Genomic DNA, 57,671 nt, shown 5'->3' on the forward strand with positions numbered 1-57,671 from the left:
AGAAAAAGCTGCAGCACGTCGGCAGAAATAACCGCACTCTCTACCACAGATTCTTGAGGAAGTTGGCTTAGCCACAGTGCCTGTGTTCCGACCGACGACGGCTGAGCTGCCTGAATCTGGTCTAGTGTGTACAGAGAATACAGCTCCCCTCGGGTGGAGTCAGTTGCTCCAGTCACGAACTAAGCCTTCAGAGCGATATGTCGCTAAACCTTGCTGCGATCGGTCAAGATCTCATAGCCAGTCTTTGTGACCAGTACCGTATGCTCAAACTGAGCCGAGAGCGCATTATCGACCGTGACCGCAGTCCAGCGATCGCGCAAAATTCGAGTTCGCTTAGACCCTTCATTTACAATCGGCTCAATGGCAATCGTCATACCAGCCCGCAGCTTTACGTTCCGCATTTCACGGGTTCTAAAGTTGAACACCGACGGCTCTTCATGTAGGTTGCGACCCACGCCGTGCCCGGTAAATTCTTCAACGATAGCAAAGCCATTGGCTTCCACATGATCTTGGATTGCTCCGGCCAGATCCATCAGGTAGTTGCCCTCTTTAACCTGCTCAATCCCTTTGAAGAGCGCTTCTTCCGCCACCTTGATTAACTTTGCGGCATCTGGCGTCACCTCACCCACCGCAATCGTGATACAGGAGTCGCCGTGGAAGCCCTCAAAATAAGCTCCCGTATCCACCTTCAAGACATCCCCTTCTCGAATAACTTTCTTTTTGTTGGGAATACCGTGCACCACTTCATTGTTAATGCTAGAGCAGATTGAGGCCGGAAAGCCTTGATAGCCCTTGAAGCTAGGCTGCGCGTCCATCTCCCGGATACGTTTTTCAGCATGGGCATCTAAATCTGCTGTGGTCATGCCGGGTTCGGTCAGTTCACCAATCTCTTTGAGAACCGTCGCCACAATCTTGGAGGCCTGCCGCATGATCTCGATCTCACGCTGAGACTTGAGTTCAATACCTCGACCGCGCTGCCGAGGAACGGCTGTAGGCGTCGGTTGAGTCAGCAAATTCGAGAGAATATTCATGCGAAGTAACGATGGTAGAACAAAAGGATAGACTAAGGGACTTCATTCCAAACCAGAGAGAGCCGCTCTCTCCTACAATAACGCCAATGGCTAATCAACAACAGCAGCTGAACAGAGAAGTAACACTCCCTATCCTGTATTCCGCATCCCGGCGGCAATGCCGTTGATGGTCAGCAAGGCTCCCCGCAGCAGCTCACCCTTGCTGTACTGAGACCGTACCCCGGTGCCCGCCGCATTCAGACTCTGGTGGTTTCGCAATCGATTAAGCAGCGAAACTTGCAAAAACCCAAGGGGAACAATGGTGCCGTTACGAAGCTGGACAGAGCGCTTCAGATTAGGATCGCCATCGAGAAGCTGCTTGCGCCCAGTAATCATCAAAATCAGCTTGCGGGTCAGGTAGTATTCGTCTGAAATTTGCTGGAAGACGTGCTCAAAGCGCTCTCGGTCCTCCGGCTTCGATAGCTCATGAACATAATGGTGAGCAATTTGTAAATCCACCTTCGAGAGCGTCATCTCAACCTTGGACACCACCATCTTGAAGAAAGGCCACTTGGCATAGAAAAACTGCAGAAGACTCAGATGCTCTGCCGAATTTTCGGTCAAGAACTCCTCTAGGGCTGTCCCCACGCCATACCAGGCCGGAACCAAAAAGCGACTTTGGGTCCAGCTAAACACCCAAGGAATCGCCCGCAGACTGTCTAATGTATTGCCCTTCCGACGACGGCTGGGGCGTGAGCTAATCTGTAGCTGGCTAATTTCCTGAATAGGGGTGACCTGATAGAAGAAATCCACAAAGTCATCCTGCTCATAAATCAAAGAGCGATATTTCTTCCGCGATCGCGCTGACAGATCCTCCATGATCTCATGCCAGGGATCAATATCGTCAATGGTTGAACGCAGCAGACTCGCTTGAATCACCGCCGTCGTAATCGTTTCTAGGTTATACAGCGCTAACTCTGGCAGCGAGTACTTAGAGGCAACAACTTCTCCCTGCTCAGTGATTTTGATGCGGCCATCGATGGTGCGACCGGGCTGGGCCAAAATCGCTTCGTAGGCAGGCCCCCCCCCCCGACCCACCGAGCCACCCCGACCGTGAAAGATCCGTAGGGAGACGCCATAGGGAGCTGCCGTTTTCTGCAAAGACTGCTGAGCCTTATAGATTTCCCAGTTACTGCTCAGGAACCCAGAGTCTTTATTACTATCTGAATAGCCAAGCATTACCTCCTGCAAAGCAAGGGGAGCTGCACCTTCTGCCTCAGGGTTGTCGTTCTCTGTAGTTTCGGTGGAGGTTTCTGCATTTAGATAGGTTCGGTAGAGCGGTAGCTCAAACAGCGCCGTCATCACCTCAGGGGCGCGCTTGAGATCGTCTACGGTTTCAAATAGCGGCACCACATGGAGCGTGCCACGATGGGTTGCAGGATCGTAGAGTCCGGTTTCTTTGGAAAACAACAGCACTTCTAGGAGGTCACTGACGTCGTGGCACATGCTGATGATGTAGGTGCGGCAGATGTCTTGGCCAAATTCTTCCTGCAGTCGCCGCGCCACCTTGAAGGTGTCAATGGTCTCTTTTGTTCTATCGGAGAAGGGAAGCTCTGTTGGGATTAAAGGCCGTCGGGTCTGCAGTTCTTGAATGAGCCACTGCGTTCGCTCGGCCTCAGACAGCTCGTTGTAAGGTTGGGGCAAGATTTGCAGATAGTCGGCAATCTCGGTGATGGCATCAGAGTGGTAGGAGCTATCTTGGCGAATATCGAGCTGAGTCAGATTAAAACCGTATATTTCAACCTGGCAAATGAGGTCTTCCAGTTCACGGCAGTGGAGACCAGTCCCCTGCAGATTCTGGTTGATAACCAGTAGCTCTGATAAAAAAGCTTCGACATTGGTGTAGTACTGCGGCTCCTGAAGGGTTGTCGCCAGAGGAGCAGCAAACAGATCGCCACCTTGGGTCTGCTGAGAGTTGCGATCGCGAGTATTCTTGAGCCGTTTAAGAATATAAGAGAGCTTCAGCCGGTAGGGTTCTTGGCGAAAGCGAATAGCGAGCTGGTCATAAATTTCAGGCATCAGCAGCTGATCCTGCTCTAGGGAATCGAGCAAATCAGGCCGGACATCACACCAATGCATCGATAGGCTCAGCAGGTCAATCAGCTTCGTAACGGCACTGATGTACTTCTGCAGCACCAGATCGCGTTGATAACAGGCCGTCTGCCAAGTAATCTCAGGCGTAACAGAGGGATTTCCATCCCGATCTGAGCCCACCCAAGAGCCAAACTTACAGAAGTCGTACTGGGGTGGCTGTAGCTGCGGGAAAGCCTCTTGCAAATTCTGAGACAGACGCCGATAAAGCTGCGGAATGGCGTCAAACAGCACCTCATCAAAATAGTGGAGTCCATACTCCACCTCATCCAGCACCTCAGGCTTAAACTGATGTAGCTCATCGGTGCGCCACCAAAATCGAATCTCTTCCGTCAGCAACGAGCGGGCCGCATCTAACTCCCAATCTGCGCGGGTACGGGCCGCTAACCCTGACTCAACAGCATCTAAATCACTAAGCAGACTGACAATTCGGCGCTGCTTATTACGAATGGTAGACCGCACAATTTCAGTCGGGTGAGCCGTAAACACCAGCTTCACATCCAACGCATCAATGAGCTGCTGGATATGGCGCGTCGGCACATTTAAGCGCTTGAGCTGCGGGAACAGCCACGAGAACGTTCCCAAATTGTGATCTGGGGGCGTCATCTCATAGAGACTATTCTCAATATGCTCCGCTGAGCCACCCCGAGCATCGGTATAGGGCGTCTGAGATGCAGCGGCACCGTCTGCGGTCGCCGCTGGGGCAACGTGCCTCTCCTGCAGCGACCCATGGGTCCGGTAAATACTGGCTTCTTGTTCGTAATGCTGCTCGGCAATATTGATCAGCTGAAAATACAGCGCAAAAGCACGGGCAGCACGAATCGCCTCCCCTAGCTCCAGCTTCTCGACCACCTTGAGCACTTCAGCTTCAGGAACACGCGGTGCCTGCCCTTCTGGCGAACACATCGATCGCAACTGCTGCAGCAAATCGACCAGATCCTGCCCGCACTCATCCTGCAGCACCTCTTCTAAAAGCGCTTCAATCATCGTCAAACGATGCTGGAGCAGCAGCTCCGTCCTCGGCGGCATCATCAAATCTGAATTAGATCCGTCAGCAATGGAACCCATGGGCTTTGAACTCAGCACAGTAAACCTACGCTCAATAATAATGTGAGGACCAAATAAGGATTAGAGGCGCATCAAATCATAGGACCGATGGCCTTGAGACAATTCTAGGATGTAATCTCCGTTTGTCCAAAACCAGAGGGCTAGACAAGTTCGTCAGCTTCAGAAGCATCAGCCTCAGGGAAAGGAAGATTGGGCAGCCTACGGCCTTGAAAAAAGCTTTCGCTAAATTGCCCCAATTCTTCAAGCCATTGACCACATTGGCGCTGCACCAGCACGCCCAGAAGCAGCGGCGGAGTCGTGGCACTCACAAGAATCTGAGCCACAGGCTCAAGATGGGTATCCAGGCAATTCTTCGTATCGGTCAGGGTTGATGGCATAAATTTCGACTAGGACTGTAGAGCCGGTCTGTAAAACCGCTTTCAACCATTCTACCCGTCAACCTGGGTAGCCCACTGCTTAGCCCAGTTCAAAATTTCGTCAACGCGTGCCGGATTAGCTGCTTCACAGTACAGCCGTAGAACAGGCTCTGTACCGCTAAAGCGCACCAAGAGCCAGCTTTGATCTGCAAGGCGGAATTTGCTGCCGTCTCCCGTGCCTACATCGATAACGGACTGTCCCAAGATTTCTTGAAAAGGAGCACTGCTCAACTGCCCCTGCAGATTGACTTTGACGCTATCGCTAGCAAGGGGAACATCAATACGATCGTAGGCACAGTGATAATCTGTTCGAGCTTGAAGCTGCTGATATAGCTCACTTAAATCCTTACCCGTTTGAGCTAACGCTTCCAGAAGGTATAGCGCTGACAAGAGGCCATCCCGCTCAGGAATATGATTGCCGTAGCCAATTCCGCCTGACTCTTCTCCCCCAATCAATACCGTCTCTTGAGTTTCTAGCATTCGGTCTGCGATGTACTTGTAGCCAATAGACGTTTCATAAATTGGTAGATCATGAAGCGCCGCCACCCGAGGAAAAAGATCCGAGCCGCTAATCGTTTTGATCACCTCTCCAGTCATGCCGCGATGGGTCGCCAGGTGATCAATCAAAATTGGAATCAGAAATTGAGAACTCAAGAATTCGCCCTGTCCATCTATCGCTGCGATCCGATCGCCATCACCATCAAACACGAGTCCCAAAGCCACGCCCTGATCTTGGCGCGATTTCAGCGCCTGAATCAATTCCGGTAGGTATTTGGGGAGAGGTTCAGGGGCACCGCCACCGAAGAGGGGGTCTCGCTCGCTATTCAATTCTTTAATCGGCGCTTCAAGGAGCTGTCCCAAACCACCCGCCGTTGCCCCGTGCATCGGATCTACATAAACAGAAAGCTTTCCTTCATTAATGGCTGTATTGATCAAGCTCAGATCAACCTTTGATTTGAGAACTTGACAGTACTCCGGCCAAGGATTGAAGGACGTGACCTGGCCGGTAGCAGGCGCTGAAGGCAGAGAACCCGCTTCCAGCTGACTCTGAATCTTTTGAGTGACAGGAAGCGGCACTGATCCGCCAAAGGCACCCTTCACCTTGAGGCCAGAGTATTGCCCAGGATTATGACTGGCTGTAATCACCAATGCCCCTAGCGCCTGACGATGATAGGCGGCCCAGCTGAAAGCAGGCGTGGGAGCATAATCATTAGAAAGAAGAACGTCAAATCCGGCTTGGGCAACGGCGTCTGCCGTAACCTGGGCAAATTCCTCAGATAGGAAGCGACGATCGTACCCCACAATCACCAAGCGACTCCCCGTCGACTCGCCATAGGTTGCCGACAACACCTGGGCTGCCACGGGTGCAACTTTCTTGAGCCGTTCAAAGGTAAAGTCTGCTGCAATCACCCCTCGCCAGCCATCAGTACCAAATTTGATCGGCTTTTGAGTCAAATGATTTGAGGAGAGGACAGGCATAGTCAAACCGTTATGTGGCTACGTTTACATCCTACATGCTGATCTATTTTTTATTATGACCACCGTCATTTTCTCGTTCAAATTTTCATCGGTCATTAAACCCATCATCACGAATGTTTAACCTCGAGATAATAAACACAAATCATTCCCAGAAGAAAATTTGGAAAAGCCTAGTGTTTAGTGAGTATTTTTACCTGTTTCAATTCAAAAAGTAGTTTATGATAAGAGCGTTTAAGATCTCCCATTATTCGCAGCCCGTCGTTGATTTTAAAGCTCCACAAGCTTTGAGTTTTACCTTCAACTGTACGTTTTGCGAGTCGTAATCCTTAGCAGGGATGGGAGGCGACGCAGTTGGAGAAGTGTATTTTGAAGCATCAAGACGTGATCGAAGCCCACGGTGGTGAACTCATTAATCGCATTGCTTCTGAAGCTCAGCGACAGGAGTTTTTAAGCAAAGCAGAACAGTTACCGAGCGTCCAGTTAGACGCCAGAGCAACCTCTGATTTAGAGATGATCGCCATCGGTGGCTTTAGCCCGTTGACGGGTTTCATGGAGCAGCAGGACTACGAACAGGTTGTCCACAAAATGCATTTGGCCAATGGCCTACCGTGGTCAGTGCCCATTACTTTATCTGTCACTGAAGATATTGCTAATCCCCTAGAGATTGGCTCTCTTGTCCGCCTCAATGATCCTGATGGCCGTTTTGTGGGCGTCTTGGAGCTGACACAAAAGTATGCCTACGATAAGAAGCAGGAAGCCCTCCAGGTTTATCGAACCGACGAAGATAAGCATCCGGGCGTGAAAGTCGTTTACGACCAAGGAGGTATCAACCTTGCGGGTCCAGTTTGGCTACTAGAGCGTCATCCTCATCCCCTGTTCCCCTCTTACCAAATCGATCCAGCCCAGTCCCGAGCGCTTTTCAAAGAGAAGGGCTGGCGAACCGTTGTCGGTTTTCAAACTCGTAACCCGATTCATCGCGCCCATGAGTATATTCAAAAGTGCGCTTTAGAAACGGTGGATGGTCTCTTTCTGCATCCGCTGGTGGGCGCGACGAAAAGTGACGACATCCCAGCCCACATCCGAATGCGGTGCTACGAGATTATGATGGAGCATTATTTCCCACAGGATCGCGTCACGCTGGCGATTAATCCAGCAGCGATGCGCTATGCCGGTCCCCGAGAAGCAATTTTCCATGCTCTTGTGCGTAAAAACTATGGCTGTACTCACTTCATCGTGGGCCGCGACCATGCGGGCGTTGGAGACTACTACGGCACCTACGATGCTCAGCATATCTTTGATGAGTTAGACGCTGACGCCATGGGAATCGTGCCGATGAAATTTGAGCATGCATTCTTCTGCAAGAAGACTGAGTCTATGGCAACAACGAAGACGAGTCCTAGCGGGCCTGAAGATCGAATTCACCTCTCAGGTACAAAGGTACGCGAAATGCTACGTCGGGGAGAACTTCCCCCTCCTCAGTTCTCTCGTCCTGAGGTTGCCAAGGTCTTAGCAGAGGCAATGCAGTCAGCTGCAACTGCCTAGAGACTACAGCCTTTCTATATTAGTGGATTTAACAAAACCGGAATGGGATGCTTCTCATTCCGGTTTTGTTGAGAAACGGAGATATAGTAAAAGAGCTGGCTGTTGACGACAGTCTATTCACCCGTGCCGTAAAGCGCTCAATCATGTCCCTGACCCGCCGCGCCTTTTTGCAACAAACCGGTCTCACGCTCGCTGGGCTGGGTTTCGGTGATGTCCTACGAACAGGAGCGCAAAAATATCAGCAGGCTTTAGCAGATCCTACGCCTCGTAAGTTGGCGTTGCTGGTCGGCATCAATCAGTACGCTTCTGATGCAAAGCTGCCAAATCTGAAGGGATGTCTCACCGATCTAGATTTACACCGAGAGCTGCTGGTTCATCGGTTTGGATTCAAGCCGGGTGATATCGTTGAGCTGCGTAACAAAGATGCCACTGTCAGCAACTTAGAAGCGGCGTTGGTTGAACATTTAATCAAGCAGGCTCGCCCCCACGATGTGGTTGTATTTCACTTCAGTGGTTATGGTCGTCAAATTGATGTGAGTCCATCGTTGATAGATCGCGTCGATGTTTTACCTGATACTCCTCTCAATGCTCTAGTCCCCTTTGATGCCCTCAACGTTAGCGATGATCAGCCAGAACTCAATGCTTTTTTGCTGAGGGATTTAAGTCGATTACTGCGATCTCTGACAACGGATCAACTCGTGAGTGTTCTGGACATGGGTCTGACTCACCCAAACACAGATGAACTCGGTCATCTGCGCGTTCGATCTCTACCCACGGCATCTCTAACCGTCAATGCCGTTCGAGATATTTCGATACAGGATGAGGTCTGGGCGCAGCTTTCACCTAGCGAACAGCTCAAGCAGCGAATCCAGCGCTCCCAGCGTCTGCCGGGGTTGGCACTGGCGGCGGCTGATAGCGGACAGACTGCGGTAGAAGTGCAGTGGCATAATTATGCAGCGGGTCTGTTCACGGCTGCTTTAACCCACGAATTATGGCAGGCCATGCCGGCGACAACCTTAACTTTTGCAATGAATCGCACGGTTACGGATGTCGCACAACCGATGGGAGAGATTCAAGTTCCGCAGTTCATAACGCCTCGGAGTCAGCAATCGCTGATCTACGGCGCACCGCAAGAGCCAACGGCGGATGGAGTTGTAATCGCGAATGATAATGCGGTCTGGCTAGGCGGAATTAGCCCCCACGTGCTAGAGCAGTATGAGCCCCAAACCTGCTTCCAGGTTTTACCGAGTTCTGAGCCTGTAGCGCCAGCAGTAGGGGCTGAGACAGCGCCACTGCCTTCTAAGCAGCGACAGGTTCAATTGGTTTCAAGATCTGGTTTCACGGGAACGACTGAGGTAGAGGGGGAAAAGGATGCTGCCCCTTTGCAAACAGGGCAGCTCCTTCAAGAAGCGATTCGAGTGCTGCCGACCACTCTCGATCTGAATGTGGCTTTGGGCAAAGCGTTAGACAGAGTGGAGCGGGTTGATGCCACTAGCGCGTTTTCTGATCTAGACCACATGAGTCCAGTGACGACGAGCGATCAGCCTGCTGATTACTTATTTACCAAGACGGCAATGCTGTCTACCACGGCTGCGAACGAGCCTGAAACAACGGAGAGAACGGCTCCTAGCTATGGTTTATGTCTTTTGGGGGGTACGCCGCTTTCCGGGAGTTCTGGTGACCCTGGAGAGGCAGTCAAAACAGCCGTTCGTCGTCTGCGACCCATGCTGGAAACGATGCTGGCGGCCAAGCTAATGGAGATGACGGTAAATGCAGCGGCTTCGAAAGTAGGTGCGATCGCAACTCTAGAGACAATAGAGGCAGATAAACCCAAAACCCTTGTTTCCCAGTACACTCCCCGAGCACCTTGGACTACATCTGGCCTTGCCAATACAGCTCCTCAAGAATCTATTGTGTCTCTGGAAGCAGGCAGCCAGATTCGCTATCAAATTAGCAACTACAGCGATCGTCCTTTGTACTGGCTGTTATTGAGCGTTAACGGCACTCAGCCGATCGCCTGTTACTCCCAAGCCGATCAGTCCGAGGTGATTGCCGACCGCATTGCCCCGGGGACCAGCCTAACCGTCCCACCAGAGGGCAACAAGTGGAAACTCCACGGCCCCGCTGGCTTCTGCACAACCTATGTGATCGTCAGTCGCCAGCCCCTAACTAAAACCCTGACACATCTTCAAGACCAAGTGGGACAGGATGCCGCAGGTGAAGTGGTCACCTTTTCCGAACTCCTGGAGGTAACACGTCAGCTCCTAAAAGACCTCAACGACATGAGTACAGAAGCCGCGAAAGCTGCTGAAATTGCAGCAGATGCGGGGTGGGCCTTAGATCTCGATCAGTGGGCAACCTTTAAGTTTTTCCATCAGGTTGTCTAAATCCAGCCTCGGTACAAATGGCTTTCAAGGGCTGGTCCCAGGGATCTGTGGGTAATGGCAGCCGATCGGCATCATCAAAGACAAGGCCAATCGTCTTTAAGTGAGGCCACTGGCTCAGCAGACGATCGTAATATCCTCCCCCGTATCCCAGGCGGTATCCCTGGGCACTGCAGGCCACGGCTGGAATTAAGATCAGGTCCGCCACTGCAGGTGACAGAATCGGCAGGGTGGCTTTTGGCTCCATGATGCCGTATTTTCCCGGCTGGAGCTGGTCAAGATCATGGGGCTGCCAATGGTGCCACACCAGCTCGGAACCCACACATCGCGGTACCCCCCATTGGTGCTGATCATCAAATAGGGACTGCAGGGTTGGCTCTTGACGGAAACTAAGATAGGCAAAAACGGTGCGTGCCTGCTGAAAAAACGCGGCTTGGCGAAGATGATCAGAGATGCGATCGCTCTTTTGCTGCCACTCCGCTTCCGGGAGTGCCTGACGTTGCTGTAGCAATTGCCGTCGCAATACCTGTTTAGAAAGCTGCACGTCTAAAACCGGGTTGCGACCAATAGAAAAAGACTATCCACCATCAATGTGCCCAACACCGCCCCAGAAAAAACCCAGCGATAGAGACGGCGATCATGATCCATACTCCCGGAAAGAAGAGGGACAATACCAATCACACACAGGGCCAAAATCAGGGCCATCGCCCAGCCCGAGCCCCAAGGTGTCTGAACCTTGACGAGGGCCGATTGAAGAACGGTAAAAGCCTGAGTCTGATCAACGCGGAGTAAGCTACGCCAAAAGGGAATCAAATCAACAAGATAGAAATATAAATCGGTAATCGCGGTCCCCAAGAGAGACCCAAGGTAGAAGCCCATACCCACTCGACACCAAGAGGCTCGCCAAGCCCAAATAGCAAACGGTAGAGCAATCGCTTCTAAAGGAATGTGCAAGAGCGGTTCCCATCGGAACCAACCCCAATAAATTGACCCCGCAAACCAAGCCAGGGTAAACCCAATCAGCAGGTCGCCCCATAACTGGAGACGCGGCCGAGTTCGCAGATAACTGCCCGTCCCTAACCAGCCAAGTGAAGCAAGTAGGCTCAAGGTGGGCCACTGGCGCACCAAAGGAGCTTGAACGAAGACAGGCAGGGTCACTAACAAAACAGACGCACCAAAAAGCCACCAATGGAGGCGGCTTTCTAAAATATCTATTTTTGGACTGTCTAATACTGGCTGTACAAGCGGTTCGGTCGGTTTAACACCTTGCATAAATAGCGATTCAAATAGCGGAGCAATCACAGGGAAAACCGATGATGTGTCGTTATATTAACGTATCCCACCTTACCCTGCTTCCAGAGCATTGCTGAAGACTCTCTTAAGCTTTTCCAAACAGTTTTAGGCTGCTAGTGAAATCATCAAGGGTGAGAGTGCTGGTTTCTTCACCATTAACGCTTTGGTTAAGTCCGATTTGCGTTATTGAGGAGCGCAAAAGTTAAGATGCAAGTGCTAAGGATATTGATGATCACCGAATGAGCGACAGCACAGTGCAGCCCGCATTGATTACCCATGTTTTGCCCGACTCCATTGCCGCTGAGTTAGGGTTTGAGGCAGGAGATCGCATCCTCTCAATCAATGACCAACGGCCTCGCGATCTGATCGACTATCGCTTCTTGTGCGCTGACGAATTTCTGACCCTAGACGTATTAGATGCTCAAGGGAAGCCCCACCAAGTCGAACTTGAAAAAGACTTTGATGCAGATCTGGGCCTAGAGTTTGAAACCGCCCTCTTTGACGGACTGATTCAGTGCAACAACCGCTGTCCTTTTTGCTTTATCGATCAGCAGCCTCCGGGTCGTCGTCAGAGTCTGTATCTCAAAGATGATGACTACCGCCTCAGCTTTCTCTACGGCAGCTATCTGACGCTCACTAATCTGTCTGCCCGCGAGTGGAATCGCATTGAAGCGATGCGCCTCTCACCGCTCTATGTCTCGGTTCACGCAACGGAACCAGAAATACGCCAGCGGCTGCTTAAGAATGAGCGGGCGGGGCAAATCGTAGACCAGCTACACTGGTTTCAGGAACGACGGCTACAGGTTCATGCTCAGGTTGTTCTTTGTCCTGGCATTAATGATGGTCTTCATCTTGAGCGTACGTTAAGGGATCTGGCACAGTTTCACATAGGAGAAGTGCCGGCGGTGGCTTCGGTGGCGGTGGTTCCGGTGGGTTTAACGCGTTTTCGACCCAACCTAGATGAACTAGAGCCGGTGGGAGATGCGATCGCAACCCAGGTCATTACCCAAGTCCAGACTTTACAAACCCAGTTTCAGCAGGAGCTTGGCTCCACCTTTGCTTGGCTAGCAGACGAATGGTTCTTAATCGCAGGTCAACCTCTTCCCCCCGCCTCTCACTACGAGAACTATCCCCAGATTGACAACGGCGTCGGCTCCATTCGGCTCTTCCTGCAGCAATTCCAGCAAGCCGCATTGGCCCTTCCCCCCCAGGTCAATCCTGCCCGCTGCTACACGTGGGTCGTCGGCAACACCGTTGCAAGGGCCTTTCAGCCCATTATCGAACGCCTCAACCAAGTGCAAGGTTTAGAAATCAAAATGGCCGCCCTTGCTAGCCACTACTGGGGACAAACCATGACCGTCACCGGCCTACTAACAGGTCAAGATATTCTTAAGGCTCTGCAGGGACAAGACTTAGAAGAGGGTTTGTTGCTCCCCCAGCTCATGCTCAAGTACGGAACCCAGGAATTTCTGGATGACACAACTGTTGAGCAAATTTCTCAAGCCCTCAACTGCGACATCTATCCCGTCGGTGGGGGTGCTGCTGACCTTATTCAGGCCTGCATACGCTAATTTTGGGAGTACTCCAGACGCCGTGGACAACAACCCTGAAACAGAGACTAAAGCGCTCTAAGACACCTACAGGCCATTAAAAAGTAAGATAGGGTTATCTTACGGTTGACAATTAAACAATATTTTTCACCAAGTAGCTCCCCTCACCCCGTTCAGCAAAGCTCCAACCTCATCCGTTTCGTACCTTTCTAAAGACGGTCTTAACCATGATTTCTGCACCACGCCAGGTTTTACAGGGAGCAGTTGCTGTTGGGTTGGCTCTTTTTTTAGGCTCCCCTCCGGCACTCAGTCAGACCCTACAGCGGAAAGTCCATTTTGCAAACACAGACATTAGCCGGTTCTGGTCAAGAACATTTCGAGGCATCGGTCGCCCTTGGCGGAAACCCATTGCCTACGAATATCGCAGCATTGCCAAAACACCCTGCGGTATAGCGGGCAAATTTAACGCCATCTACTGTCTCCACAACCACAGCATCTACGTCAACGTACCGCTGCTAGAACAGGCAAACTATCAGGCAGGAGATTTTGCCGCCATCACAATTTTGGCCCACGAGTATGGGCACGCCGTTCAAAATCAGCTCGGCCTCAGCCGATTACATCGCTACTTGGTTCAAGAAGAACTGCAGGCTGACTGCTTTGCTGGCGTTTACGCGCAGGATGCCAATCGACGAAGACTGCTCGATCCAACAGATGTACAAGAAGGCTACACTCAATCCTATATGAGTGGTCAAAATAACTTCCATCCCAACTCTCATGGGACTCGGCGGCAGCGAGCACGAGCCTTTTATCGAGGTGTGACTCATGGCTTTCGCGCTTGCCTCGCCTATTCCTTCCTCCGTTAAGCCAATATCTCCCAGAAGATTGGCGTCTTCGCCAACAGAACACCCCCTCTTGAGCTTTATCGTACAAAGTATAGAGCCAGGGGCACTAAGCGCAGATCTCAGATCCCCTGTATCCTTAAAACACTAAGTCAACCCATCAATGAGTTGCACGTTCAACACCAGGCAGTACCTTGATGAAGTTCTTCAACCCAATCAAAGTTGTCATTCTGGGGTGGTGGTCGGAGTCCAATATCCAAACCCGCCTCATGGCCGCCGCAACGCTTGTGGTTTCCTGCCTCATGAGCGCACTCATTTTCTGGGCCGTCAACAGTATTCAGATTGACGCCCGCCTGCAAGATACCCGCTACGGTCAAGACTTAGGCGTTCTGTTAGCGGCAAATGTGACGCCCTTGGTGGCAGACGAGAACTACTCCGAACTCGCCCAGTTTTCGCGCAAATTTTATAGTCGCACCTCTAGCATTCGTTACATGCTGTACGCAGATGCGGACGGACGCATTTACTATGGCATTCCCTTCTCAGAAGCACAGGCAGATAACTCGCTGATGCTGCGGCAGCGAATTCAGCTCCCGGAGAACTTTGCGCCGAACTCTAACACCGTGATGGTGCGGCAGCACTTGACCCCCAATGGCGAAGTGGCTGATGTTTTCGTACCGCTTTCTCAGGGTGATATTGACCTAGGGGTATTGGCCATCGGCATCAACCCCAACCCAGCGGTTGTGACCTCCTCGCGTCTGACCCGCGATGTCACAATTGCAGTCTTTATCGCCATTTGGGTGATGGTGATTTTGGGAGCCGTGTCCAACGCTCTGATTATTACCCAGCCGATTAAAGAACTGGCGGTGGGGGTCAAAAACATTGCCGCAGGCAACTTTAAACAGCGCGTTGATTTACCCTTCGGTGGGGAACTCGGCGAACTGATTTCAAGCTTCAATGAGATGGCAGAGCGTCTTGCCAAATACGATGAGCAGAACATTGAAGAACTAACGGCTCAGAAAGCAAAGCTTGAAACCCTAATGTTCACCATTGCCGACGGCGCAGTCCTGCTGGGCACCGATATGGAGGTCGTGTTAGCCAACCCCACTTCAAGGCGGCTATTTGGCTGGGATGAGAAAAAAGTGCTGGGTCAAAACATCCTGCACCACTTGCCAGAGCCAGTTCAAATTGAGCTTACTCGCCCCCTCTACCAGAGCGCACAAGGCGACTGTGAGAGTGGAGAATTTAGAATTGCCCTCTATGAGCCCGCCGCAAAAACGGTTCGGATCCTGCTAACCACCGTTCTCGACCAAACTCGAGAAAAGGTCAAAGGCATTGCGATGACGGTGCAGGATATCACCCGAGAGGTGGAACTCAATGAGGCCAAGAGCCAGTTTATCAGCAATATTTCCCATGAGTTGAGGACCCCACTCTTCAACATCAAGTCCTTTATTGAAACGCTCTATGAGTATGGCGACGATCTCAGCGACGCTGATAAGCAGGAGTTTTTAGAAACCGCTAATCACGAAACAGATCGCCTCACTCGCCTCGTGAATGATGTCCTTGACTTGTCGCGCCTTGACTCTGGCAAGCAGTACCGCTTTGAAGGCGTAGATATTACACAGCCCGTTGAGCAGACGCTGCGAACCTGTCAACTCAACGCCCGCGATCAGGGAATTGAAATGATCCAAGAAATTGAGGCCGATCTCCCCGCTGTCTGGGGCAACTACGACTTGATGCTGCAGGTGCTCACGAATTTATTAGGCAATGCGCTGAAATTTTCTCCCAATGGTGGCAAGGTTGCGGTACGCGCCTATCGATTATCTACGTCGGAGTTAGAATCGGCACCCGATCAGGTCCGTATTGAGGTCTCTGACACTGGAATCGGGATTGCGCCAGAGGATCAACCCGCTATTTTCGACCGATTCTATCGGGCGGAGAATCGGGTACACACTTTAGAGGGCACTGGCTTAGGTCTCTCAATTGTGAATAACATCATTGATAAGCATCACTCGAAGATGCATCTCGTCAGTGAAGTGGGCGTGGGAACAACGTTCTGGTTTGACCTGATCGTGTATCAAGAAGAGGCGATTCCTCTGGATGAGGACAGCCTTATCTTAGACTCAGCAGAACTTGAGGCTCAGGTCTTATCAGCCCCTACATCATGATGCGATCTCAACCCACCCTTGCTCTATCCAAGCTGCCCCCTTTTTAGCGAGCCAGTAGAATCGCAATTCCGATCAGACAGATAAACCCTAGCAACCACAGCAAAGATCGTGCATCATACCGCCTTTTCAAACTAGCCTGAGGCCGCCTAGTAGGTGCACTTCGGGGCGTGCGAGAATCTCTGTACAAAGTGCAGGTCTTGGCATGCGGACGCTGCGGAAAAGTACAGGTATCATCCAGTTCATAGACACAGGTTGAGCAGAGGAATGTATCCTCTTGAGCTTGGTACAGTGGTATACCCGGATGACCATAGGCCGTCAGCGCAGTTCCGCATTGAGGACAGGATACAGCAGTCTTCTGGAGTAAATAATTACAGCGCGGGCAGTTAGACATCAATGAACTCCTCTTCGCGCAGAGTGGACTTAACAAAATTGGCGGATCTCCTCCTCAGCAGCTCAACATCAATCTGGCAATCTTCAGGAGCTGATAGGCTATGTACAGTCACTGTTAGAGGTCTGAGATGTCTGATAAAACTGGGGACAATGCTTCGCAATGTAGGCGTCAGCGTCGGCTCACAGATCCTGAAGAATTTGAGAACAATCAAAGACTCGCTAAAAACATTATCCCGATCGATCCCGGTACTTTGCTTTTAATCATCGGTATTTTGTTACTACTGCCCCTATTGCTAACGGGTTTCTTCTCAACTTGAAGTGCCCTTGGTTTACCCCGCATCAGCGACTCAATTGTCTTCAGCTCTCGGACGGTTCTCTATTCTGCAGAGCCGAGAGAGGCTGGTTAACAAAGAGATAATCCGACACCACTTGATTATTCAGCACATGCTCTTGAATGATGCGTTCAATCACGGGCGGCGTAACGGAGTGGTACCAAACGCCATCGGGATAGACCACCATGATCGGGCCGCGCTGACAAACCCTCAGACAGTTTGCCTTCGTTCGAAAAATGCAGCTTGGACGTTCCAATGTCGGTCGGTCTAACTTCAGTTCTTTCAAGCGCTTTTTGAGGTAGTTCCAAGCATCAAGACTGGCTTCTTGATCACAGCACTTGGGTTTTGTCGGGTCAGCACACAGGAAGAGATGACGCTCGATGGCCTGGAGGCCCAAAGCCTGAATGCAAGGTTTTAAGCTCGTGGAGATCGAGAGGTGAGCAGCTTCATCAACAGGGGACATTAGAGATCGGGAGATGAATGGGCGGAACCATTGCCATGGTAGTCATCAGAGTCATAGAAACCGTTTTTGGTTCCAAAGAATAAACAGAAGGTAATAAAGAAAGGCGTGAGACCGAGAAGAACGGTTTTGAAGTCCATAGGGAAAGAGTTGAAACGGCCAGTATTGCTGATGTTACAAAGAAGAGTGAACTTGAGGCGCAAACATAACTTTATTAACAGGTTGCCCCACTCTTCTGTTGTATCGCAAAATAATTATGACGCAAATCTCTGATGCCATTGATGCTGCGTGGCTGTCTCGCCCCGCTGACGCTGTGGCGCCTGATCTAGTGGGGTGTCAACTGGTTCGGGCCTTGCCCAATGGTGATCTCGTTCGGGGGTTGATTGTCGAAACTGAGGCCTACGGACCGGGAGATCCGGCCTGCCATGCTTACCGTCGTCGTACGCCTCGCAATGCTGTAATGTTCGGCCCCGCAGGAATGACGTACGTCTATTTGATCTATGGAATGTACCACTGCCTCAACGTCGTTACAGATCAAGATGAGGTGCCGAGTGCGGTCCTGATTCGAGCGCTGAAGTTTGAGGAATGGCCCCATTGTTTAGATGTACAAACCAAACAGCCGCTCCATCGCATTGCTGCGGGTCCTGGCAAACTGTGCCGAGTCCTTGATATTAATCGAGAATTCTCTGGGATAGAGTTGAAAAAGGGGCAACCGCTGTGGCTGGAGCATCGGTCGGTGGCCTTTGCAGAGGCAGTGGCCAATGCAGCGTCTCCGCTGACAACAGGTCAAACAAAAGCTGATGGGACCAAGCCGTCCCAAGAATCTTCGACTTCTGAGCAGCTTGTGCAAACCACTCGAATTGGTCTGACCCAGGGAGTTGACATTCCTTGGCGCTGGTATTTAAAGGACTGTCGAGCTGTCTCAAAGCTTTAGAAGCAGGATTATATTATGAGATTTTTGAGGAGATCGCAAGATATGAGGTCATGATGGGTATGACTAAGAAGATGCCTGCCAATTTTGACTATGCCTGTTTCTCAGACCCACTACGAAGAACTGCTGGCAACCTACAGCAATCATCAAAATGCGGTGGCGCTACTGAGACAGTATCGTCCTTACTTTGAAAAAGTCCCCAGTATTCGTCGCTCCAAAGATAGTGTGGTGACGATTCCGTTACCGGTGGTTCAGGTCCGGCAGCAGGTCAGCACGAACCTTACCAATTCACCCTACGAACTGATTCAGCTCCCCTGCGATCTAGCACTGCTGATGTGTGATCCGGAGTGGAAGATAAAGACAGGGGTTGAGATCATCGTTTTCATCTACCGACCGGGGGAAGATTTCTCTGATTTACTTAATCGCTGGCGGCAAACTCAGGTGCTGCTCAGCCGGGGCTATAACTGGGAAATGCCGCTCCGGTTTCAGCATATTTTTAGTGAAGGAGCAGAGAAAGTCTATCCGCTGTTCATCATTTTTTCTGAGACGTCAGGACGGATTGAGCGCGGACTCAGGGGAGCCAGCCTGCCATTTGTCGTCCATGCAGTTCAAGAAGAGGAAGAAGAACCACTGACGCCACGGGAGGAATCGCTCAGTCAGCCTAGCGCTATTGAGGGCGAAGACTTCGCTGCTGGCTCTGAGTAAGTTGTTCTTGCAACTGAGTCATTGTTTCAGCGGGTTCTTGACAGGTTAATCCCTGACAGACAAGGCCAATGGTGCTGGCGGGCAGGTCGGAAACTTGCTTAAAAACGGTGGTGGGTAGATACGCCTGCAAGGTTGTCAATGGGTCGCCAGCGGTGCGAATCAACGTATGGTTGGCATATTGATCAAGGGCAGACACAAGGCTGGGGCAGGCTGTGGGGGAATTTTGCATGATTTGACCGAAGGTTTTAAGGGCTTGTTCGGCGCGATCGAGATGGGCAAGATCTTCGGTGAGCAGGGCAAGGCGGGTTAGATTTGCGATCGCAACTCCATTGGCAGCAGGCGTGGCATTATCGAGCCAACTTCGTTCGCGCACCAGCAAATCATCGGCAGCTTCAGCGCTGTAGTAGCCGCCCCCCTCAATCGCCCACAAACGCTCATCAAACTCAGACTGGAGCTGTCGAGCGGCCTCTAGCCAAGGCTCGGCTTCCACTGAGAGCATCAAGTTGGCCTGATGTAGGTCGAGTAGCGCCTTGATCAAAAAAGCATAGTCTTCAGACTGGGCCGAAACCGCTGATTTCCCGGCGTAGTTGAGCCGCTGCAGCCCCTCGGTACCCCGCTGATTCTGGAGGATAAAGTCAGCAGCAGTGATCGCTAAATCTAAATAGCCCGCCTGCCTAAACACAGCCGCCGCCCTGGCTAACCCTGAGATCATCAGGCTGTTCCAGGCCACAATCATTTTGGTATCGGTCACGGGCGGAATCCGTCCCGGCCAGTCATAGTTTTTGGCCTCATCGTTGTCTTGAGCGGGAGGGAAGCGATCGACGCTGGCACGACCGTAGCGCACTGCGAACAGCTTGCTCAGAATACCTTCCATCTCTGCTGGGAATGGTCCCGACTCCTGGCGCTTGAGAACAATGCGCCCCTCAAAGTTGCCGGTCTGCTGAATTTCAAAGGTAGCCGTTAAAGTTGTCAGCTCGTCAGCAGTCAGCAACTCCTCAAGCTCAGCGGGGTGCCACACATAAAATCGACCTTCTTCCGGCTCCAGATCGGTGGGCTGGACAAAATTATCGGCATCTTGAGCGGCATAGAAATAACCAGATTCCGCCGTCATCTCTCGCCGCAGCCACTCCACAGTTTTAGCGATGGCCCTTTCAAAGGCCGGTTCCTGAACACCCGCGCTCCAGAGATTCGCCAGATACTCCATCACCTGACCGTTGTCGTAAAGCATTTTCTCAAAGTGAGGCACGGTCCAGTTCGGGTCAACAGTGTAGCGATGCCAGCCGCCACCGACGTGATCGTAGATGCCCCCTAAAGCCAGATCGAGACCACGCTGCTGACAAGCGACCAGTGCTTGAGCATTAGACTCAAATCGACTGCCCTGGAGGGCAATGGCAGCATAGGGAATCATCGGAAAACTTGGTCCCTGCGTTGTGCGAGCCACGACTTCAATATTGGCGGCAATCCCCTGCTGGAGGAGGGCTAAATCAACAGAGTCTGAAGGCGCTAAGACCGTCATGCTACGCAGATGCTCATATAGCGTCTGCTTCTGGCTATCTAGCTTGTCTTTATCCGCGTCGTAGAAATTGCGAATCGCCTGTAAAACGTCAATAAAACCCGGTCGGCCATAGCGCGGCTCCACAGGAAAGTAAGTGCCACCATAAAAGGGCACCCGATCATCAGGTGAAAGAAACATATTTAGGGGCCATCCGCCTTGACCGGTCATCGCCTGGACGGCCTGCATATAGATGCTGTCGATATCAGGACGTTCTTCGCGGTCTACTTTGATGGGCAGAAAGTTGGCGTTCATGTAGGTTGCGATCTCATCATCTGAAAACGCTTCGCCTTCCATAACCGTGCACCAATGGCAGCTTGAGTAGCCAATGGAGAGAAAGATTGGTTTATCCGCACGCTGAGCCGCTGCCAGAGCTTCATCACACCAGGGCCACCAATCTATCGGATTCTCTGCATGTTTACGGAGATAGAGGCTCTGAGATTGGGCAAGGCGATTGGTCATAATTTCTAGAAATAGGAATGATTTTTCTGGGTAAAGACAGGATAGGTTCGATATCTTGAATGACTACTCTAGTATTATCAAAACTGACAAGACTGGAGCCGGAGTGACAAGCATCAGTCGTTCCTTACACATGAAGATTGAGTGTTGTTCCTGGATCACTGATTGATGCTGAGCTGCTCTCTATGCTGTCTTTTGAGTGTGAAAACGTGAACTCTATAAACATTCTTCTTTTGCTGACCGCCGTTGTTAGTTTCTTTTACACGGTCAAATTTTTCCAGCGAGAGAAATCGGAAGCTGGTGCGGAAGAGCTACCTGTTGTAGAGCAGCTCGGTGGGCTGTTACTAATGGGAGTGACTTATTTCTTCTATGCCAGACTATGGGGTTTATCAAGAACGGATCTGAGTATTAGATCCGCTGTCTTGCACTTCTGTGGCTCATTTGTTGCTATTTTTCCTCTTATTTGTGCCGCAAAGGTAAGTCAGTGGATGAAGTAGATCGAGGATACTTGATAAAGTTAGCTATCAGGTAAATCAAATAAAACAGTGGTCATATACCGCTCTGCCCACTCTGGCCCAAAGGCGTTCTCTAAGATACGGCGAGTCTTGTCGTTACGCCGTTGTTTTTCGCAGTATTGTTGCTGACCAGCCAGGATTTTGTCGCGGTGAGCTGGGGTAGAAGGGGTTGCGATCGCACTTTCACAATGCACCTTCAAAAACGCCCCCACCTGCTCGATAAACTGCTGATCTTCCACCTCGCCTTGAGGACGAATAAAGAGACAGAACTCAGAAAAGATATCACCCCACTCCGGCAAATCACGAGGCTGAGAGAATTCAGCCTTAGGCAAATCGGTAAGCTTTTGCCGATAAACTTCCGGCAGCCTATGGTCAGTGGAGGTGGGCGAGAGATCGACAATAGCGGCACTTACCTGTCCCCGTCCCGCCACAATATCAGTACCAAACATCGGCAGATCATAGGTGGGATGGGGAAACATCACGCAGTGCAAAATATCTAACCCCGCGCCCACCTGGGCTAGCTCTAAATGCAGCTTTCGGAACTGAGGCGTCTGGTAACAGCTATTTTCAATGACGAGTCGTTCTCCCTCTAACCGCCCCTCAATATAGCCAAGGTCAGCCGGTAACTCATAGGGTGAAAGCTGGAGGTACTGCTGCCAAGTCGACTCAATTACCTGGGCAAGCTGCTGAATTAGGGGATGCTGCTGTTCTCGTAGAGCCATAGAGACCACCCGTAAAAAGATAGCGGGCCGATGACCCACCATCTCAGCGTATCAACTCATGGATACATCAAGACTCAGGCAGGCGGAATGGACAAACTCCGTTACGGTTCTTCAAACTGACTCAGGTGAGCGAGACCGGCAGCATTGGCCTCCCAGTTTTGACCGTCAAATGGCTCAATCCTGACATTGCGAGGCTGAGGACTCAGACAGCGGAAGTTAATACTCACACCGTCTGGATTCGATCTCGGTGTATAGAAAGGCTTCACGCCACAGATTTTGCAAAACGTGTGCTTCGCCACACCCGTATTGAAAGTGTAAGTCGTGATATTGTCTTGTCCCTTCAGCAAATTGAACTTTTCTTTAGGGACAATCAGATGCAAATATCCAACCTTGCTACACATTGAGCAATTGCATTCCTGGACGACCAAATCTTCTGCAGCCTCAACCTCGAACTGCAACGCACCACAGTGACAGCTCCCTTGATAGCGCATTATGAACGACTCATAGACGATACAGAATCTAGCTTCTCAATATAACGCCAGGGAACGCTGTCCGTAAGCCAAACTCCATTTCTAGACTGGAAGAAAATATAGCCTTCATTGTGCATTTTGCCAGCAGCCACCTGCAGAAGAAGAGGTTGACCTCTACGAGCACCGACTCTAAGAGCAGCGTCTTGACTGGCAGATAAATGGACATGCTGACGCTGCATTTTAGAAAGGCCCACAGCTTGAATAGCTTCGAAAAAGCGCGCAACGGTGCCGTGAAATAAAAATTGTGGTGGCGAAGCAGACTGCAGCTCCACATCAACAGCCACTGAATGCCCTTGATTGGCTCGAATTTTCAATCCATCTGGACTGAAGGCGAATCGCTGTTTGTCATTTGTGAATACAACCTCATCTAATTTTTCCCGAGAAATAGGTCGCTTGTGCCTTTGGGCTGCTTCTAGAAGAGCGGCAATCTCTATCCAGCCATGCTCATCTAAAGTGAGACCGATAGTTTCAGGCTTATGACGTAGAACTAAGCTGAGGAATTTGCTAGTTAGGACCAGTTGTTTACGCATGTCCATCATTCTTATTTGTTCCAACTCGAACATTGCACTGAACGCCTAACCTCACGGCACACCAAAAAACCCCTACAGATTTATAGGGGTTTTCGTAAACAGCGGTGTTATAACAAATTACGCAGAAACTTTGCTGGCTGTCGCTTGACTACTATTCTTCTGGCCGTTCTGATTTCGCGGCTGAATCACGCCGTAGCCGCCGTGATTGCGCTCGTAAATGACGTTGATTTGTCCTGTTTCGGCGTTACAGAAAACATAGAAATCATGATCCACCAAGTCAAGCTGCTCTAGGGCATCATTGACGGCCATTGGCGGCATGGCAAAATACTTAGACCGTACGACATCTGCAGGGAGTTCCGGGACGCGGTCGGTCAAATCGCCGATCAGCGGCTGCTCTGCAGTCAGCAGCTCTTCTTTATCGCGGTGATGGCTCTTGTCTTGGCGTTTTTCTTTGTATTTACGGAGCTGTCGCGCAATCTTACTGGCAACTAAATCGATGCTGGCGTAGAGGTTCTCGCTGCTTTCTTCCGCTCGAATTACAGATCCACTGACGAACAGGGTCACTTCGGCCGTCTGTTTTGATTGTCCTTTCGAACTGGGAGACACCGATAAATGGACATCAATTTCTGTTGTTAAATGCTGATAGTGGCTGGCGGCCTTCCCTATTTTTTGATTGACGTGTTCACGAATGGCGTCGGTGATCTCGATATTCTTGCCGTGGATAACAAGCTTCATAAGGATTTCCTCCCCTGAATCCAATGGTTAACAACACACTAACATTTTGATCTTCTGCTCTAGGAGCTGCTTTGGTAGGTCTTCAATATGCTTTGCATCCCGTGACGATTCTTAATTGTAATCATCATTTTTTGAGGATAATTGTCGTTGACGATACGCTATGCTCGCGCTAGGAATTTGAGGCCGATGGCAAACAATGAAGGTCTAGGCATGCAGGGAAGGGAATACCGTGTGGCGCGGCCTTGTTGGTTTTATGATCTGGGGCTGGTCCCCTTTCGGCAGGCTTGGGAATGGCAGAAGCAATTGGTTTGCGATCGCATCCCCCCATCCCAACTCCCCGACGCTTTTATCCTGCTAGAGCATCCCGCCGTCTACACCCTCGGGACGGGATCTAGCTCAGAATTCCTCAAGTTCGATCCCAAGCAAACACCCCACGAACTCCACCGGATCGAGCGAGGCGGAGAAGTAACCTATCACTGCCCTGGCCAAGTGGTCGGCTATCCGATTTTAAACCTCCGATTCTATCGCCAGGATCTGCACTGGTATCTGCGTCAGCTTGAAGAAATCCTGATCAAGACCCTGGCAGATTACGGCTTGCAAGGAGAACGTATTGAAGGTTTAACCGGTATTTGGATTGAAGGTCGAAAAGTGGGCGCGATCGGTATTAAGGTCAGCCGCTGGATCACGATGCACGGTTTTTCTCTCAACGTTTGCCCTGACCTATCGGGCTTTGAGCAGATTGTTCCCTGCGGCATCGCCAATCGGTCGGTCGGCAGTTTAGCTGAATTTGTCCCTAATATTTCTGCATTAGAGGTACGTCAGCATCTTACTGAAAACTTTGCAAAGCTGATGCAGGTGGAGCTGGTTGAAGCAGAAGCACCCCTTTGCCCATAGTGGAGTTGCATTGGGTCAGGCGCGTGCTTCAGAATAGAGCATGACTAAGCGGATTGGCAGCTCTACGTTAGCCCATCCGCTTCTATTGTGTTCACCCTACCCCCAGACCTATGCGGATCTCTCTCAACTGGCTCAAAACCCTAGTCCCCGTTACGCTCCCCCCTGAAGAACTAGGCGAGAAGCTAACGATGGTTGGGTTTGAAGTAGAAGATATTGAAGATCGCCGCACCTGGGCCGATGGCGTTGTCGTGGGTAAAGTCCTGACCTGCGAACCCCATCCCAATGCCGATAAGCTGCGGGTCTGCACCGTCGATATCGGAGCAGACGAGCCATCCCAGATTGTTTGTGGTGCCCCTAATGTCGCCGCAGGGCTTCACGTTCCCGTCGCCACAGTCGGGACTCGATTGCCCAGCATGGGTATCAAAATCAAGAAAGCAAAGCTTCGAGGTGTGCCTTCCCACGGCATGATTTGCTCTCTAACGGAGCTGGGTCTAGAAACTGATATAGACGGTATTCATAGCTTTTGTTCTGATGTAAATGCAGGAGATGACGTCCGTCCCCTGCTCGGACTCGACGATGTAATTCTTGACCTGACCTCCACCGCCAACCGTGCGGATGCTCTAAGCATGGTGGGGGTCGCCCGGGAGGTCTCAGCTCTCACTGGGGCAGAAGTCACACTGCCCGAGATCCCGGACGTAAAAATTCCGCAGGGGAAAAAAGAAGTTGAGGTGAGCATTGCCGCCCCTGAGACTTGCTCCGCCTACATGGCCACAATCGTTAAAAATGTCACTGTTGGACCTTCTCCCGACTGGCTGAAGCAGCGATTACTAGCGGCGGGGACTCGCCCCATTAATAACGTAGTGGATATCACAAACTATATTTTGCTGGAGTGGGGACAGCCCCTTCATGCCTTTGATGCTGAAGCTTTACCCCAGAAAAAGGGCCTCTCGCTGGGAGTCAGGTTTGCTAAGGAAGGAGAAGAGCTAAAAACCCTGGATGGGGAGATGCGATCGCAAACCCCCACTAGCCTCATGATTACCGCCGCCGATCAGCCCATAGCCCTCGCCGGAATCATGGGTGGTGAAGAGAGTGAAGTCAAAAACACCACCAATACAATTGTCCTAGAAGCAGCCCTCTTTGACGCCCTCACCGTGCGCCGATCTGCGCGTCCCCACAGCCTCCGTACCGAAGCCTCGGCCCGCTATGAGCGGGGCGTCAATGAAACCCAGCTCGATATCGCCTGTAACCATGCCCTCAAGTTGCTGACTGAGTTAGCCGGTGGACAGGTGACCGCCCAGGCCATTGCCGATCACCGCACCCCCATTCAGCGTTCCATTGAGCTGCGCTTAGATCGCGTCAATCAAATCCTCGGCCCTGTCAAAGGCTCTGACGGACAGCCCACGTTGCTTAAAGCCAGTGAAGTGACCGAAATTTTAGAGGCGCTGGGGTTCTCCTCAACCGTCACCGATCAAATCTGGACTGTTGCCGTACCGCCCCACCGTTACCGAGACATTGAGCGTGAGATTGATCTGATTGAAGAGATTGCTCGCCTCTATGGCTACGATCGTTTTTGTGAGACGCTACCGGCAAAAACAGAGCCAGGTTTTTTGCCCCCTGAAGAGAAATTCACGCAGAAACTGCGTCAGGTGATGCGCGGCGCAGGCTTAACAGAGCTGCTTCACTATTCTTGGGTGAGGCCAAATGAGTCTAAGAATGAAGCGCTTGACGGCATTACCGTGGTCAACCCCCTACTTGTCGAGTTCTCGGCGCTCCGATCGGAGTTACTCACAGGGCTGCTCAATGCTTTCTCTTATAATCTAGAGCAAGGTAACGGTCCACTGAACGGCTTTGAACTAGGCCGCGTGTTCTGGAAAGAGGGCGAAGCACTGCGAGAAGCCAACGCCATTGCCGGAATTCTAGGTGGCGACCCCGCCCAAGGCAAATGGATTAGAGGCAAGGATCGTGACCGTCCCCTCTCTTGGTTTGGAGCCAAAGGCTGCCTAGAGCGAATCTTTGAACAAATGGGCCTCGCGATTGAGTTCCGGGCTGATCCAGGGGATCACCGTCTGCATCCAGGGCGTACGGCTTCGCTATGGCTCAATGACAGCGCCTGTGGCCGCTTTGGACAACTGCATCCGCAGCTCTGCCAAGAGCGCGATTTACCGGAAGCCACCTACGTCTTTGAACTGCATCAGGATGTGCTGCTCCAGACTGATGCCGATGCAGCAGCAGCCTTTGCCACCTATTCAACCTACCCTGCTGTTGATCGAGACTTGGCCTTCTTCATTACCACAGAGACACCTGTGCAAAAGATTGAGCAGGTGATCTGGAAAGCTGCTAAAAGCGGGCAGCTCCTAGACTCAGTGGAGCTATTTGATGAATATCGAGGTGATTCAGTCCCCGAGGGGCAAAGAAGCTTGGCGTTTCGCCTAATCTACCGGGCTGAGGATCGCACCCTCACCGAAGAAGACGTCACCCCGATCCATGAGCAGGTCCGCAAGGCGCTTGCCGATCAGCTCAACGCTAGCCTTAGGAGTTAGGCTTAACCACCATCACCGAGCAGTGGGCTTCACTCACCACTTGACTGCTGACAGATCCCTTGAGAATTCGGTTGACCCCCGTTAATCCTCGGGTGCCAATGACGATCAGTTGAGCTTTGTGGATATTTGCTAATCTGACGATTTCCTCGGCGGGATCACCGGCCACGATCTCTAGCTCTGTCTGACAGGAGAGCTCTTCTTGGCGTGTTTTAAGTCGCTGCTCTATTTGACGGTAGAGGCCCTGTGGATCGTTCGAAGGGCGATCTGCGGGCTGATCGAGCATGGACTCAGAGGACGGCATTACATGGGTCAAAATGACCTGATCAGAGGGCTGCAGCTTGATTTGAGTCACTGCCTGCATAATTTGCTCTGACAATTCAGGGTTATCCAGGGCTACCAAGATGGTCTGGAACACGCGAAATCTCCTTTGCAGAGCAATAGAAAGCGATTGGCTGTCACTTCTATCATCTGAGTCTAAGCGAAGGGCGTCAATTGCTCTCCCCAATTGCATCGGAATCTAATGGGTTGTGCGTTCTTAAACGCACGGAGTCTCCATGGGAAGGTAGGCCTTCAGCCTGGGTTAGCAGGTCAATGTCACCGGCAATTTTATGCAGGGCCTCAGGGGAGTATTGAATGAGACTGGAATGTTTCATAAATGTCTCTACACCTAAAGCCGAGGCGTAGCGTGCGGCCCCAGAGGTGGGTAGGGTATGGTTGGGGCCTGCTAGGTAATCACCCACGGCTTCGGGGGTGTGATTACCCAAAAAGATGGCGCCAGCATGGCGAATAGATTCCAGAAGATCCCAGGGTTCAGCAACCTCTAGCTCTAAATGCTCAGGTGCGAATTGGTTAGAGAGCTGGGCAGCAGTCTCTAGATCTTCGACCACGATCGCAATACCGTAGTGGGCGATCGCTTTTTCTGTCAGCGTCCGTCGCGTGTGGTTTTCAAGCTGTTCTTTAACCTCCAGTACTACTTTGTTGGCGAGGGCAGCATCGGTGGTGATTAAAATCGCCGCCGCCATTGGATCATGTTCAGCTTGCGCCAGTAGATCTGCCGCGACGTAGGTCGGATTGGCGGTGTGATCGGCAATAATCAGCACCTCTGAAGGACCGGCTAGGGAGTCAATGCCAACGGTGCCGTAAACCAGCTTCTTGGCTAGAGTGACGTAGATATTCCCCGGCCCAGAAATAACATCAACTTGAGGGATTGTTTCGGTGCCGTAGGCTAGGGCCGCAATCGCTTGGGCACCGCCAACGCGGTAAATTTCTTGAATTCCGGCTTCTTGAGCTGCCACTAATACGGCTGCATTCATCTGCTTGTCTGGTCCAGGTGGCGTGACCATGACGCACCGCTTAACGCCAGCGACGAGCGCAGGCACCGCATTCATTAAGACTGTGCTGGGATAAGAAGCCCGACCGCCGGGAACGTAAAGGCCGGCTCTGTCTACAGGGGTGTATCGCTTCCCGAGAACGACGTCGTCTTCGGCAAATTGAACCCAGCTAGTGGGTTTGCGCTGTTGATGGAAGGCTTCGATTTTTTGATGGGCGAGTCGAATGGCGTCCAGCAATCCCTTCGAGATTTGCTGGTAGGCTGCATCTAGCTCGGCTCCGCTCACGCGCAGCTCGTCCACCGTTAATGTCTGTTTATCAAATTCAGACGTGTAGCGGAGCAGGGCGTGATCGCCCTGACGCTTAACGGTTTGCAATACTTCGCGAACCGTGGCTTCTTTATGGATAACCTGATCGTCGTGGGTGCGATCGCAAATACGCTGGAGTTCTGTTTGGGCCTCAGCCTGCTGGGTGATAATGCGCAGCATGGATTAGGAATGCCGGTGAACGTGTTTCCTTAGCTTAGCGCGGATTTTAGAATGGGACTATCGAATCTGGCAACAGGTGTTAAGATACTTATTTGCGTACTTTCGTACCTGAACACTTACCCGCCGGAAAGCAACTGTGGCCAATATTAAGTCTGCATCAAAGCGCATCAAAATTGCGGAACGTAACCGCCTTGAGAACAAAGCCTACAAATCCGCTATCAAAACCTTGTCCAAGCGCTTTTTAGAGGCGCTTGACGAATATGGCACCAAGCCCAGTACAGAGCAAATGACGACCGTAGAAACGAAGCTATCTGCCGCCTTCAGTAAAATTGACAAGGCTGTCAAGCGAGGCGTCCTACATCGCAATACTGGAGCACGGAAAAAAGCCCGTCTGGCACGAGCTCTAGCTCAACATACGGCAGCAGCTTCGTAAAGAATGCTTGGCGCTATATGTCGGCGCACTGCTTTAGAATGCTTTGTTTGCGAACTCAATGCACCTGATTGACACTCACGTTCATCTAAATTTTGAAGCCTTTCAGCCTGATCTCAATGAGATTGCTCAGCGCTGGCGAGAATGCGGGATCGTTCGCTTGGTCCACTCCTGTGTGACGCCTTCCGAATTCCATGCAATTCAGGCTTTAGCCCAGCGGTTTCCTGAGTTGTACTTTGCCGTTGGGCTGCACCCAATGGATATGGAGCAGTGGACAACTGATACGGCTAATCGCATTCGTGCGCTGGCCCAGTCAGATTCAAAGGTCGTTGCCATTGGGGAGACCGGGCTAGATTTGTTCAAGGCTCAAGATCAGGCAGAACAGGAGCTCAGTTTGTGGGCTCACCTGCAAATTGCAAAAGACTTGGGATTGCCCGTGATTCTTCACTGTCGTGACGCAGCCCAGCCGATGGCGGATCTACTGCGCCGGTTTTGGGCGCAGCAGGGTCCGGTTACCGGCGTGATGCACTGCTGGAGCGGTACACCAGAAGAAACTCAGATGTTCTTGGACCTCGGCTTCTACGTTAGTTTTAGCGGTATTGTGACGTTCAAAAATGCCGCGCAGGTACATGCGTCAGCGCAGATGGTGAGTTGCGATCGCATCCTAATCGAAACCGACTGTCCCTTCTTGACGCCTGAGCCCAAACGCAAGCAGCGCCGCAACGAACCCGCAAACGTTTACCACGTTGCTGAAAAAGTAGCGAAGTTGAGAAACGTTTCCCTCGAAACCTTGGCCTCCGAAACGACTGCCAACGCCTGCCGCCTCTTTCAGCTTCCAGTACCCACCGAGTCCGCAACCTTAATTCACACCTAGAGTGGCCAACTATCCGACCTAACTAAGCTTTTTGTTCATAGCGCTATCAGATTTATGGTCCTCATATTCCGATAAGACACAAACTTTATATTTCGACAGACCCAGCCAAGTACAATTGCCTAGAGCCATAGACTAGATATCTACTGGGCGCGACCTCTAGAGGAGACGCATGACTACTACCCTCAACTACACTCAACCCGCTTTCACCCTGCCTGACCTCGTCGAGATTCAGCGAGAAAGTTTTCGCTCGTTTCTCAAAGAAGGCCTGATCGAAGAGTTAGCTAGCTTCTCGCCCATCACTGACTATACTGGCAAAATTGAACTGCACTTTCTCGCTAATAAGTATCGTCTCAAGCGTCCAAAATATGACGTGGATGAGGCCAAGCGTCGGGACAGTACCTATGGTGTACAGATGTACGTGCCGACCCGTCTAATCAATAAAGAAACGGGGGAAATTAAAGAGCAGGAGGTCTTCATTGGCGATTTGCCATTAATGACAGATCGTGGGACCTTCATCATCAATGGTGCCGAGCGCGTCATCGTTAATCAAATTGTCAGAAGTCCTGGCGTTTACTACAAGTCTGAGATCGACAAAAACGGTCGTCGCACCTATAACGCTAGCCTCATTCCTAACCGGGGCGCGTGGTTAAAATTTGAAACTGATAAGAACGATCTTGTTTGGGTTCGCATTGATAAAACCCGTAAGCTCTCAGCCCAGGTTCTTCTCAAGGCCTTGGGGCTCAGCGATGGCGAAATTTTCGATCGTCTCCGCCACCCTGAATATTATCAAAAGACCATTGATAAAGAAGGTCAATTTGGTGAAGAAGAAGCTCTCTTAGAGCTATATCGAAAGTTGCGTCCCGGTGAACCACCAACCGTTTCAGGTGGCCAACAGCTCCTAGACTCTCGATTCTTTGATCCCAAGCGTTACGACCTCGGTCGCGTCGGTCGTTACAAGCTCAACAAAAAGTTGCGCCTCAATGTCCCTGAGCCAACTCGGGTTCTAACGCCAGAAGACATTCTGTCAGCCATTGACTATCTGATTAACCTTGAATTTGATATTGGCAGTGTAGACGACATTGACCACCTCGGTAATCGTCGCGTTCGCTCTGTGGGAGAACTACTGCAGAACCAAGTTCGGGTCGGCCTCAACCGCCTAGAGCGAATTATCAAAGAACGGATGACTGTCTCCGACGTTGAGACATTGACACCCGCATCTTTGGTGAATCCTAAGCCTCTTGTGGCCGCGATCAAAGAATTCTTCGGGTCTAGTCAACTGTCTCAGTTCATGGATCAAACCAATCCATTGGCAGAGCTAACTCACAAACGACGACTCAGTGCCCTCGGTCCCGGCGGTCTGACTCGCGAACGGGCTGGCTTCGCCGTTCGAGATATTCACCCCAGTCACTACGGTCGTATCTGCCCGATTGAGACTCCAGAAGGACCAAACGCAGGGCTGATTGGCTCCCTCGCCACCCATGCCCGCGTTAATCCCTACGGATTCATCGAGACCCCCTTCTATCCGGTAGAAAATGGGCGGATTCTCAAAGACCAGTCCCAGTATATGACCGCAGACGAAGAGGATGACCTACAGGTTGCTCCTGGAGACATTACCGTAGACGAAAACGGATACATTCAGGGTGAGATCGTTCCCGTTCGCTTTCGCCAAGACTTTACGGAAACCTCTCCCACAGAAGTAGATTACGTGGCGGTTTCCCCTGTTCAGATCATCTCAGTAGCCACATCGCTGATTCCTTTTCTGGAACACGATGACGCCAACCGCGCCTTAATGGGGTCAAACATGCAGCGTCAGGCTGTCCCTCTCCTGCGCCCCGAGCGTCCGCTAGTGGGGACAGGCTTAGAAGCGCAGGCCGCCCGAGATTCAGGGATGGTGATTATCAGTAGAGCTGATGGTGTCGTCACCTATGTTTCTGCCAAACTGATCCGTATTCAGGATGATGAAGGGCAAGAGACCTCCTACATACTGCAGAAATATCAGCGGTCCAATCAAGATACCTGCTTGAATCAGCGCCCCATTGTATTTACGGGCGACCGCGTTCGCGTCGGTCAAATTATTGCTGATGGTTCCGCTACCGAAGGGGGAGAACTCGCCCTTGGCCAAAACATCACCGTCGCCTATATGCCCTGGGAAGGTTACAACTACGAGGATGCAATCCTTGTCAGTGAACGCCTCGTCCGTGATGACATTTACACCTCGATTCACATTGAAAAATTTGAAATTGAGGCTCGTCAGACCAAGCTGGGTCCAGAGGAAATCACCCGCGAAATCCCTAACGTCGGTGAAGACTCCCTGCGTCAGCTTGATGAGAACGGCATCATTCGCACTGGAGCCTGGGTCGAAGCCGGAGATATTCTGGTGGGTAAGGTCACCCCCAAAGGTGAATCAGACCAGCCCCCTGAAGAAAAGCTACTGCGTGCCATCTTCGGTGAAAAAGCCCGAGATGTTCGCGATAACTCCCTTCGAGTCCCCAACGGAGAAAAAGGTCGTGTCGTTGATGTACGTGTCTTTACTCGCGAGCAAGGCGATGAACTTCCACCGGGAGCAAATATGGTTGTCCGCGTTTATGTTGCCCAGAAACGTAAAATTCAAGTGGGCGATAAAATGGCCGGTCGCCACGGGAATAAAGGAATTATTTCTCGCATCCTGCCCGTCGAAGATATGCCTTACTTAGCTGATGGTTCCCCCGTTGATCTGGTCCTCAATCCATTGGGTGTCCCTTCTCGGATGAATGTCGGACAGGTCTTTGAGTGCCTTCTAGGCTGGGCCGGCGAGAATCTCAGCATGCGTTTCAAGATGATTCCCTTTGATGAAATGCATGGTGAAGAAGCCTCGCGCATGACTGTTCATGGCAAATTAGCAGAGGCACGAGAGACTACAGGGAAAGACTGGTTATTTAATCCTGACCAGCCAGGCAAGCTTAAGGTCTTTGACGGTCGTACCGGAGAAGCTTTTGACCAGCCAGTGACTGTAGGCAAAGCCTATATGTTGAAACTGGTTCACCTCGTGGATGACAAGATTCATGCTCGCTCCACTGGCCCCTACTCTCTCGTCACGCAGCAGCCTTTGGGCGGTAAAGCTCAGCAAGGCGGACAGCGATTTGGAGAGATGGAGGTGTGGGCACTTGAAGCCTTTGGAGCCGCCTATACTCTGCAAGAACTGTTAACCGTCAAGTCAGACGATATGCAGGGCCGTAATGAAGCCTTGAATGCGATCGTTAAAGGCCAAGCGATTCCTCGACCGGGCACGCCTGAGTCCTTCAAGGTATTGATGCGAGAACTACAATCTCTCTGTCTCGATATTGCCGTACACAAGTTAGACACTGATGACGACGGCGTTAGCCGCGATTCAGAAGTTGATCTGATGGCTGATGTCAGTAATCGCCGCACGCCTTCACGCCCCACTTACGAGTCCTTTTCCCGAGTTGAAGAAGGAGAATCCTCCGGCGTTTAAGCAACACCACATTGACTAACCTAAAGTACCAGCAAGAACAAGAAAAGGAAGCTTGAAGCAATGCCAAAGCTAGAACAGCGGTTTGACTATGTAAAAATCGGTCTGGCTTCTCCAGAGCGGATTCGCCAGTGGGGAGAGCGGGCCTTACCCAACGGTCAAGTTGTCGGAGAGGTTACCAAGCCAGAAACAATCAACTATCGAACTCTCAAGCCAGAGATGGACGGGCTTTTTTGTGAACGCATTTTTGGTCCCGCGAAGGACTGGGAATGCCACTGCGGCAAATACAAGCGCGTCCGCCACCGAGGTATTGTCTGCGAACGCTGTGGCGTTGAAGTCACAGAATCGCGGGTGAGACGGCACCGAATGGGTTATATCAAATTAGCCGCCCCAGTCACGCATGTCTGGTACCTCAAAGGTATTCCTAGCTACATGGCAACGTTGCTGGATATGCCGCTGAGAGACGTAGAGCAGATTGTTTATTTCAATGCCTACGTCGTTCTCAATGCAGGCAACTCCGACACGCTGACCTACAAGCAACTACTAACTGAAGATCAGTGGATTGAGATTGAAGATCAGATATACAGTGAAGACTCTGAACTTTCTGGCATTGAAGTCGGGATTGGTGCGGAAGCCATTCAACAGCTACTTCAGGATATCAATTTAGAATCAGAGGCCGAACAACTCCGCGAAGACATCACCAACTCAAAAGGGCAGAAGCGCGCCAAGCTGATCAAGCGGCTGCGGGTTATTGACAATTTTGTGGGAACAGGCGCTCAGCCTGATTGGATGGTCCTCAGCGTCATTCCGGTGATTCCGCCTGACTTGAGACCTATGGTGCAGCTAGATGGTGGCCGATTTGCTACCTCTGACCTCAATGATCTGTATCGACGAGTCATTAACCGCAACAATCGTCTAGCACGGCTCCAAGAAATCCTCGCTCCTGAGATTATTGTTCGTAATGAAAAGCGAATGCTGCAGGAGGCGGTGGATGCTCTGATCGATAATGGCCGTCGTGGTCGCACCGTTGTGGGTGCAAACAACAGACCCCTGAAGTCGCTGTCAGACATTATCGAAGGTAAGCAAGGGCGCTTCCGACAGAATCTATTGGGTAAGCGGGTTGATTACTCTGGACGTTCCGTCATTGTGGTGGGGCCTAAGCTGAAGATCCACCAGTGCGGTCTCCCCAAGGAAATGGCAATTGAGCTTTTTCAGCCTTTCGTTATTCATCGATTGATTCGTCAGGGCTTGGTCAACAATATCAAGGCTGCTAAGCGCTTGATCCAGCGGAATGATCCGGTCATTTGGGATGTTCTAGAAGAAGTGATTGAAGGCCACCCGGTTATGCTGAACCGGGCACCCACTCTTCACCGCCTCGGGATTCAAGCCTTCGAGCCACTCCTAGTCGATGGTCGAGCTATTCAGCTCCACCCCCTTGTCTGTCCAGCTTTCAACGCTGACTTCGACGGAGATCAGATGGCGGTTCATGTTCCACTATCCATCGAGTCTCAATCAGAGGCTCGGCTGCTGATGTTGGCGTCTAACAATATCTTGTCTCCAGCAACGGGGCGTCCCATCGTTACCCCTAGTCAAGACATGGTACTGGGTTGCTACTACCTCACTGCTGAAAATCCTGATCAGCAAAAGGGAGCTGGGAAGTATTACGCCAGTCTTGACGATGCAATTATGGCCTATGAACAGCGACAAGTTGATCTCCATGCCTATGTATGGGTTCGGTTCGACGGACCCGTCGATGATAGTGATGATGATGCCGAACCCAACGTTGACAACGGCGACGATGGCAGTGTCACGTACACCTACCCATCTCGACGTGTACGAAAGGATGCTGAGGGAGAACTCCTATCGCAATATATCCGCACAACCCCTGGTCGCATGATTTACAACAAGACCATTCAAGATTCCCTGTTGGCTAGTTAAGGTAGAGGCGCACATTATGGCAGAACAAGCATCTCAAATACAGCGAGAGAAACTTTCTCCCGTATTTACAAACAAAGTTGTCAACAAGGGTGGCTTGAAGCGACTAGTTCACTGGTCGTTTACGCACTATGGCACAGCTCGCACAGCCGAAATGGCCGATCATCTCAAAGATTTAGGCTTCCGTTTTGCGACCCGTGCGGGTGTTTCCATCAGTGTTGATGATCTTCAGGTTCCTGAGAGTAAGAAAAAGCTACTAGAGACAGCTGAAGAAGAAATTCGGACTACAGAAGATCGCTATACGCGTGGTGAGATCACTGAAGTTGAACGGTTCCAGAAGGTCATTGATACTTGGAATGGGACTAGCGAAGAACTTAAAGACGAAGTTGTTCGTAATTTCAAGTCGAATAATCCACTGAACTCGGTTTATATGATGGCTTTCTCCGGTGCACGGGGAAATCTATCTCAGGTGCGCCAACTCGTCGGTATGCGAGGGCTAATGGCGGATCCTCAGGGTGAAATTATTGCACTGCCGATTAAAACTAATTTCCGAGAAGGCCTGACGGTTACTGAGTATATTATTTCATCCTATGGTGCCCGTAAGGGTCTTGTAGACACGGCCCTGAGAACGGCAGACTCTGGGTATCTGACCCGTCGTTTAGTAGACGTTTCTCAGGATGTGATTATTCGGGAAGCTGACTGCGGTACCCAACGAGGTGTCTCAGTCAAAAGTATGACGGATGGTGAGCGGGTTCTCATTCCTCTGCAGGATCGCCTGCTGGGGCGTGTGGTACTAGAGGAGGTCCTGCATCCTGAAACGAAGGAAGTCATTGTTGAAAAGAACGGAGCCATCTCTGAGGCAACGGCGAGAAAGATTGGTGCAGCAAACGTAGAAGAGGTGATTGTACGGTCGCCTTTGACTTGTGAAGCCGCTCGCTCGGTTTGTCAGTGCTGCTATGGCTGGAGCCTTGCCCATGCTCACTTAGTAGACGTTGGTGAAGCAGTCGGGATTATCGCTGCCCAATCCATTGGTGAACCAGGCACACAGCTCACCATGCGCACCTTCCATACGGGTGGTGTATTTACGGCAGAAGTTGCTAGCCAGATTCGAGCGCCCTTTGATGGTGTGATCAAATATCCAAAGCAGATGCGGAGTCGGCCCTATCGGACGCGTCATGGTGAAGACGCATTGACGGCTGAGACCAGTACAAAACTTACCATTGAAAGCGGTAGCAAGAAAAAGACCTTTGATATTACGCAGGGATCAACCCTACTCTTCCAAGATGGTCAGTCGGTAAAGGCTGGCAAGATGTTGGCAGAAGTCGCCATCACGGGCCGCAATATCCAGAAAACGACGGAGAAAGCGACAAAAGACGTCACCTCTGACCTCGCAGGACAGGCGAAGTTCTTTAATCTCGTGCCTGAAGAGAAGCATGACCGTCAGGGCAATACTACGCGCATTGCACCTCGAGGTGGGCTGATCTGGGTATTGTCTGGCGAGGTTTACAATCTTCCGCCTGGGGCTGAACCAACGGTAAAAAATAATGATCGCATCGCTGAGAGTGATGTCTTGGCTGAAACTAAGCTAATGACTGAGCACGGTGGTGTCGTACGTTTACCTGAGCAGACAGAGGGCAAGGGTGGCCGAGAAGTTGAGATGATTACGGCCTCTGTGGTTTTAGACCATGCTCAAGTGATTTTAGATGCCCATCAGGGGCGAGAGCAGTACATTATTGAAGCTAGCAATAAGCAGAACTTTCTGCTGCGAGCCACACCGGGTTCTAAGGTTATCAACCATCAAGTCGTCGCTGAGCTGATTGACGATCAGTACCGTACGAATACCGGTGGCATTATCAAGTATGCCGGTGTAGAAGTTGCCAAGCGTAGCGGTAAAGCAAAGCAAGGCTACGAAGTAACCAAGGGTGGTACGCTTCTCTGGGTTCCCGAAGAAGCTCACGAAGTCAATAAAGATATCTCGTTACTATTAGTTGAAGATGGCCAGTATGTCGAAGCTGGCTCTGAAGTTGTCAAAGATATCTTCTGTCAGAGCAGTGGCGTGGTTGAAGTTACCCAGAAAAACGACATCCTGCGCGAGGTTCTGATCAAGCCAGGCGATCTGCATTTGATTGATGACCCAGATGCGCTGAAGAGCAAGCATGAGACCATCGCTAATCCTGGTGATACGGTCATGAAGGGACTGACTGTTGATGAGTTGCGGTATATCGAATGCGTCGTCACCCCAGAAGGTGATGCGGTGCTGCTGCGTCCTGTGGTTGAGTTTACGGTTCCTGATGAGCCAGGGATCCCGTCTCAGACTTCTATTAATGAGGCTGGTCGCTCCATTCAGCTGCAATCCCTGCAGCGACTGCAGTATAAAGATGGCGAACGCGTTAAGTCTGTGGGCGGCGTCGATTTGTTGAAGACGCAGTTGGTGCTTGACATCGATGCTGATGCACCGCAGCTAGCAGCAGATATTGAGGTAACGCCAGATGAAAAGGATCCAGAGATTTCACGGCTGCAGCTAGTGATTTTGGAAACGCTGGTAATCCGCCGTGATATCGCAGCCGATCAAACTCAGGGTAGTACTCATACACGGCTTTTGGTTGAAGATGGCCAACATATTAAACCTGGCGCTGTTGTTGCTCGCACCGAGATTAAGGCCAAGCAAAGTGGGGAGGTCCAAGGAATTCGTGGTGATGGAGAGGCCATTCGTCGCTTGCTCTTGATCACAGAGGCTGACCAAGTTGTGCTTGAGCTAGCCGGTCAGTCTGCTTCTGTTAAAGAAGGTGATTTACTCCGCGAAGGTGATGAAGTTGCCTCTGGACTGTCGGTATCAGAATCCTGTCAAGTGATGGAGATTCAGCAAAATCAAGTCATTTTGCGCATTGCTCGTCCCTACCTCGTGTCACCAGGCGCAGTTCTACAGATTGATGATGGTGACTTGGTACAGCGGGGCGATAATTTGGCGCTCCTTGTCTTTGAGCGGACCAAAACGGGTGATATTATTCAGGGCCTACCGCGCATTGAAGAACTTCTAGAAGCTCGTAAACCCAAGGAAATGTGCATTTTATGCCAGCGTCCAGGGACGGGACAGGTTGTCTACAACGATGATGACAGTATCGAGATCAAAGTTGTTGAAGGAGACGGTACAATCACGGACTATCCCATTGGTCCAGGACAAAACCCCTTTATTAACGACGGGCAATCTGTTGAGGCTGGCGAGCCGATTACGGATGGTCCCATTAACCCCCACGATATTCTGGAAATTCATTTCCGTCTTCATAAGGAATCTAAGGGAACCTATGAGTCTGCTTTAATCAGCCTTCAGAAGGTGCAAACGTTCTTGGTTAATGGAGTACAGTCTGTTTATCAGTCTCAGGGAATCGATATCTCTGACAAGCATATTGAGGTAGTTGTTCGACAGATGACCTCCAAAGTGCGGATTGATGATGGCGGTGATACGACAATGTTGCCAGGTGAATTGATCGACCTCTACCAGGTTGAGCAGGTCAACGAGGCGATGTCTATTACGGGGGGGGCACCTGCAGACTATACTCCAGTACTTTTGGGTATCACAAAGGCCTCGTTGAATACGGATAGCTTCATCTCGGCAGCGAGTTTCCAGGAAACAACGCGTGTCTTGACGGAGGCTGCGATTCAGGGCAAATCTGACTGGCTACGCAGTCTCAAAGAGAACGTCATTATTGGTCGGTTGATCCCTGCAGGAACTGGTTTCAACACCTATGAAGAGAGTTTGGAGTTAGAGCCTGTCTATGATGGCTCTGCCTTTGCTGGCGAGACTGATGTGATTGACGACCAAACGGCTCGCAACTATGGCCTAGACAAGGCGATTGATCCAAAGGGAGGTGATGGGCTGGTGTCGAATGCTTCCTCTGTAGGCGAGCGTCCTCGATCTGTGATGGGGTTAGATGCCGCTGATGACTATGCGCTCATTGATGATCAGGTGGCCGAGCAGCTAACGTCTGAGAAACCAAAGGAGTAGGCGTACCGCTCCCTCAGGTATACGACATCTAGAGCGCAGGCCTATTGGCTGCGCTCTAGATTATGACCCGGAAACTTCTTAAGAAGTCTCTGGGTTATTTCTGTCGGATTTGGATCCTGCATAATTGCTCGCACCACTGCTGCTTTTTCTGCTCCAGCAGCTAGTACCTCGGTTAAGTTCTGTTCGTCAATGCCGCCGATTGCATACCAGGGCATTGGGGAATTTTGAGAGACATATTGAATGTAATCTAGCCCGACGGGTGCTTTACCCACTTTGGTTGGTGTGGCAAAAATCGGACCTACGCCAATGTAATCAGCTTTTTCTTTAATGGCTCGCTCCATTTCGTCAACGTTTGTTGTCGACCGACCAACAACTTTTTCGGGACCGAGAATTTGGCGAGCGAGGGCCATTGGAACATCTTGTTGACCCAGGTGGACACCATCGGCGTTAACGGCCAGCGCAATATCAACACGATCGTTGACGATAAAGAGCGCATCATGCTGATGGCAGAGCTGACAAAGCTGATGGGCGGTGTGCAAGCGTTCGCTGTCAGATGAGTCTTTGTCCCGATGCTGTACTAACTTCAAGCCGCCCTTCAAGGCTGCTTTTACTGTTGCAACTAAGGTTTCACTAGGGGAAGTCACAAGATATAGGTCAGGTAGAGTGTATGGATCTCGTAGAAGCCTGCTTCTCAAAGATGAATGGTGTGTAGCTCGAGACAATTGGCTTTCGAGGGTGTAAATTTGATATCGCATCTGCTTGCAAATGTCTGCCATTGCGGGTTCGCAAAGCTTGCTGTATTCTTCCAGCACCCTTAGTGATTCTTGAGTACGGGCGAGATTGGCTTGTAGAACAGCGTCAGGACTGGCCCGAGACTGCTCTTGAATGTGGGTTAGCTGTGTGCCTGGATCGTGGAGAGTATCGCGAGCCTGCCGGAAAATTGGCCGGTGTAACTGGGCTAATTCATGACGCAGATGCTTGCACTGGTCTGCTAGCTCAAGGTCCCGCAGACTAAAGCGACACCACTCTTCGATGACGCGGATTCCCTCACGGGCACGATCAAGGTTCGCATCCAAGATACGGTAGATGGCAGAATTATGCGGCTTCTCCATTGTTTTAGAGATTGGGGTGGACAGGTAAAAATTAGTTTCTTCTGCAGTACTTGTTTACAAAGTCGACATAAAATCAAGGTTTTCCGAGGGTTTGTAGCAGTTGTCCCGTCATTAGTTGCCAAACCCGGATGGTATTGTCTTCGCTACCGCTGACGACAATCGCGCCGTCGGGACTAACGCTCAACGCCGAAATTTCACCGCTGTGTCCTTTGAGGGTCTGGACTAACTGAGCATCCTGTAAGCGCCAAAGCTTGATCAGGCTGTCGCTGCTACCGCTGGCCAAGACTGCGTTATTTGTGCTGAGCGCTAACGCAGAAATGGCTTGGCCATGTCCAGGCAAGGCTCTGATCAGCTGACCTGTTTGCATGTTCCAAAGATGGATGGCGCCTCCTAAACCTCCGCTGGCCAACTGACGACCATTCTGGCCAACGGCTAGGGCACTTGTAAACTGCATTGTCTTGATCGCATCCCAGTCATTCACATTGGGAAAGCTGCGTCGAAACTGTCCCGTTGGGATGTCCCACAGCTTGATTTGGCCATCACTGGTACTGCTAATTAAGGTCTGGGCATCAGGGGTAACGGTAATGGCTTGGGAGGTTGATACTGAACCTGGCTCAATTTGCCGAACTTCATTGGTTCGTAAGTCTCGGAGCAAAATGGTACCGTCCCAGGCTACGGAGGCTAGGATTGTTCCACTGCTATCCAACGTTTTGCCGACGGTCTGCCCTCCAGCTTCCTGTAAATTTAAGCGATTACGAGGCTCCCCTGTTGCGAAATCCCACAGCAAAACTTTGCCGCTGGCGCTGCGACTGACCAGTATTTTCCCCCGATCGGCAAACTGGACGGAGGTAACGGGTTCATAGTGACCAGATAAGGTACGTAGTAGCTTCCCGGTCTGCAGATTCCAAATTTTGATCATAAAATCTTGGCTACCGCTGACTAGAAATCGACTGTCAGGGCTGATTGCAAGGGTCGAGACCCGATCTCCATGGCCTCGTTGACTTGTTGAGGCTCTTATAGATTCAGGCTTCGGTATTTTGGAACCGGGAAGTGTAGTGGATAACCATTCAAAGGAGCGGGTCAGCTGTTGGTCAAAGGAGCGCTCTAAAGATTGAGGGATGCTCCCGCGTAGATCGGGCAACAATAAAATTGCGAGGCCCGCTAAGCTAGACAGACAAAGAAAACTGCCCACCACTGCTTTCGAAGGAGTCGGCAAGCGGATCAGGGCCGACCGATGCCTAGTGGAAGGGGATGGCAGGCTGCTAGAGGAGTGACGCTTGTTTGAGGTAGACCGTCTGAGAGAAGTTGGTTTTCTAGGGGAGGCGGTTCCGCGAGGCTTGGGGGCCGGGCGAACTTTTGGCTTGGGTTTTGGACTGAAGATATCAATGTTGAGCTTGGATTTGCGATCGCACCAATAGCACCGACCATAGCTGAGGCTATAAAGATGATTGGTCTCTATTTTGCAGGTCATCAGATCCTTGCGAGCCAGCCTTAACGCCCTCACCCAATCAGCTGCAGTAGGTCGATTCTGGGGTTGCCGATGTCCCTTGGAGAAGCAACGGTGAAAGCAATCCTGCAGTTCAGGATGCACGATGGATAAAGCAATGGTGTGGGGGCCGGGCTGAATCAGGCTGTCTTTTCCAAAGGGCCAGTATCCGGCCTTAATTAACTCTGATGGCTGCGGTGACTCTCCTTTACCCACCCAGCGACCCTTGAACGGTTGGTCGCCAAACAACAGTAAATAGATGATGACTGCTAATCGAAAGCGGTCGTGGATCTCTGTTTGATCAACCGTTGCCAGATCTTGACCGAGAAGCTCTGCTGGCGTGAAGCCTTCAGAGCCAACAAGGCATCGATAGAGCTCACGCGTGTGGGGGTCACGTACCTGAAAGGAATCAGCATCAATGACAGAAACCAGAGCCTGATTATTGACCAAGATATTCTGAGGTTTGACGTCACCGACGACGTAATCTTCTTGGTGCAGCGACTGCATCGCCAGCGCAATATTCAACGCGGCGGTGTGCAGATAGTACCAGTTGAAGCGAGGAGCTTTCCGACTGCGCAGCTTCGCATTGTAGATCGTTGAAAGCTTAACGCTGCTGTCCACCTCCGGCATTAGAAAACCTAGGCATTGCCCCTGAGAGTCCTGCAGCAAATCGTGGGGCCATGCAAAGGTAATATGCCCGTGTTCCGTCATCGGATCGCGAGGGGGGTGGGCTACCATCACCTGCAGCTTTTTCACCCTTTCAGGGGTCGCTGTATGGTACAGCTTTGCCAGGTATCCTTTAAGACTAGTCTGCCAGACCGTTCCTTCACCGCTATTGGCAATTTGATCCGTCAACTGGACGGACTGACCTGCAATCATGCGCAGCAGAACCGTCATTGACCCTGCTCACAAAGGCACATCAGCAGCGTTTTATCATCATCGGTTTTAGCGTTGAGACGGTCAGAATTGAGGAACGTCTCTAGATATACCTGTCGCTCTGCCGGATCATCCATTGTCTGCAAACAGGACATAAACGGCGCAAAGAAGGGAGGATGCGGTTGCCAATCATGGAAGCGAATGGCAACCTTCTCTAAGCCATCGGTGGCGGCACATACGAGGGGCTGTTCCCCGGACTTGACCGCAACCTGCATAGCATCTAAGGCATGCTCTGAAGTCACAAAGACTGTTTCATTGATATACTCTCCTTTCTCTGGCTGAAAAAGAAGCTGATACGGCTCCGTTTCTGACATTTTTGCCACAATGAAGCCATCTCCTATCTGCATCGCAGCAATCCAGGTGGGGGTGGCGATAAAGGTTAACAGCGTACAGCCTAGATCTCGCAGGGCGTAGCCACCAGCCTGGGCTTCTTGATCAAGGGCCAACACCGCCGCATCTAATGCACTTTCAAAAATGGCCTGCGCTTGCGTCTCAATGACCTCTCGCTCTAAAGAAGATTGGCTAGAGAGCCATCTTTCTAGATTTGAGAGTACTGTTTTAACGGCAAGTTGAGACCCAATATCTGAATATTTGGCGCTGCCCGCTCCGTCAGCAACTGCACCAATGATGCTGTGCTCGCAGGTCACAAAGTCACCATAGTCCTGGCAGGGAACGCCCCGCTGTAGATGCCGGGTCCCCATCGCTGAATGAACAGTCGCTCTCCAGACCACAGCCACTCCTTTGCACGGTTTAATCGTTGTGATGCTTAGGTCACCCCAGGGATACCACAAGCTAAGAACTACAGATATTCTCTCGGTTATTGGGCTACAGGTTATTAAGTTGCAATCTGTCCCCAGCCAACAGGCGGCAGCGCCACCATATCGCCGCCAACGGTGCTGCTGGAAACGCGAACCATCGAGTCACTTAACCAGAGGAACATGGACCGAAAGTCTAGACCGTTTAGCATCAGAGGCGGTCGCTCTGCAGGGGCGATTTGGCTAAGCGTGTAGATATCCGCGCCCTGGACGCCGACAGCAAAAAATGACATCTTACGTTGGGCTTCAGCTTCTCGAATACGCTGGGCGGCCTGTTGCCAGGGTGAGGTTGGGTTGGGTGCTCCATCGGTAATTAGAAACACCCAAGGTCGATAGTATTGAATCCCATTAGTACGATAGGTTTGCTTACGATCTTCAAGGAGATCGAGGGCGTAGGTCAACGCTTCTCCCATAGGCGTTAATCCCTGGGCGACTAAGGTCGGTGGGACAAAGTGGTCAATGGTAACGAAGTCCTGGACCAGTTCCACGGGGCCAAAGCTGACGATCGCAACATCCACTCTCAGGGCGGCCTGCTCATCTTGGAGAATTGCATCTTGAAATGCTTCTAGGCCCGTATTGAGAGCGGCCATAGGCGCACCCTGCATTGAACTAGAGGTATCTACCAATAAAATTACAGGGCACCGATTCTCGGGATTTTCAACAAATTCCGGTTGTCCTACCATTATTTCCTCGTTGTGAAGGCCAAAGCGCTGCCTCGGCCCATCATAGACGCCGACTAAACCTCCTTGTAGGTTATCCTATATCGTCTTTGACCGGCAACAATTGGCTGAGTCGAGACCAAAAAAGGCTAATAAAGACCGTTTTGGCGCGAACGGATGCAATTATTCTTGCGGTTCTTGCCGCTGGCACTCTTCAAGCTGACTGACGCGGCGCAGCTTCAGAATATCGCTCATTTGTCGAATGCGGGCGCTGATTTGGTCCAGCTGGTTGCAGTGTTCAATATCTAGCCCCAGTGTAATCAAGGCGGTTTGTCCTGGAAAGGTTTTAACTTGTGCTTTATGAACGTTGACTTTGTTGTCCGTTAGGCGAGTCAAAATATCCTTGAGGACGCCAACGCGATCGATCACCTCAATCTGCAGCTCGATGGGATAGGTGGGTTGGCGTTTACTCTGTGGCTTTGGGGTGTTCCAACTTACGGGAATAACGCGATCTCCGGGAATATTCTCGACATTGGAACACCCCTGACGGTGAATCGAGATTCCCCGATTACTCAAGGTAATTACACCAATAATCGACTCGCCAGGAATTGGATGGCAGCAGCCAGCGATGTGATAGACCAAGCCTTCGACGCCCAGGATTGGAGAATCACTGGTTTTCTCGGGGCGTTGGGCTGCAGTGCTGGAGACGAGGTTGATATCTTTAGCTTCTGTGGCCAGGTCATGGCCGTTTTTCGCCTGCTCGTCTCGATTGGTCTCTCGAATGCGATTGACGACTAGGTTGAGCGTGATCTCGCCATACCCTAGCCCTGCTAGCAGATCTTCTGGGGTCGAGTAGTTACAGCGCTGGGCAACCGCCTGCATCGGTTCAGATTTAAGTAGGGCGTCAAACCCTTTTTTGCCCAGCTCTTTCTCTAACATGCTGCGACCCCGGTCGATGTTCTCATCCCGGTGCGATCGCTTGTACCATTGCCGAATGCGATTGCGGGCAGAGGTAGAGGTGGCAAAGTTGAGCCAGTCCAGGCTGGGATGGGCGCTTTTTTGGGTCATGACTTCGACGATGTCGCCGTTGGTGAGGGCGGTATCGAGGGTAACCATCCGACCATTAACGCGCGCCCCGCAGCAGTGATTGCCGACTTCGGTATGAATGCGATAGGCAAAGTCAACGGGGGTCGCGCCACGCCCCAGTGCAACTAGATCTCCCTTGGGAGTGAAGATGTAGACTTCGCTGTCGAAGAGATCTTCCTTGACGTTATCGAGGAATTCTTGGGCGTCTTTGAGGTCACTCTGCCATTCTAAAAGCTGCCGCAGCCAGGTGAATTTTTCATCGGCAGCGTTCCATTGCCCGCCGCGAGAATTACCGGATTCTTTGTATTTCCAGTGGGCGGCAATTCCCAGCTCGGCAATGTGGTGCATTTCTTGGGTACGGATTTGTACTTCTACGGGGCGTCCCCCTAGGCCAATGACGACAGTATGGAGGGATTGATAGCGGTTGGGCTTGGGGAGGCCAATATAGTCTTTGAAGCGTCCAGGAATCGGTCGGAAGCAGTCATGGACGATGGCTAGGGCGCGATAGCATTCGTCGTGGGTGCTGACGATTACTCGGACGGCGGCGACGTCGAAAATTTGATGGAAACCCTTTTGCTGCCGCTCCATTTTTTGATGGATGCTGTACAGATGTTTGGGGCGACCCGTAATCTCTAAATGACTGAGGTTGAGGGAGCTGAAACGGCTCTGGAGGGTTGCGATCGCATCTTCAATCTGCGCCTCTCGATCCGCTCTCTTTTCTGCGATCAGCGTCTGCATCTCTCGATAGTCTTCAGACTCTAGATACTTGAAAGCCAGATCTTCGAGTTCCCATTTAAAGCGCCAAATCCCTAGGCGATTCGCCAGGGGAGCAAAAACATCTCTCGTCTCTTGGGCAATGCGGCGCTGCTTGGCCAGAGGTAAATGCTCCAAGGTGCGCATATTGTGGAGGCGGTCCGCTAGCTTAACCACAATCACTCGAATATCTTGGGCCATCGCCAAAAACATGCGGCGAAAATTTTCAGCTTCCCGCTCCGTCTTCGTCGAGAAATTGAACTTTGAGATTTTGGTCACCCCTTCTACTAGGTGCCGCACCTCAGCCCCGAAATCTTCCTCGAGCTGCTCTAGCGTAATGTCAGTATCTTCAACAACATCATGCAAGAAGCCCGCTGCGATCATCGAACCGCTCCCCCCCAGCTCCCGCAATAGACCCGCCACCGCCACCGGATGAGCAATGTAAGGCTCCCCAGATGCTCGGCGCTGCCCCTCATGAAGCTGATAACCGAATTGAAAAGCCTGGCAGATCAGTTGTGCGTCTGATGGACTCTTTCCAGCCTCTCCATCAACCTCAATCATGCAGCTTTGCAACCAGTCAGGGAGTTGAAGATCAGAAGGGATGGTTGCCAGGTTCATGTGTTGAGCAGATTATTGAAGGATCAAGAAACAGAGGTAAATAGACGGTCCCTGGATAGCATCTATCGCTAGATAACGCTCAAGGATCCCACTCACTTTCTCTATTCTATGTAATATTCTCTCAATGTATGGTGACAGATGATCAAAAATTCTGCTTTGAACACAAACTGCGAATTGCCTGCATCCGTAAAAATCGAGAGGGTCTAAGGCTCATGGTGTAAGCAGAGCCTCACAATCTAAGAGCTTAGGCTATTGAAAACAACTTTATTAGTTATGGATGCAGAAGTAGCGTCCATCCGTGTTCAACTATCTGAAATGTCGAGTCACCAGCCAATGCAGCAGAACCAGCTTTTAGAAAAAAGCAAGCTGGAATAACACCTGATCAAATCCAGATTTTTACTCTCTAAAGAAAAAAATATACTGTATTAGACTTAATCGGTAGAATATCTTTAAATAAAATCAAAAGTTAATTGCGATGCGATAGATAAGAATACCTAAAAAAAACAACAAATGGTAAATCTTGATATGCTTCTCTTTCAGTTTATCTGAGATAGAAATGTCAGCTCATCCAGGCTTTTGCCATGACTACGGCCCCCATTATGGAACCCATCAAGCTATTAATCATTGAGGATGACACTGGTGACCTCGAGCTACTGGAAGCGTACCTTGAGCCAATGGAATCGGAAGTCATTGAAGTTGTTGTCTGTCAATGGCTTCGGGATGCGAAACAACAGTTAGAATCGCAACGTTTTGACCTAATTCTCTTGGATTTATCCCTACCAGATAGTAGAGGATTAGACACCTTTAGAAAAATTCAGGGTTTTGCGCCTACAGTACCCGTTGTGATTCTCAGTGGCCTCAGTGATCAAGATCTATCATTGCAGGCTGTCCGCTTAGGTGCTCAAGACTATTTAACAAAAGACCAGGTCAATAGCCAGATTCTGTTGCGATCTATTCATTACGCCGTTGAGCGGCACAGGCTCCTATTACAGGCTGGCCAAACGGAGCGGCAAACCCAGAATGAACGTGACCTATATCTGCTGGAATCTTTACCCACCCAGCAAAGCACTGTTACTGCGATGTTGTATAACTCAGCCTCGCTCAAAGCCAGTTTCCCTGATGAGTTTCAGCAAATGGTTCAGCAGTATGGCCGATTGATGGATCTAGCCTTAGAAAAGCGTATGTTTCAGCTCGGTAGCTCGCTTTCTGACCAGCTTCAGGCTGTGGCAGAAAACCTTGCTTTTTATCAAGTTGGCCCCCGCGACGTGATTGAAATTCATACCGCTGCCGTTCAAACGAAGACCGCTGATTCGCCTTCCGAGAAAACAACCGCCTATCTGGAAGAATCTCGTTTTCTAGTGCTAGAGCTGATGGGATATTTGGTCGCTTACTACCGTCGCTATTGTGTTAGAGTCAATCAGCCCAAAATAAAGCCATAAATTATTATCCCGAGTGTCTTCCATGAGCAAGATTCTGCTAACGCTTTATATTACTGGACGGACCCCAAAGGGAGAAAGGGCGATTGCAAACCTTTCACAAATATGTGACTCACAATTTCCAGACCAGTATCAAATCAAAATTATCGACGTGCTTGAGCAACCTTACCTAGCAGAGCAAGAAAAGATATTGGTAACGCCTACTTTGATCAAGCAGCTCCCTCCACCTCTAAGACGCCTCATTGGCGATCTATCTGATCAAGAGCAAGTATTGGTCGGTTTGAACGTGCACCCCCAATAATCTAGCAACAGAAGTTCCTACAATTATTTGGCGTTTATGAGTTCCAATCAAAAGTTTGCAGACATCCAGGCTGATGAATGTGTAGAAAAACTACACACGGCTATCCCTGGTTTAGACCTTATTGCAGAGGGCGGCCTGCCTCAAGGACGAGTGACATTACTCTCTGGGACCGCAGGCAGCGGAAAAACAGTGTTAGCGGCCCAGTTTCTGGCTGCAGGCATCGTGCACTGCGACCAGCCAGGGGTGTTTATCACGTTCGAAGAACCGCCCAAGGCGATCCGCAAAAATATGCGTGGATTTGGCTGGACGATTGCGCAATGGGAATCAGAGCAGAAATGGGCGTTTGTGGATGTGTCCCCTCAGCCTCATCAACCACCAACGGTGACGGGCGAGTATGACATGGGGCCGCTGCTGGCCCGTATTGAGTATGCCATTCGTAGTATCAAGGCGAAACGAGTGGTGCTTGACTCCCTCGGCTCAATTTTTAATCGAATTCCCGATCAAGCTTTAGTGCGCGAGGAACTCTTTCGATTGGCGCTTGCGTTAGGTGAGCTAGGAGTTACAACTATCGTCACTGCTGAGCGTGCCGCTGAACATGGTGAAGTGGCTCGTTTTGGCGTCGAAGAATTTGTGACGGATGACGTGATTATTCTTCGCAATGCCCTCGAAGCCGAAAAAAGACGCCGAACGGTAGAGATTCTAAAGTTTCGAGGCACCTCTCACCAAAAAGGTGAGTATCCGTTCACAATTTTGCCAGATGAAGGACTGATCGTAATTCCACTATCTGCGATGGAGCTGACCCAAACGTCTACTGATGAGAGGATTACGTCAGGGATATTGGAGTTAGATGACCTGTGCAACGGTGGCTTTTTCCAAGATTCGGTGATTTTGGTGTCAGGACCAACAGGCACCGGTAAAACACTCCTGGTGACTCAGTTTTTGGATGGCGGCTTCAAAAATGACGAGCGCTGCCTGTTATTTGCCTTTGAAGAAAGTCGCGATCAGCTTAATCGTAATGCAACCGGCTGGGGCGTCGATTTTGATGCAATGGAAGAAGCCGGTCTGCTGAAAATAGTTTGCCGCTACCCTGAATCGACTGGATTAGAAGATCACCTGATCCGGATGAAAGAAGTCATGGAGGCTTATAAACCCAATCGTGTCGCCGTTGATAGTCTTTCTGCACTGGAACGGGTTTCGACGGAAAAAGGCTTTAGAGAGTTCGTGATTAGCCTGACTTCGTTTATCAAGGCCCAGAAGACCGCTGGTTTATTCACTGCGACCACCGCCAATTTGTTAGGAGGCACCTCGGTAACAGAGGCACATATTTCTACCATTACGGACTCCATTATTTTGTTGCGGTATGTGGAGATGTTCGGTGAGATGCGTCGCGGGATGACGGTGCTGAAAATGCGAGGTTCCATGCATGTGAAGGATATTCGGGAGTTTCGGATTGATGGAAGCGGCGCCCATATCGGTAAGCCGCTTCGCAACATCAATGGCATCCTTTCTGGCAACTTTTCCTATATGAATCAGGGTGAATTAGATAGAATGAGTCAGCTCTTTAGTGAACCTTCTGCTCATTGATTGATAAGGGCTGCATCTGTACAAGATGGTCGTAATGCTGGAACTACTTTCTAACCCTCTATGATTTCTGCGCTCCTAGAAGAACGGTGGAGCTTTGTGTGCTAAATCTCCTACTCTTTTGCGCACTATACTGTCGGGCTAATGGGTATAGTTGCTTCTGCGAATAGATGCTGTAGCACGTTTAACCAAGTTACAATTTTCCTATAGCTTTGCGGCGGTGCATCTTTTCAGCTCCAAATAGAGTCACGATTACGATCTCTCGCCGAGATGTATTTTCACACCCACATCAATGGAATGCGAAGCAGCGTTACCTCTTAGCTTGAATCTGCGATGGCAGATTCTTTTTCGACTCCAGGTAATTTCAACTATCGAGACTAAGGCCCGATGACTCTCTTGAGCTAATGAGAGAAGCTTTGAAAGCTTGTGCTAATTTAACCTGTCTCACCTTATCAATTTATTCCTTTATTCTTTATCCAACAAGTTTCTTATACGTGTTCTCATACTTTTCAAGCATGTTCTTATACATTTTCTTTGACCTCGTAACGGCAAATAAGTGCTATGTATTTGTTGGGTAGATTTTCTTCCTAAATAAAATATATTCTTGTTGGAGAAATGATCGTTTTATCGTTGAGGCGGGCTAAATAAAGCATGGATGTTAGATCGTAGAATTTAATTTCCTAATTTGCCGATACCTACAGCGTCTGACATTGAGTTATGCCTACAGGTTCTATTAAGCTTCTAGTAATTGATGACGACCCCGTCGATATTAAGCTCCTGTCGACGTACTTGTCTGGCCACCCACAGCTTCGGTTTGAACTTCAAGCGGCTCATAGTCTGTCAGAGGGCTTGAGCTGCTTAAAGCAGGATGATGTCGATGTTGTTTTATTAGACTTGTTCTTGCAAGATGGCGGGGAGGGGCTTCCCACTTTTCGAAGACTCTATGACCACTGTCGAGATATACCAATTGTTATCTTGACTGGGCTGCAAGATGAGTCGTTAGCGGTCTGTGCACTCCGAGAAGGTGCTCAAGACTATCTCACAAAAGGAAACTTCGACTGCAATTTATTAGGGCGAACGATTCGGTACGCAATTGAACGACATCATTTGCATACGCAGATTGAATCCCAAAATCAAGCATTACGACGGAGCGATCACGAGCTGCGCAACCTAATTGAGCGGAATATAGACGGCATCCTGATCTTGGATGAGAACGGCACTATTCAATTTGCTAACGCGGCCGCGGCCAAGCTTCTAGGACAGCCTGCCTCTGAGATGGTTCAAGAGTGCTTTGGGGTTCCCTTGGTCCCCAATCATATGGTTGAGGTGGAAATCCCAGGATCCCCTGAAAAATCCAAAAATGCTGAACTACGTGTGGTGGAGCTGACCTGGGAGGGGAAGAAAGCCTATCTTGCTTCTTTACGAGACGTGACTCAGCAAAAGGAATCAGAGGTAACTCTACAGCAATTAGCCTACAGTGATTCGCTGACGCATCTTGCCAATCGGGCATTGTTTATGGAGCGTCTGCGTCAAACCTTAGCCCGTGCTCATCGTCATTGTGATCGTCCGTTTATGGTGATGTTTATCGACCTTGATCACTTCAAGCAGGTAAACGATACGCTAGGTCACTCTGCGGGCGATCAGTTGCTGGTTCATGTGAGTCATCAACTGCAACACTGTATTCGGCCAGAGGATACGCTGGCTCGATTGGGTGGTGATGAATTTGCCATCATTCTGGAAGATATCACTGAGGTTGGGGACGCCATTCGCATCGCAGAGCGCATCTTAGGGCAATTATCTCAGCCTTATACTTTGCAAGGACATGATTGTCTCATCAGTGGCAGTATTGGCATTGTCTCTAGCCAAAATCAGCTCACGAAAACAGCCTATCCTGATATCGAAAGCTTGCTTCGAGACGCTGATATTGCGATGTACCGAGCCAAGCAGGAAGGGAAAGCTCGATACGCTGTCTTTGATCACCGTGCGCAGGCCAAGGCAATGCTGGAGTTTGAGCTTGAGGCAGAGCTGCGACGTGCGGTTGCTCAACAGGAACTCTGTTTGTTCTATCAGCCCATTGTGCGTTTAAAGACCGGAAAGATCTGTGGTTTTGAAGCGTTAGTGCGTTGGAAGCATCCTCGGCGAGGTCTTCTGGTACCTGGAGAGTTCATGCCCGTCGCGGAACGAACCGATTTAATTGCTGAGATCGATACTTGGGTGCTGCAATCAGCCTGTCAGCAGTTTCAGTGGTGGAATACGCAAGGGCTCAGTCAACAACTAGGAACGGTGAGCGTTAATGTATCGGGTCGCCGCTTGGCTCAAAAATCTTTTATCGAGCAAACGCAGCAGGCTCTGCACCGTAGTGGTCTATCGCCGCACCATCTACAGCTAGAAATTACTGAAGATATCATTCTGACCAATACGCAAACGGTGGTGAGCAGCTTAGAGCATCTGCGAGCTTTGGGATGCAAATTGAGCATTGATGACTTTGGTACTGGGTATTCTTCGCTCAGTAGACTGCATTCATTTCCGCTCGATACGCTGAAGGTGGATCGTTCCTTTTTGCTACAGGCCGCTCGCCAACAGAACCACTGGTCGATTGTGCAGGCGATTATTAACTTGTCCACCGATTTGGGCTTGAGTGTCGTTGCTGAGGGGATTGAAACCAATGAACAGTGTGATCGACTACGGCAACTTTCCTGTAGCAAGGGACAAGGATACCTCTTCTCGAGACCCGTCACTCAAGAGAAAGCAACCCAGTTATTGAGGGCCAATCAGTCATACCTTGAACCGGTCGTTTGCCCGACGACGGCTCTGCAATATGCATGACTGTGCGTGAATGCTGAGCTGGGTTCAAGTTGCCTTGAAAGCACCATCGTTTTTTGAACCGATGGTGCTTTTCTACCTCTAGGTCAAGGTTGCGAGATAGAGCAGAATTCCTAGGAAGCGCTGTAACCTTCCTTGGCCAAAACTTCTTTTAGGGCCGTGAGCAACAGCGTCACATTCTCAGGGCGACTGTTGAAGCCCATGAGGCCGACGCGCCAGGCTTTACCTGCGAGTTCACCTAGGCCGTTGCCGATCTCAATATTGTAATTTGCTAGAAGCTGACGGGTGACGGCTTTGCCATCAATACCTTCTGGAATGCACACCGTTGTCAGCGACGGCAGACGATATTGAGCCTCAACGTGACATTTGATACCCATCTCTGCTAGCCCTTCCCAGAATAGCTCTGCTGTGTGGCGGTGTCTGGCCCATCGGGCCTCTAATCCTTCATCTGCGACTAGCCGGAGGGCCTCCCGAAGCGCATAGTTCATGTTGATGGGAGCGGTGTGATGGTAGGTGCGCTCTGTTCCCCAATACTGGGCCACCAGGGCCATGTCGAGATACCAGTTCGGCACTGGTGTTTTTCGTTGAGATAGCTTGTTCACGGCACGGGGGCCGAGGGTGAACGGGGCAATGCCGGGAGGACAGCTTAGGCACTTTTGACTGCCGCTATAGGCCATATCAACGCCCCATTCGTCTAGTAAGAGGGGAACACCGCCTAGGCTCGTGACCGTATCTGCGAGCAGTAGACAATCGTACTCACGGCAGAGGTCACCCACGTCTTCGAGAGGCTGACAGGCTCCGGTGGAGGTTTCGGCGTGGACTAGGGCCAAGATGGCGGGACGGTGTTCTTCCAGTCCTGCTCTAAGCTCATCAAGATTGAAGACTTCTCCCCAGGGTTTTGTGAGCTTGCGAACGTCGGCTCCGTAGCGACCGGCCATATCAACTAAGCGATGACCGAAGTATCCGTTGATGCCGACCAGGACCACATCCCCTGCTTCGATTGTGTTGGCAAGCGTGCCCTCCATGGCGGCGCTGCCGGTGGCGCTCACGGGAATGGTCAAGGGGTTATCGGTTTGCCACGCATATTTAAGGAGACTTTGGATTTCATTCATCAGCTCGATGAATTGAGGGTCAAGATGGCCGATCTGGCGCATGCCCAAAGCCTGGAGAACGCGAGGATGGGCGTTGGATGGTCCTGGGCCCAGAAGAAGGCGCGGGGGAACGTCGAGCTGCTGGGTTTGAATGCGGTGGTTTTCGTTGATGAGTAAGGATGCGTTCATGCTGGTTGTGCTGCTGTGGAGCGGTGAGTTAGGACTGATGCAAACAGCTCCATCACACAAAATTTGGTGTGTTGTTGGTAGACTATTAATGCATAACTCTCTTTAATGTCTCACGAAGCACCCTAATGCAAAAGCGCAACAGTATTGATACGACCCACATCATGCGTCGGGCCGAAGAGCTAATCGGAGGCGCATCAAATCGGTACAAAATTACGGTTCAGGTTGCAACCCGTGCGAAGAAGCGGCGACGACGAGAGCATCTAGAAGATTTTGAAGATTCGGGTCTTAAAACTGTGATGCAGACCATTGTAGAGATGGCAGATGAACTGACGCAGCCTGAGATTATCGGCGAATAGCAATGAAAAAATGGTGGTTTATTGGGGTTGCGATCGCAACGACTCTCACTATTATTCTAGGGACCGGCCATCGATCATTACTTTCCATCGACTCTGCCGCTGCTCAACGAATTGATCCTAGAGAAGTCGCAGCTCAGGTATATCAACAGCAGCCTGAGCTGCCGCTGGAAAATCAATATATCCGTAAGCGCAGCCGTAAAGCTGTCGAAAGCAGCACATTGGTGAGCCGACTGATCGAATACCACACCCTCACCAAGGGACGATCACCGCAGTTCCGCCTAGACTGGAAGTTTACGTTTGCTGATTACCTGGGCCTCAACGAATACCTCGTTGAGAAAAAGTATCCCGGCCATGCCTATCTTAAATCTAGTCCGATGGAGCAGGACCAAGCCATCATTCAGTCCTTCAATCGCCAGCAGCGCGCGGATCTCATTCAGGCGCTCGTGGATCTCCATACAGCAGGGACCGTGACTGCCCCCGCCGAATCGCCTCCAGCTCCTGCCACATCAGAAAACGCTGCGCCGCAACCTCGCCCACAGCCGTCTCAAGATGCAGATCTGTTGCGGGTCACGCCTCCTGCCACTTCTCCTCAACCCACAGGCGCATCTCGCCTCCTGCTGCCGCAGTAAGTGCCTCAACAACTGCAGCAGGGAGAGGGCTGGCGGCTGGGCTGGAATCCTGACGCAAACGACTTTCGCGCCTTAGTCGGGGCTAATGATTGGGCTGTCGAATTGACGGGGCCTGAGTTTGATGACTTCAGCCGGTTATTATCGGAGCTACTGGAAACCCTCGCGCAGATGCAGTCAGAACTGATGGACTCAGAGGCCATTGCCTGCGAAGCCACAAGCGATCTGCTCTGGATACAGGTTCACGGCTATCCCCCGAAGTTTCAGCTCAGCTTTATGCTGCACCACGGGCGTCGCGCTGAAGGCAGTTGGGATGAGGCCGCAACGGCTGCTTTTGTCACCGCTCTGCAAACCATTCAGCATTTATCAGATTCATAGAATGCTGCACTGCTAAAGACTAGCGAATCTGAAGGCAGCACCAGTCCTCTTGCTGTGTCATCTCCATAACCTGCCAGCCGTGTTCAGATAGAGCATCGGTAATCATTGCGGCTTGACTCACCAAAAGGCCGCTCAAGAGTCCCCAGGCACCGGGCCGCACAATAGACCTAAACTGAGGCATGAGCTGCACAATCACCTCTGCCAAAATATTGCAGACAAAGCCATCGACAAGCTGATCTGTCGCAATCACCTGCTCAATACTGCCGAGATCAAACTGAATGCGATCGGCAGCTATGCCATTAAGGTTACGACTTTCCCGTGCGGCATCGACGGCCAGCGGATCGGTATCGACACCATACACTCGCTGCACGCCCAGCAGAGCCGCCGCGATCGATAAGATGCCTGAGCCACACCCAAGATCGGCCAGGGTTTCTGCCGACTGTGACTCCAATGCCCTTAAGCAGAGCTGCGTCGTGGCATGAGCGCCAGTTCCAAAAGCCACGCCTGGGTTGAGCGTTACCACCAGTCGATCTGTGTCTGGCAGCGGTAACCACGCGGGATGGATCAGCAAACGATCACCGATCTCTTCTGGGTGCCAGTGGGCTTTCCAGCTTTTGGCCCAGTCCTCCTCCGGGACAATCTGCCAGGTTACGGTCAAGTCGCCACACCCCATCTCTGCCACATCCTGACGCAGCATAGCGGCAATCTGTTCTAGATCAGGAGCCTGACTCTCGGGTAGGTAGCCCCGCACCATAAAGGACTGATCCGTTTGTTGGCTGGCAGTGCCTAAGCAGCCTTGCTCTTGCAACCGCCAGCAAATTGGGTCGTCTAGAAGCGGATCAGCCGTGACCGAGATTTCCCACCATTGCGTCACTGGAGCGTCACGATGTAAGAATCACGAATGCCCTCAGTTTTATTGATTTCTGCAACGACACCCTCTGGAGGCAGATCATCTAAGCTGAGGACCATGACCGCATCACCGCGCACCATCTTGCGGCCCACCTGCATACTGGCAATATTGACGTTGAAGCCCCCCAGTTGGGAACCGATCTGGCCGATAATCCCCGGCATATCTCGGTGCAGGGTAATCAGCATATGGTTGGCCGGGGCGACGTTAACCGGGAAGTCATCAATATCTGTAATCCGAATCTCGTTGTCGCCCAGCAATGCCCCCGTGACCGATCGCGTTTCCAGCGGTCCCTTGGCCTCAAGGTGAATGGAGCCAGCATAGTCTCGGGCCGCCGCATCACGGGTTTCAATCACTCGAATGCCGCGCTCTTTTGCTTCAATGCCAGCGTTGACGTAGTTGACGCGCTCCTGCAGGGCCGGAGACAGAAGCCCCTTCAGTGCCGCAATCACAATCGGATCGCTTTCGTTGTTTGCCAACTCGCCCTGCAGGCGGATATCGAGGGACTCGATGCGACCTCCAGCCAGTTGCCCCACTAGGTTACCGAGAGTCTCAGCCAGCAGCATATAAGGCTGTAGCTTCTCTAGAACCTCGGGCCGCAGTCCAGGAATATTGACGGCGGAGCGGGCCGGTAGCCCCAACAGCACGTCTCGAATTTGCTCGGCTACGTCTACTGCCACATTAGTTTGCGCTTCTTCGGTGGAAGCACCCAAGTGGGGAGTCAGAATTAGATCGCCTTCTACCGCAGAGAGAGGAGATTCGCCGAGGGGTTCGTTCTCAAATACATCTAAGGCTGCT

At 51.0% G+C, this 57,671-nt stretch carries 48 protein-coding genes (2 of these 48 only partly in view); 23 read left to right on the forward strand and 25 right to left on the reverse strand.

Annotated features, from left to right (window positions below):
- From C1752_RS06680 to C1752_RS06700, 5 genes are all read right to left on the reverse strand, one after another.
- On the reverse strand, nucleotides 1-176 hold the start of the coding sequence (locus C1752_RS06680) for a putative PEP-binding protein (RefSeq protein WP_110985275.1). It extends 2,158 nt beyond the left edge of the window; the window shows 176 of its 2,334 coding nt (coding positions 1-176); it begins with the start codon at nucleotides 174-176; its stop codon lies beyond the left edge, outside the window.
- Between the two features lie 27 nt (nucleotides 177-203).
- The gene (gene map, locus C1752_RS06685; RefSeq protein ID WP_110985276.1) at nucleotides 204-1,031 is read right to left on the reverse strand and encodes a type I methionyl aminopeptidase; all 828 of its coding nucleotides are present in this window, start codon (nucleotides 1,029-1,031) and stop codon (nucleotides 204-206) included.
- A gap of 129 nt (nucleotides 1,032-1,160) precedes the next feature.
- Nucleotides 1,161-4,229 (reverse strand): phosphoenolpyruvate carboxylase, encoded by a 3,069-nt coding sequence (ppc, locus tag C1752_RS06690; RefSeq protein ID WP_110985277.1) that lies wholly within the window; start codon nucleotides 4,227-4,229, stop codon nucleotides 1,161-1,163.
- A 140-nt stretch (nucleotides 4,230-4,369) separates the two neighbouring features.
- On the reverse strand, nucleotides 4,370-4,606 hold the full coding sequence (locus tag C1752_RS06695) for a hypothetical protein (RefSeq protein WP_110985278.1): 237 nt from the start codon (nucleotides 4,604-4,606) through the stop codon (nucleotides 4,370-4,372).
- A gap of 51 nt (nucleotides 4,607-4,657) precedes the next feature.
- Entirely contained in the window at nucleotides 4,658-6,124 is a 1,467-nt protein-coding gene (locus C1752_RS06700) for a phosphoglucomutase/phosphomannomutase family protein (RefSeq protein ID WP_110985279.1), read from the reverse strand.
- Between the two features lie 363 nt (nucleotides 6,125-6,487).
- Between C1752_RS06700 and sat the strand changes: the two genes are divergently transcribed.
- Nucleotides 6,488-7,666 carry a sulfate adenylyltransferase gene (gene sat, locus C1752_RS06705; RefSeq protein ID WP_110985461.1) on the forward strand — a complete coding sequence of 393 codons (1,179 nt, stop codon included), beginning with the start codon at nucleotides 6,488-6,490 and terminating at the stop codon, nucleotides 7,664-7,666.
- Nucleotides 7,667-7,809: 143 nt separating this feature from the next.
- The gene (locus C1752_RS06710; protein WP_158535028.1) at nucleotides 7,810-10,053 is read left to right on the forward strand and encodes a caspase family protein; all 2,244 of its coding nucleotides are present in this window, start codon (nucleotides 7,810-7,812) and stop codon (nucleotides 10,051-10,053) included.
- Here the strand turns inward: C1752_RS06710 and C1752_RS06715 are convergent.
- Both C1752_RS06715 and C1752_RS06720 read right to left on the reverse strand, forming a co-directional pair.
- Nucleotides 10,028-10,594, reverse strand: a complete 567-nt coding sequence (locus C1752_RS06715) for a 5-formyltetrahydrofolate cyclo-ligase (RefSeq protein ID WP_110985281.1) — start codon at nucleotides 10,592-10,594, stop codon at nucleotides 10,028-10,030. The two genes, C1752_RS06710 and C1752_RS06715, sit on opposite strands and share 26 nt — an antisense overlap.
- A 2-nt stretch (nucleotides 10,595-10,596) precedes the next feature.
- Nucleotides 10,597-11,322, reverse strand: a complete 726-nt coding sequence (locus tag C1752_RS06720) for a DUF3120 domain-containing protein (protein ID WP_110985282.1) — start codon at nucleotides 11,320-11,322, stop codon at nucleotides 10,597-10,599.
- A gap of 260 nt (nucleotides 11,323-11,582) precedes the next feature.
- Between C1752_RS06720 and C1752_RS06725 the strand changes: the two genes are divergently transcribed.
- The 3 genes from C1752_RS06725 to nblS all read left to right on the forward strand — a co-directional run bounded on the left by C1752_RS06725 (nucleotide 11,583) and on the right by nblS (nucleotide 15,897).
- Nucleotides 11,583-12,914 carry a TIGR03279 family radical SAM protein gene (locus C1752_RS06725; protein WP_110985283.1) on the forward strand — a complete coding sequence of 444 codons (1,332 nt, stop codon included), beginning with the start codon at nucleotides 11,583-11,585 and terminating at the stop codon, nucleotides 12,912-12,914.
- A gap of 206 nt (nucleotides 12,915-13,120) precedes the next feature.
- Entirely contained in the window at nucleotides 13,121-13,756 is a 636-nt protein-coding gene (locus tag C1752_RS06730; RefSeq protein ID WP_110985284.1) for a neutral zinc metallopeptidase, read from the forward strand.
- A 173-nt stretch (nucleotides 13,757-13,929) separates the two neighbouring features.
- Nucleotides 13,930-15,897: a two-component system sensor histidine kinase NblS gene (gene nblS, locus C1752_RS06735; RefSeq protein ID WP_110985285.1), complete on the forward strand. Its 1,968-nt coding sequence runs from the start codon at nucleotides 13,930-13,932 to the stop codon at nucleotides 15,895-15,897.
- Nucleotides 15,898-15,940: 43 nt separating this feature from the next.
- Here nblS and C1752_RS06740 read toward each other — a convergent pair whose 3' ends face one another.
- Complete coding sequence (locus tag C1752_RS06740; protein ID WP_110985286.1) at nucleotides 15,941-16,288, reverse strand: zinc ribbon domain-containing protein; 348 nt, start codon at nucleotides 16,286-16,288, stop codon at nucleotides 15,941-15,943.
- A gap of 127 nt (nucleotides 16,289-16,415) precedes the next feature.
- Between C1752_RS06740 and C1752_RS06745 the strand changes: the two genes are divergently transcribed.
- Complete coding sequence (locus tag C1752_RS06745) at nucleotides 16,416-16,604, forward strand: hypothetical protein (RefSeq protein WP_110985287.1); 189 nt, start codon at nucleotides 16,416-16,418, stop codon at nucleotides 16,602-16,604.
- 40 nt (nucleotides 16,605-16,644) lie between these two features.
- Here the strand turns inward: C1752_RS06745 and C1752_RS06750 are convergent, their stop codons facing one another.
- A complete protein-coding gene (locus C1752_RS06750; RefSeq protein WP_110985288.1) occupies nucleotides 16,645-17,082 on the reverse strand; it encodes a (2Fe-2S) ferredoxin domain-containing protein in 438 nt (145 codons plus the stop codon).
- Nucleotides 17,082-17,219, reverse strand: coding sequence for a DUF8629 family protein (locus C1752_RS30640; protein ID WP_488656252.1), 138 nt, complete (start codon nucleotides 17,217-17,219; stop codon nucleotides 17,082-17,084). The genes C1752_RS06750 and C1752_RS30640 overlap by 1 nt, the downstream gene beginning before the upstream one ends.
- Nucleotides 17,220-17,335: 116 nt before the next feature.
- Between C1752_RS30640 and C1752_RS06755 the strand changes: the two genes are divergently transcribed.
- Together C1752_RS06755 and C1752_RS06760 are read left to right on the forward strand one after the other, a co-directional pair.
- Entirely contained in the window at nucleotides 17,336-18,013 is a 678-nt protein-coding gene (locus tag C1752_RS06755; RefSeq protein ID WP_110985289.1) for a DNA-3-methyladenine glycosylase, read from the forward strand.
- Between the two features lie 90 nt (nucleotides 18,014-18,103).
- Nucleotides 18,104-18,715, forward strand: coding sequence for a hypothetical protein (locus C1752_RS06760; protein WP_110985290.1), 612 nt, complete (start codon nucleotides 18,104-18,106; stop codon nucleotides 18,713-18,715).
- On the opposite strand, the gene C1752_RS06765 is transcribed toward C1752_RS06760, so the two are convergent.
- The gene (locus C1752_RS06765; RefSeq protein ID WP_110985291.1) at nucleotides 18,678-20,729 is read right to left on the reverse strand and encodes a thioredoxin domain-containing protein; all 2,052 of its coding nucleotides are present in this window, start codon (nucleotides 20,727-20,729) and stop codon (nucleotides 18,678-18,680) included. The two genes, C1752_RS06760 and C1752_RS06765, sit on opposite strands and share 38 nt — an antisense overlap.
- A gap of 137 nt (nucleotides 20,730-20,866) precedes the next feature.
- On the opposite strand from C1752_RS06765, the gene C1752_RS06770 reads away from it, so the two are divergent.
- Nucleotides 20,867-21,223 carry a hypothetical protein gene (locus C1752_RS06770; protein WP_146242286.1) on the forward strand — a complete coding sequence of 119 codons (357 nt, stop codon included), beginning with the start codon at nucleotides 20,867-20,869 and terminating at the stop codon, nucleotides 21,221-21,223.
- 20 nt (nucleotides 21,224-21,243) lie between these two features.
- On the opposite strand, the gene C1752_RS06775 is transcribed toward C1752_RS06770, so the two are convergent.
- From C1752_RS06775 to hpf, 4 genes are all read right to left on the reverse strand, one after another.
- Nucleotides 21,244-21,963, reverse strand: coding sequence for a phycocyanobilin:ferredoxin oxidoreductase (locus tag C1752_RS06775; protein WP_199464316.1), 720 nt, complete (start codon nucleotides 21,961-21,963; stop codon nucleotides 21,244-21,246).
- 101 nt (nucleotides 21,964-22,064) lie between these two features.
- Nucleotides 22,065-22,454, reverse strand: coding sequence for a GFA family protein (locus C1752_RS06780; protein WP_110985294.1), 390 nt, complete (start codon nucleotides 22,452-22,454; stop codon nucleotides 22,065-22,067).
- Nucleotides 22,454-23,023: an RNA 2'-phosphotransferase gene (locus C1752_RS06785; protein WP_110985462.1), complete on the reverse strand. Its 570-nt coding sequence runs from the start codon at nucleotides 23,021-23,023 to the stop codon at nucleotides 22,454-22,456. The genes C1752_RS06780 and C1752_RS06785 overlap by 1 nt, the downstream gene beginning before the upstream one ends.
- A gap of 117 nt (nucleotides 23,024-23,140) precedes the next feature.
- A complete protein-coding gene (gene hpf, locus C1752_RS06790; RefSeq protein ID WP_110985295.1) occupies nucleotides 23,141-23,758 on the reverse strand; it encodes a ribosome hibernation-promoting factor, HPF/YfiA family in 618 nt (205 codons plus the stop codon).
- A 186-nt stretch (nucleotides 23,759-23,944) separates the two neighbouring features.
- Between hpf and lipB the strand changes: the two genes are divergently transcribed.
- Together lipB and pheT are read left to right on the forward strand one after the other, a co-directional pair.
- The gene (lipB, locus tag C1752_RS06795; protein ID WP_110985296.1) at nucleotides 23,945-24,652 is read left to right on the forward strand and encodes a lipoyl(octanoyl) transferase LipB; all 708 of its coding nucleotides are present in this window, start codon (nucleotides 23,945-23,947) and stop codon (nucleotides 24,650-24,652) included.
- A gap of 110 nt (nucleotides 24,653-24,762) precedes the next feature.
- A complete protein-coding gene (gene pheT, locus C1752_RS06800) occupies nucleotides 24,763-27,192 on the forward strand; it encodes a phenylalanine--tRNA ligase subunit beta (protein ID WP_110985297.1) in 2,430 nt (809 codons plus the stop codon).
- Here the strand turns inward: pheT and C1752_RS06805 are convergent.
- Nucleotides 27,182-27,607: a universal stress protein gene (locus C1752_RS06805; protein ID WP_110985463.1), complete on the reverse strand. Its 426-nt coding sequence runs from the start codon at nucleotides 27,605-27,607 to the stop codon at nucleotides 27,182-27,184. The two genes, pheT and C1752_RS06805, sit on opposite strands and share 11 nt — an antisense overlap.
- A gap of 73 nt (nucleotides 27,608-27,680) precedes the next feature.
- Complete coding sequence (gene hisD / locus C1752_RS06810; protein ID WP_110985298.1) at nucleotides 27,681-29,009, reverse strand: histidinol dehydrogenase; 1,329 nt, start codon at nucleotides 29,007-29,009, stop codon at nucleotides 27,681-27,683.
- A 136-nt stretch (nucleotides 29,010-29,145) separates the two neighbouring features.
- On the opposite strand from hisD, the gene rpsT reads away from it, so the two are divergent.
- The 5 genes from rpsT (at nucleotide 29,146) to C1752_RS06835 (ending at nucleotide 39,720) form a co-directional block, all read left to right on the forward strand.
- Nucleotides 29,146-29,442, forward strand: coding sequence for a 30S ribosomal protein S20 (rpsT, locus tag C1752_RS06815; protein ID WP_110985299.1), 297 nt, complete (start codon nucleotides 29,146-29,148; stop codon nucleotides 29,440-29,442).
- Between the two features lie 58 nt (nucleotides 29,443-29,500).
- Entirely contained in the window at nucleotides 29,501-30,313 is an 813-nt protein-coding gene (locus C1752_RS06820) for a TatD family hydrolase (RefSeq protein ID WP_110985300.1), read from the forward strand.
- Nucleotides 30,314-30,482: 169 nt separating this feature from the next.
- Entirely contained in the window at nucleotides 30,483-33,785 is a 3,303-nt protein-coding gene (gene rpoB, locus C1752_RS06825) for a DNA-directed RNA polymerase subunit beta (RefSeq protein WP_110985301.1), read from the forward strand.
- A 60-nt stretch (nucleotides 33,786-33,845) separates the two neighbouring features.
- A complete protein-coding gene (locus tag C1752_RS29665) occupies nucleotides 33,846-35,720 on the forward strand; it encodes a DNA-directed RNA polymerase subunit gamma (protein ID WP_110985302.1) in 1,875 nt (624 codons plus the stop codon).
- A gap of 16 nt (nucleotides 35,721-35,736) precedes the next feature.
- Complete coding sequence (locus C1752_RS06835) at nucleotides 35,737-39,720, forward strand: DNA-directed RNA polymerase subunit beta' (protein ID WP_110985303.1); 3,984 nt, start codon at nucleotides 35,737-35,739, stop codon at nucleotides 39,718-39,720.
- A gap of 41 nt (nucleotides 39,721-39,761) precedes the next feature.
- Here C1752_RS06835 and C1752_RS06840 read toward each other — a convergent pair whose 3' ends face one another.
- From C1752_RS06840 to C1752_RS06860, 5 genes are all read right to left on the reverse strand, one after another.
- Nucleotides 39,762-40,832: a thiamine phosphate synthase gene (locus tag C1752_RS06840; RefSeq protein ID WP_110985304.1), complete on the reverse strand. Its 1,071-nt coding sequence runs from the start codon at nucleotides 40,830-40,832 to the stop codon at nucleotides 39,762-39,764.
- Between the two features lie 73 nt (nucleotides 40,833-40,905).
- Nucleotides 40,906-43,215, reverse strand: coding sequence for a WD40 domain-containing protein (locus C1752_RS06845; RefSeq protein WP_110985305.1), 2,310 nt, complete (start codon nucleotides 43,213-43,215; stop codon nucleotides 40,906-40,908).
- Nucleotides 43,212-43,955 (reverse strand): PP2C family serine/threonine-protein phosphatase, encoded by a 744-nt coding sequence (locus tag C1752_RS06850; RefSeq protein WP_233501422.1) that lies wholly within the window; start codon nucleotides 43,953-43,955, stop codon nucleotides 43,212-43,214. Before C1752_RS06850 ends, C1752_RS06845 begins: the two co-directional genes overlap by 4 nt.
- Nucleotides 43,956-44,089: 134 nt before the next feature.
- On the reverse strand, nucleotides 44,090-44,752 hold the full coding sequence (locus C1752_RS06855; RefSeq protein WP_110985306.1) for a vWA domain-containing protein: 663 nt from the start codon (nucleotides 44,750-44,752) through the stop codon (nucleotides 44,090-44,092).
- Between the two features lie 159 nt (nucleotides 44,753-44,911).
- Complete coding sequence (locus C1752_RS06860) at nucleotides 44,912-47,185, reverse strand: RelA/SpoT family protein (protein ID WP_110985307.1); 2,274 nt, start codon at nucleotides 47,183-47,185, stop codon at nucleotides 44,912-44,914.
- Between the two features lie 581 nt (nucleotides 47,186-47,766).
- On the opposite strand from C1752_RS06860, the gene C1752_RS06865 reads away from it, so the two are divergent.
- From C1752_RS06865 to C1752_RS06880, 4 genes are all read left to right on the forward strand, one after another.
- Nucleotides 47,767-48,624, forward strand: a complete 858-nt coding sequence (locus C1752_RS06865; RefSeq protein ID WP_110985308.1) for a response regulator — start codon at nucleotides 47,767-47,769, stop codon at nucleotides 48,622-48,624.
- 22 nt (nucleotides 48,625-48,646) lie between these two features.
- Nucleotides 48,647-48,922 (forward strand): circadian clock KaiB family protein, encoded by a 276-nt coding sequence (locus tag C1752_RS06870; RefSeq protein WP_110985309.1) that lies wholly within the window; start codon nucleotides 48,647-48,649, stop codon nucleotides 48,920-48,922.
- A 36-nt stretch (nucleotides 48,923-48,958) separates the two neighbouring features.
- Nucleotides 48,959-50,506: a circadian clock protein KaiC gene (gene kaiC, locus C1752_RS06875; RefSeq protein WP_110985310.1), complete on the forward strand. Its 1,548-nt coding sequence runs from the start codon at nucleotides 48,959-48,961 to the stop codon at nucleotides 50,504-50,506.
- A 714-nt stretch (nucleotides 50,507-51,220) separates the two neighbouring features.
- The gene (locus C1752_RS06880) at nucleotides 51,221-53,329 is read left to right on the forward strand and encodes an EAL domain-containing protein (RefSeq protein WP_110985311.1); all 2,109 of its coding nucleotides are present in this window, start codon (nucleotides 51,221-51,223) and stop codon (nucleotides 53,327-53,329) included.
- A gap of 110 nt (nucleotides 53,330-53,439) precedes the next feature.
- Here the strand turns inward: C1752_RS06880 and C1752_RS06885 are convergent, their stop codons facing one another.
- Nucleotides 53,440-54,606, reverse strand: a complete 1,167-nt coding sequence (locus C1752_RS06885) for a pyridoxal-phosphate-dependent aminotransferase family protein (protein WP_110985312.1) — start codon at nucleotides 54,604-54,606, stop codon at nucleotides 53,440-53,442.
- 125 nt (nucleotides 54,607-54,731) lie between these two features.
- Here C1752_RS06885 and C1752_RS06890 point away from each other — a divergent pair, with 125 nt between their 5' ends.
- From C1752_RS06890 to C1752_RS06900, 3 genes are read left to right on the forward strand one after another with little or no spacing between them, the layout of a single operon-like run.
- Nucleotides 54,732-54,962, forward strand: coding sequence for a DNA-directed RNA polymerase subunit omega (locus C1752_RS06890; protein WP_110985313.1), 231 nt, complete (start codon nucleotides 54,732-54,734; stop codon nucleotides 54,960-54,962).
- Nucleotides 54,963-54,964: 2 nt separating this feature from the next.
- Nucleotides 54,965-55,591, forward strand: coding sequence for a hypothetical protein (locus tag C1752_RS06895; protein ID WP_110985314.1), 627 nt, complete (start codon nucleotides 54,965-54,967; stop codon nucleotides 55,589-55,591).
- Nucleotides 55,592-55,966, forward strand: coding sequence for a DUF1818 family protein (locus C1752_RS06900; RefSeq protein ID WP_110985315.1), 375 nt, complete (start codon nucleotides 55,592-55,594; stop codon nucleotides 55,964-55,966).
- 19 nt (nucleotides 55,967-55,985) lie between these two features.
- Here C1752_RS06900 and prmA read toward each other — a convergent pair whose 3' ends face one another.
- Both prmA and serA read right to left on the reverse strand, forming a co-directional pair.
- Nucleotides 55,986-56,840, reverse strand: a complete 855-nt coding sequence (gene prmA, locus C1752_RS06905) for a 50S ribosomal protein L11 methyltransferase (RefSeq protein ID WP_110985316.1) — start codon at nucleotides 56,838-56,840, stop codon at nucleotides 55,986-55,988.
- A protein-coding gene (serA, locus tag C1752_RS06910) for a phosphoglycerate dehydrogenase (protein ID WP_110985317.1) crosses the window boundary here: on the reverse strand, nucleotides 56,837-57,671 show its 3' portion. Its footprint extends 749 nt past the window's final position; 835 of the gene's 1,584 nt are visible here — the last part of the coding sequence; its start codon lies off the right edge, out of view; its stop codon occupies nucleotides 56,837-56,839. The genes prmA and serA overlap by 4 nt, the downstream gene beginning before the upstream one ends.

It is taken from the genome of Acaryochloris thomasi RCC1774 (assembly GCF_003231495.1).
Taxonomy (GTDB): Bacteria; Cyanobacteriota; Cyanobacteriia; order Thermosynechococcales; family Thermosynechococcaceae; genus RCC1774.

What these genes read in the sequence shown, in the direction of transcription:
- kaiC (WP_110985310.1), top strand. Translation starts at nt 48,959, where the DNA reads ATGAGTTCCAATCAAAAGTTTGCAGACATCCAGGCTGATGAATGTGTA.
- hpf (WP_110985295.1), bottom strand. Translation starts at nt 23,758, where the DNA reads ATGAAGCTTGTTATCCACGGCAAGAATATCGAGATCACCGACGCCATT.
- C1752_RS30640 (WP_488656252.1), bottom strand. Translation starts at nt 17,219, where the DNA reads ATGGACTTCAAAACCGTTCTTCTCGGTCTCACGCCTTTCTTTATTACC.
- C1752_RS06775 (WP_199464316.1), bottom strand. Translation starts at nt 21,963, where the DNA reads ATGGCTCTACGAGAACAGCAGCATCCCCTAATTCAGCAGCTTGCCCAG.
- C1752_RS06865 (WP_110985308.1), top strand. Translation starts at nt 47,767, where the DNA reads ATGACTACGGCCCCCATTATGGAACCCATCAAGCTATTAATCATTGAG.
- C1752_RS06835 (WP_110985303.1), top strand. Translation starts at nt 35,737, where the DNA reads ATGGCAGAACAAGCATCTCAAATACAGCGAGAGAAACTTTCTCCCGTA.
- C1752_RS06745 (WP_110985287.1), top strand. Translation starts at nt 16,416, where the DNA reads ATGTCTGATAAAACTGGGGACAATGCTTCGCAATGTAGGCGTCAGCGT.
- C1752_RS06750 (WP_110985288.1), bottom strand. Translation starts at nt 17,082, where the DNA reads ATGTCCCCTGTTGATGAAGCTGCTCACCTCTCGATCTCCACGAGCTTA.
- lipB (WP_110985296.1), top strand. Translation starts at nt 23,945, where the DNA reads ATGGCAAACAATGAAGGTCTAGGCATGCAGGGAAGGGAATACCGTGTG.
- C1752_RS06740 (WP_110985286.1), bottom strand. Translation starts at nt 16,288, where the DNA reads ATGTCTAACTGCCCGCGCTGTAATTATTTACTCCAGAAGACTGCTGTA.
- C1752_RS06730 (WP_110985284.1), top strand. Translation starts at nt 13,121, where the DNA reads ATGATTTCTGCACCACGCCAGGTTTTACAGGGAGCAGTTGCTGTTGGG.
- hisD (WP_110985298.1), bottom strand. Translation starts at nt 29,009, where the DNA reads ATGCTGCGCATTATCACCCAGCAGGCTGAGGCCCAAACAGAACTCCAG.
- nblS (WP_110985285.1), top strand. Translation starts at nt 13,930, where the DNA reads ATGAAGTTCTTCAACCCAATCAAAGTTGTCATTCTGGGGTGGTGGTCG.
- map (WP_110985276.1), bottom strand. Translation starts at nt 1,031, where the DNA reads ATGAATATTCTCTCGAATTTGCTGACTCAACCGACGCCTACAGCCGTT.
- C1752_RS06885 (WP_110985312.1), bottom strand. Translation starts at nt 54,606, where the DNA reads ATGAACGCATCCTTACTCATCAACGAAAACCACCGCATTCAAACCCAG.
- C1752_RS06870 (WP_110985309.1), top strand. Translation starts at nt 48,647, where the DNA reads ATGAGCAAGATTCTGCTAACGCTTTATATTACTGGACGGACCCCAAAG.
- rpoB (WP_110985301.1), top strand. Translation starts at nt 30,483, where the DNA reads ATGACTACTACCCTCAACTACACTCAACCCGCTTTCACCCTGCCTGAC.
- C1752_RS06860 (WP_110985307.1), bottom strand. Translation starts at nt 47,185, where the DNA reads ATGAACCTGGCAACCATCCCTTCTGATCTTCAACTCCCTGACTGGTTG.
- C1752_RS06720 (WP_110985282.1), bottom strand. Translation starts at nt 11,322, where the DNA reads ATGCAAGGTGTTAAACCGACCGAACCGCTTGTACAGCCAGTATTAGAC.
- C1752_RS29665 (WP_110985302.1), top strand. Translation starts at nt 33,846, where the DNA reads ATGCCAAAGCTAGAACAGCGGTTTGACTATGTAAAAATCGGTCTGGCT.
- C1752_RS06890 (WP_110985313.1), top strand. Translation starts at nt 54,732, where the DNA reads ATGCAAAAGCGCAACAGTATTGATACGACCCACATCATGCGTCGGGCC.
- C1752_RS06760 (WP_110985290.1), top strand. Translation starts at nt 18,104, where the DNA reads ATGCCTGTTTCTCAGACCCACTACGAAGAACTGCTGGCAACCTACAGC.
- C1752_RS06895 (WP_110985314.1), top strand. Translation starts at nt 54,965, where the DNA reads ATGAAAAAATGGTGGTTTATTGGGGTTGCGATCGCAACGACTCTCACT.
- C1752_RS06880 (WP_110985311.1), top strand. Translation starts at nt 51,221, where the DNA reads ATGCCTACAGGTTCTATTAAGCTTCTAGTAATTGATGACGACCCCGTC.
- C1752_RS06845 (WP_110985305.1), bottom strand. Translation starts at nt 43,215, where the DNA reads ATGACGGTTCTGCTGCGCATGATTGCAGGTCAGTCCGTCCAGTTGACG.
- C1752_RS06840 (WP_110985304.1), bottom strand. Translation starts at nt 40,832, where the DNA reads ATGGAGAAGCCGCATAATTCTGCCATCTACCGTATCTTGGATGCGAAC.
- C1752_RS06765 (WP_110985291.1), bottom strand. Translation starts at nt 20,729, where the DNA reads ATGACCAATCGCCTTGCCCAATCTCAGAGCCTCTATCTCCGTAAACAT.
- pheT (WP_110985297.1), top strand. Translation starts at nt 24,763, where the DNA reads ATGCGGATCTCTCTCAACTGGCTCAAAACCCTAGTCCCCGTTACGCTC.
- C1752_RS06700 (WP_110985279.1), bottom strand. Translation starts at nt 6,124, where the DNA reads ATGCCTGTCCTCTCCTCAAATCATTTGACTCAAAAGCCGATCAAATTT.
- C1752_RS06785 (WP_110985462.1), bottom strand. Translation starts at nt 23,023, where the DNA reads ATGCGTAAACAACTGGTCCTAACTAGCAAATTCCTCAGCTTAGTTCTA.
- C1752_RS06780 (WP_110985294.1), bottom strand. Translation starts at nt 22,454, where the DNA reads ATGCGCTATCAAGGGAGCTGTCACTGTGGTGCGTTGCAGTTCGAGGTT.
- C1752_RS06820 (WP_110985300.1), top strand. Translation starts at nt 29,501, where the DNA reads ATGCACCTGATTGACACTCACGTTCATCTAAATTTTGAAGCCTTTCAG.
- C1752_RS06850 (WP_233501422.1), bottom strand. Translation starts at nt 43,955, where the DNA reads ATGGGGACCCGGCATCTACAGCGGGGCGTTCCCTGCCAGGACTATGGT.
- C1752_RS06695 (WP_110985278.1), bottom strand. Translation starts at nt 4,606, where the DNA reads ATGCCATCAACCCTGACCGATACGAAGAATTGCCTGGATACCCATCTT.
- C1752_RS06710 (WP_158535028.1), top strand. Translation starts at nt 7,810, where the DNA reads ATGTCCCTGACCCGCCGCGCCTTTTTGCAACAAACCGGTCTCACGCTC.
- ppc (WP_110985277.1), bottom strand. Translation starts at nt 4,229, where the DNA reads ATGGGTTCCATTGCTGACGGATCTAATTCAGATTTGATGATGCCGCCG.
- C1752_RS06725 (WP_110985283.1), top strand. Translation starts at nt 11,583, where the DNA reads ATGAGCGACAGCACAGTGCAGCCCGCATTGATTACCCATGTTTTGCCC.
- C1752_RS06755 (WP_110985289.1), top strand. Translation starts at nt 17,336, where the DNA reads ATGACGCAAATCTCTGATGCCATTGATGCTGCGTGGCTGTCTCGCCCC.
- C1752_RS06855 (WP_110985306.1), bottom strand. Translation starts at nt 44,752, where the DNA reads ATGGTAGGACAACCGGAATTTGTTGAAAATCCCGAGAATCGGTGCCCT.